The organism is Streptomyces sp. STAM6, from assembly GCF_054963715.1.
In genome coordinates, this window is sequence record NZ_JBUEFZ010000020.1 from 1 (window position 1) to 54,911 (window position 54,911).

At 72.6% G+C, this 54,911-nt stretch carries 55 protein-coding genes (1 of these 55 running past the window's edge); 26 read left to right on the plus strand and 29 right to left on the minus strand.

Features of this window, described 5'->3' with window-relative positions:
• Positions 1–12: 12 nt before the first annotated feature.
• From ACY34K_RS21900 to ACY34K_RS21915, 4 genes are all read right to left on the minus strand, one after another.
• The gene (locus ACY34K_RS21900) at positions 13–903 is read right to left on the minus strand and encodes a universal stress protein (RefSeq protein ID WP_462749619.1); all 891 of its coding nucleotides are present in this window, start codon (positions 901–903) and stop codon (positions 13–15) included.
• 238 nt (positions 904–1,141) lie between these two features.
• A complete protein-coding gene (locus ACY34K_RS21905; RefSeq protein WP_462749621.1) occupies positions 1,142–3,787 on the minus strand; it encodes a cation-translocating P-type ATPase in 2,646 nt (881 codons plus the stop codon).
• Positions 3,784–4,650: a universal stress protein gene (locus tag ACY34K_RS21910; RefSeq protein ID WP_462749622.1), complete on the minus strand. Its 867-nt coding sequence runs from the start codon at positions 4,648–4,650 to the stop codon at positions 3,784–3,786. The genes ACY34K_RS21905 and ACY34K_RS21910 overlap by 4 nt, the downstream gene beginning before the upstream one ends.
• A 648-nt stretch (positions 4,651–5,298) precedes the next feature.
• Complete coding sequence (locus ACY34K_RS21915) at positions 5,299–6,255, minus strand: hypothetical protein (protein WP_462749624.1); 957 nt, start codon at positions 6,253–6,255, stop codon at positions 5,299–5,301.
• Positions 6,256–6,439: 184 nt separating this feature from the next.
• On the opposite strand from ACY34K_RS21915, the gene ACY34K_RS21920 reads away from it, so the two are divergent.
• The 4 genes from ACY34K_RS21920 (at position 6,440) to ACY34K_RS21935 (ending at position 11,117) form a co-directional block, all read left to right on the plus strand.
• Complete coding sequence (locus ACY34K_RS21920) at positions 6,440–6,724, plus strand: heavy-metal-associated domain-containing protein (protein WP_462749625.1); 285 nt, start codon at positions 6,440–6,442, stop codon at positions 6,722–6,724.
• Between the two features lie 72 nt (positions 6,725–6,796).
• Positions 6,797–9,067 carry a heavy metal translocating P-type ATPase gene (locus ACY34K_RS21925; protein ID WP_462749626.1) on the plus strand — a complete coding sequence of 757 codons (2,271 nt, stop codon included), beginning with the start codon at positions 6,797–6,799 and terminating at the stop codon, positions 9,065–9,067.
• Between the two features lie 158 nt (positions 9,068–9,225).
• Positions 9,226–9,507: a metal-sensitive transcriptional regulator gene (locus ACY34K_RS21930; RefSeq protein WP_462749627.1), complete on the plus strand. Its 282-nt coding sequence runs from the start codon at positions 9,226–9,228 to the stop codon at positions 9,505–9,507.
• 887 nt (positions 9,508–10,394) lie between these two features.
• The gene (locus tag ACY34K_RS21935) at positions 10,395–11,117 is read left to right on the plus strand and encodes a hypothetical protein (protein ID WP_462749629.1); all 723 of its coding nucleotides are present in this window, start codon (positions 10,395–10,397) and stop codon (positions 11,115–11,117) included.
• A 24-nt stretch (positions 11,118–11,141) separates the two neighbouring features.
• On the opposite strand, the gene ACY34K_RS21940 is transcribed toward ACY34K_RS21935, so the two are convergent.
• Together ACY34K_RS21940 and ACY34K_RS21945 are read right to left on the minus strand one after the other, a co-directional pair.
• Positions 11,142–11,801 (minus strand): saccharopine dehydrogenase family protein, encoded by a 660-nt coding sequence (locus ACY34K_RS21940; RefSeq protein WP_462749631.1) that lies wholly within the window; start codon positions 11,799–11,801, stop codon positions 11,142–11,144.
• A gap of 218 nt (positions 11,802–12,019) precedes the next feature.
• Complete coding sequence (locus ACY34K_RS21945; protein WP_462749634.1) at positions 12,020–12,925, minus strand: arginase family protein; 906 nt, start codon at positions 12,923–12,925, stop codon at positions 12,020–12,022.
• Between the two features lie 358 nt (positions 12,926–13,283).
• Here ACY34K_RS21945 and ACY34K_RS21950 point away from each other — a divergent pair, with 358 nt between their 5' ends.
• Positions 13,284–13,409 carry a hypothetical protein gene (locus ACY34K_RS21950; protein ID WP_462749636.1) on the plus strand — a complete coding sequence of 42 codons (126 nt, stop codon included), beginning with the start codon at positions 13,284–13,286 and terminating at the stop codon, positions 13,407–13,409.
• 4 nt (positions 13,410–13,413) lie between these two features.
• On the opposite strand, the gene ACY34K_RS21955 is transcribed toward ACY34K_RS21950, so the two are convergent.
• Positions 13,414–14,175: a maleylpyruvate isomerase family mycothiol-dependent enzyme gene (locus tag ACY34K_RS21955; protein ID WP_462749638.1), complete on the minus strand. Its 762-nt coding sequence runs from the start codon at positions 14,173–14,175 to the stop codon at positions 13,414–13,416.
• Between the two features lie 211 nt (positions 14,176–14,386).
• Between ACY34K_RS21955 and ACY34K_RS21960 the strand changes: the two genes are divergently transcribed.
• Positions 14,387–14,698: a transposase gene (locus tag ACY34K_RS21960; RefSeq protein WP_462749640.1), complete on the plus strand. Its 312-nt coding sequence runs from the start codon at positions 14,387–14,389 to the stop codon at positions 14,696–14,698.
• Between the two features lie 38 nt (positions 14,699–14,736).
• On the opposite strand, the gene ACY34K_RS21965 is transcribed toward ACY34K_RS21960, so the two are convergent.
• The 5 genes from ACY34K_RS21965 to ACY34K_RS21985 all read right to left on the minus strand — a co-directional run bounded on the left by ACY34K_RS21965 (position 14,737) and on the right by ACY34K_RS21985 (position 17,458).
• Entirely contained in the window at positions 14,737–14,919 is a 183-nt protein-coding gene (locus ACY34K_RS21965) for a hypothetical protein (RefSeq protein ID WP_462749643.1), read from the minus strand.
• Between the two features lie 16 nt (positions 14,920–14,935).
• Positions 14,936–15,214 (minus strand): NAD(P)H-dependent oxidoreductase, encoded by a 279-nt coding sequence (locus tag ACY34K_RS21970; RefSeq protein ID WP_462749645.1) that lies wholly within the window; start codon positions 15,212–15,214, stop codon positions 14,936–14,938.
• Positions 15,215–15,256: 42 nt separating this feature from the next.
• Positions 15,257–15,661, minus strand: a complete 405-nt coding sequence (locus ACY34K_RS21975; RefSeq protein ID WP_462749647.1) for a hypothetical protein — start codon at positions 15,659–15,661, stop codon at positions 15,257–15,259.
• A 258-nt stretch (positions 15,662–15,919) separates the two neighbouring features.
• A complete protein-coding gene (locus tag ACY34K_RS21980) occupies positions 15,920–16,501 on the minus strand; it encodes a TetR/AcrR family transcriptional regulator (RefSeq protein WP_462749648.1) in 582 nt (193 codons plus the stop codon).
• 54 nt (positions 16,502–16,555) lie between these two features.
• Positions 16,556–17,458, minus strand: a complete 903-nt coding sequence (locus ACY34K_RS21985; protein ID WP_462749803.1) for an SDR family NAD(P)-dependent oxidoreductase — start codon at positions 17,456–17,458, stop codon at positions 16,556–16,558.
• Between the two features lie 587 nt (positions 17,459–18,045).
• Between ACY34K_RS21985 and ACY34K_RS21990 the strand changes: the two genes are divergently transcribed.
• Positions 18,046–19,401: an MFS transporter gene (locus ACY34K_RS21990; RefSeq protein WP_462749805.1), complete on the plus strand. Its 1,356-nt coding sequence runs from the start codon at positions 18,046–18,048 to the stop codon at positions 19,399–19,401.
• Positions 19,402–19,459: 58 nt separating this feature from the next.
• Here the strand turns inward: ACY34K_RS21990 and ACY34K_RS21995 are convergent, their stop codons facing one another.
• The 6 genes from ACY34K_RS21995 to ACY34K_RS22020 form a co-directional block, all read right to left on the minus strand.
• Entirely contained in the window at positions 19,460–21,394 is a 1,935-nt protein-coding gene (locus ACY34K_RS21995) for a helix-turn-helix domain-containing protein (protein WP_462749651.1), read from the minus strand.
• A gap of 172 nt (positions 21,395–21,566) precedes the next feature.
• On the minus strand, positions 21,567–22,499 hold the full coding sequence (locus ACY34K_RS22000) for a 3-hydroxybutyrate dehydrogenase (RefSeq protein WP_462749653.1): 933 nt from the start codon (positions 22,497–22,499) through the stop codon (positions 21,567–21,569).
• A gap of 55 nt (positions 22,500–22,554) precedes the next feature.
• Positions 22,555–23,037 carry an NUDIX hydrolase gene (locus ACY34K_RS22005; protein WP_462749655.1) on the minus strand — a complete coding sequence of 161 codons (483 nt, stop codon included), beginning with the start codon at positions 23,035–23,037 and terminating at the stop codon, positions 22,555–22,557.
• Between the two features lie 29 nt (positions 23,038–23,066).
• Positions 23,067–24,656: an apolipoprotein N-acyltransferase gene (gene lnt, locus ACY34K_RS22010; RefSeq protein WP_462749657.1), complete on the minus strand. Its 1,590-nt coding sequence runs from the start codon at positions 24,654–24,656 to the stop codon at positions 23,067–23,069.
• Positions 24,657–24,702: 46 nt separating this feature from the next.
• On the minus strand, positions 24,703–25,293 hold the full coding sequence (locus tag ACY34K_RS22015; protein ID WP_462749659.1) for a hypothetical protein: 591 nt from the start codon (positions 25,291–25,293) through the stop codon (positions 24,703–24,705).
• Between the two features lie 83 nt (positions 25,294–25,376).
• A complete protein-coding gene (locus ACY34K_RS22020) occupies positions 25,377–26,162 on the minus strand; it encodes a glutamate racemase (protein WP_462749662.1) in 786 nt (261 codons plus the stop codon).
• Between the two features lie 58 nt (positions 26,163–26,220).
• Here ACY34K_RS22020 and ACY34K_RS22025 point away from each other — a divergent pair, with 58 nt between their 5' ends.
• Positions 26,221–27,396, plus strand: coding sequence for a glycosyltransferase (locus ACY34K_RS22025; RefSeq protein ID WP_462749664.1), 1,176 nt, complete (start codon positions 26,221–26,223; stop codon positions 27,394–27,396).
• Between the two features lie 6 nt (positions 27,397–27,402).
• On the opposite strand, the gene ACY34K_RS22030 is transcribed toward ACY34K_RS22025, so the two are convergent.
• A complete protein-coding gene (locus tag ACY34K_RS22030; RefSeq protein WP_462749665.1) occupies positions 27,403–28,746 on the minus strand; it encodes a TerD family protein in 1,344 nt (447 codons plus the stop codon).
• A 249-nt stretch (positions 28,747–28,995) separates the two neighbouring features.
• Here ACY34K_RS22030 and ACY34K_RS22035 point away from each other — a divergent pair, with 249 nt between their 5' ends.
• The 3 genes from ACY34K_RS22035 to ACY34K_RS22045 all read left to right on the plus strand — a co-directional run bounded on the left by ACY34K_RS22035 (position 28,996) and on the right by ACY34K_RS22045 (position 32,855).
• Positions 28,996–29,475, plus strand: coding sequence for a DUF6643 family protein (locus ACY34K_RS22035; protein WP_462749667.1), 480 nt, complete (start codon positions 28,996–28,998; stop codon positions 29,473–29,475).
• Positions 29,476–29,686: 211 nt separating this feature from the next.
• Positions 29,687–30,289 (plus strand): Rv1733c family protein, encoded by a 603-nt coding sequence (locus tag ACY34K_RS22040; RefSeq protein WP_462749669.1) that lies wholly within the window; start codon positions 29,687–29,689, stop codon positions 30,287–30,289.
• A 127-nt stretch (positions 30,290–30,416) separates the two neighbouring features.
• The gene (locus tag ACY34K_RS22045; protein ID WP_462749671.1) at positions 30,417–32,855 is read left to right on the plus strand and encodes a right-handed parallel beta-helix repeat-containing protein; all 2,439 of its coding nucleotides are present in this window, start codon (positions 30,417–30,419) and stop codon (positions 32,853–32,855) included.
• Here the strand turns inward: ACY34K_RS22045 and ACY34K_RS22050 are convergent.
• Complete coding sequence (locus ACY34K_RS22050) at positions 32,825–35,275, minus strand: hypothetical protein (protein ID WP_462749673.1); 2,451 nt, start codon at positions 35,273–35,275, stop codon at positions 32,825–32,827. The two genes, ACY34K_RS22045 and ACY34K_RS22050, sit on opposite strands and share 31 nt — an antisense overlap.
• Before the next feature lie 200 nt (positions 35,276–35,475).
• Here ACY34K_RS22050 and ACY34K_RS22055 point away from each other — a divergent pair, with 200 nt between their 5' ends.
• Genes ACY34K_RS22055 through ACY34K_RS22065 form a run of 3 tightly spaced genes read left to right on the plus strand, consistent with a single transcriptional unit; the run spans position 35,476 to position 37,312 of the window.
• Complete coding sequence (locus tag ACY34K_RS22055; protein WP_462749675.1) at positions 35,476–36,312, plus strand: DeoR/GlpR family DNA-binding transcription regulator; 837 nt, start codon at positions 35,476–35,478, stop codon at positions 36,310–36,312.
• Positions 36,309–36,779, plus strand: a complete 471-nt coding sequence (locus tag ACY34K_RS22060; RefSeq protein ID WP_462749676.1) for an SRPBCC family protein — start codon at positions 36,309–36,311, stop codon at positions 36,777–36,779. The genes ACY34K_RS22055 and ACY34K_RS22060 overlap by 4 nt, the downstream gene beginning before the upstream one ends.
• Positions 36,780–36,829: 50 nt before the next feature.
• Positions 36,830–37,312 carry an SRPBCC family protein gene (locus tag ACY34K_RS22065; RefSeq protein WP_462749679.1) on the plus strand — a complete coding sequence of 161 codons (483 nt, stop codon included), beginning with the start codon at positions 36,830–36,832 and terminating at the stop codon, positions 37,310–37,312.
• A 100-nt stretch (positions 37,313–37,412) separates the two neighbouring features.
• On the opposite strand, the gene cds1 is transcribed toward ACY34K_RS22065, so the two are convergent.
• On the minus strand, positions 37,413–38,546 hold the full coding sequence (gene cds1 / locus ACY34K_RS22070; protein ID WP_462749808.1) for an L-cysteine desulfhydrase Cds1: 1,134 nt from the start codon (positions 38,544–38,546) through the stop codon (positions 37,413–37,415).
• Between the two features lie 196 nt (positions 38,547–38,742).
• Between cds1 and ACY34K_RS22075 the strand changes: the two genes are divergently transcribed.
• Positions 38,743–39,066: a hypothetical protein gene (locus ACY34K_RS22075; RefSeq protein ID WP_462749680.1), complete on the plus strand. Its 324-nt coding sequence runs from the start codon at positions 38,743–38,745 to the stop codon at positions 39,064–39,066.
• 239 nt (positions 39,067–39,305) lie between these two features.
• Positions 39,306–39,839, plus strand: a complete 534-nt coding sequence (locus tag ACY34K_RS22080) for an ATP-binding protein (RefSeq protein WP_462749681.1) — start codon at positions 39,306–39,308, stop codon at positions 39,837–39,839.
• A gap of 130 nt (positions 39,840–39,969) precedes the next feature.
• Here ACY34K_RS22080 and ACY34K_RS22085 read toward each other — a convergent pair whose 3' ends face one another.
• Positions 39,970–40,236, minus strand: coding sequence for an SHOCT domain-containing protein (locus ACY34K_RS22085; protein ID WP_462749683.1), 267 nt, complete (start codon positions 40,234–40,236; stop codon positions 39,970–39,972).
• A 193-nt stretch (positions 40,237–40,429) separates the two neighbouring features.
• On the opposite strand from ACY34K_RS22085, the gene ACY34K_RS22090 reads away from it, so the two are divergent.
• The gene (locus ACY34K_RS22090; protein WP_462749685.1) at positions 40,430–41,047 is read left to right on the plus strand and encodes a TetR/AcrR family transcriptional regulator; all 618 of its coding nucleotides are present in this window, start codon (positions 40,430–40,432) and stop codon (positions 41,045–41,047) included.
• Between the two features lie 32 nt (positions 41,048–41,079).
• Positions 41,080–41,655, plus strand: a complete 576-nt coding sequence (locus tag ACY34K_RS22095) for a DUF4865 family protein (RefSeq protein WP_462749687.1) — start codon at positions 41,080–41,082, stop codon at positions 41,653–41,655.
• A 156-nt stretch (positions 41,656–41,811) separates the two neighbouring features.
• On the opposite strand, the gene ACY34K_RS22100 is transcribed toward ACY34K_RS22095, so the two are convergent.
• Positions 41,812–43,041, minus strand: coding sequence for an ROK family protein (locus ACY34K_RS22100; RefSeq protein WP_462749689.1), 1,230 nt, complete (start codon positions 43,039–43,041; stop codon positions 41,812–41,814).
• 184 nt (positions 43,042–43,225) lie between these two features.
• Between ACY34K_RS22100 and ACY34K_RS22105 the strand changes: the two genes are divergently transcribed.
• From ACY34K_RS22105 to ACY34K_RS22115, 3 genes are all read left to right on the plus strand, one after another.
• A complete protein-coding gene (locus tag ACY34K_RS22105) occupies positions 43,226–43,888 on the plus strand; it encodes an HhH-GDP family DNA glycosylase (RefSeq protein WP_462749690.1) in 663 nt (220 codons plus the stop codon).
• Between the two features lie 174 nt (positions 43,889–44,062).
• Positions 44,063–45,307 carry an MFS transporter gene (locus tag ACY34K_RS22110; RefSeq protein ID WP_462749692.1) on the plus strand — a complete coding sequence of 415 codons (1,245 nt, stop codon included), beginning with the start codon at positions 44,063–44,065 and terminating at the stop codon, positions 45,305–45,307.
• A 65-nt stretch (positions 45,308–45,372) separates the two neighbouring features.
• Positions 45,373–46,113: a maleylpyruvate isomerase family mycothiol-dependent enzyme gene (locus ACY34K_RS22115; RefSeq protein WP_462749694.1), complete on the plus strand. Its 741-nt coding sequence runs from the start codon at positions 45,373–45,375 to the stop codon at positions 46,111–46,113.
• Here the strand turns inward: ACY34K_RS22115 and ACY34K_RS22120 are convergent.
• Positions 46,100–46,516: a MarR family winged helix-turn-helix transcriptional regulator gene (locus ACY34K_RS22120; protein ID WP_462749697.1), complete on the minus strand. Its 417-nt coding sequence runs from the start codon at positions 46,514–46,516 to the stop codon at positions 46,100–46,102. The genes ACY34K_RS22115 and ACY34K_RS22120 overlap by 14 nt on opposite strands.
• Before the next feature lie 87 nt (positions 46,517–46,603).
• Here ACY34K_RS22120 and ACY34K_RS22125 point away from each other — a divergent pair, with 87 nt between their 5' ends.
• Entirely contained in the window at positions 46,604–48,136 is a 1,533-nt protein-coding gene (locus tag ACY34K_RS22125; RefSeq protein WP_462749699.1) for an MFS transporter, read from the plus strand.
• 76 nt (positions 48,137–48,212) lie between these two features.
• Complete coding sequence (locus tag ACY34K_RS22130) at positions 48,213–48,482, plus strand: DUF6332 family protein (protein ID WP_462749700.1); 270 nt, start codon at positions 48,213–48,215, stop codon at positions 48,480–48,482.
• Here ACY34K_RS22130 and ACY34K_RS22135 read toward each other — a convergent pair.
• Entirely contained in the window at positions 48,443–49,108 is a 666-nt protein-coding gene (locus ACY34K_RS22135) for a response regulator (protein ID WP_462749703.1), read from the minus strand. The genes ACY34K_RS22130 and ACY34K_RS22135 overlap by 40 nt on opposite strands.
• Entirely contained in the window at positions 49,105–50,355 is a 1,251-nt protein-coding gene (locus tag ACY34K_RS22140; protein WP_462749705.1) for a sensor histidine kinase, read from the minus strand. Before ACY34K_RS22140 ends, ACY34K_RS22135 begins: the two co-directional genes overlap by 4 nt.
• Positions 50,356–50,580: 225 nt before the next feature.
• Here ACY34K_RS22140 and ACY34K_RS22145 point away from each other — a divergent pair, with 225 nt between their 5' ends.
• The gene (locus ACY34K_RS22145) at positions 50,581–51,069 is read left to right on the plus strand and encodes a hypothetical protein (RefSeq protein WP_462749706.1); all 489 of its coding nucleotides are present in this window, start codon (positions 50,581–50,583) and stop codon (positions 51,067–51,069) included.
• Between the two features lie 179 nt (positions 51,070–51,248).
• On the opposite strand, the gene ACY34K_RS22150 is transcribed toward ACY34K_RS22145, so the two are convergent.
• A complete protein-coding gene (locus tag ACY34K_RS22150; RefSeq protein WP_462749708.1) occupies positions 51,249–52,046 on the minus strand; it encodes an alpha/beta fold hydrolase in 798 nt (265 codons plus the stop codon).
• Positions 52,046–52,735 carry a TetR/AcrR family transcriptional regulator gene (locus ACY34K_RS22155; protein ID WP_462749710.1) on the minus strand — a complete coding sequence of 230 codons (690 nt, stop codon included), beginning with the start codon at positions 52,733–52,735 and terminating at the stop codon, positions 52,046–52,048. The genes ACY34K_RS22150 and ACY34K_RS22155 overlap by 1 nt, the downstream gene beginning before the upstream one ends.
• A gap of 171 nt (positions 52,736–52,906) precedes the next feature.
• Between ACY34K_RS22155 and ACY34K_RS22160 the strand changes: the two genes are divergently transcribed.
• Positions 52,907–53,362, plus strand: coding sequence for a nitroreductase family deazaflavin-dependent oxidoreductase (locus ACY34K_RS22160; protein WP_462749712.1), 456 nt, complete (start codon positions 52,907–52,909; stop codon positions 53,360–53,362).
• A 30-nt stretch (positions 53,363–53,392) separates the two neighbouring features.
• Here the strand turns inward: ACY34K_RS22160 and ACY34K_RS22165 are convergent, their stop codons facing one another.
• Positions 53,393–54,610, minus strand: coding sequence for a geranylgeranyl reductase family protein (locus tag ACY34K_RS22165; protein ID WP_462749714.1), 1,218 nt, complete (start codon positions 54,608–54,610; stop codon positions 53,393–53,395).
• A gap of 161 nt (positions 54,611–54,771) precedes the next feature.
• Between ACY34K_RS22165 and ACY34K_RS22170 the strand changes: the two genes are divergently transcribed.
• A protein-coding gene (locus tag ACY34K_RS22170; protein WP_462749716.1) for a M20/M25/M40 family metallo-hydrolase crosses the window boundary here: on the plus strand, positions 54,772–54,911 show its 5' portion. It continues 1,228 nt past the right edge of the window; the window shows 140 of its 1,368 coding nt (coding positions 1–140); it begins with the start codon at positions 54,772–54,774; its stop codon lies off the right edge, out of view.

Genomic DNA, 54,911 nt, shown 5'->3' on the forward strand with positions numbered 1-54,911 from the left:
ACCGGGCGTGACTCAGCCGTGCGGCACCACGGCCACCGGCGCGGGGCAGTGGTGCAGCACGGCGTGCGTCACCGACCCGATGTGCGCGCCGATCCGCGAGCGCCGGTTGCGGCGGCCGACCACGACGAGCCCGGCACCACGCGCCGCCCGCAGCAGATCCGAGGCCGGCCGCCCGAGACTGCACTCCTGGGTGACCACGACATCGGGGAACTTGTTCCGCCACTGCTCCAGGACCTGTGCCAGCACTGCTTCCTTCGCGGCGGTCACCTCGCCCTGCAGCGCGACGACGGCCGCAGCCGGCTCCGGGCTGTAGAGCGGCGGGAGGTGCCAGCTGTGCAGAGCGTGCAGCGCGGTCCCGTGCCGCCCCGCATGGGCGAAGGCGAACTCCAGGAGCTCGTCGCACGGGTGGTCGATGTCGACTCCGAGTACGACTCGACCGCGTCCCGGCTCCGTCCGGGGCTTCGGCGTGGCGGCCGGCACGGGCGGCGTCTCGGCGCGGACGAGCACGACGGGCTGCTTGCTGCGGGCCACCACGGACAGCGCGACGGAACCAACCATGAAGCCCGTGAAGGCACCGAGCCCACGCGAGCCGACGACGAGCAGCTCGGACTCCTGCGCGGCCTCGCACAGGGTCTCCGCGGGCTCACCGCAGCGCTGCGCCGTCTCGACGTCAAGGTCCGGGTGGTCCTTCCGCACACGCTCGGCCGCCTTCCTCGGGATGCGCTCGCCCCAGTGGCGCCGGGTGTCGGGGCCGATCAGCGGTGTGTGCACATCCGGTTCGATGTCCCACACATGGAGCAGTCGCAGGGGCAGGCGGCGCCTGCGTGCTTCCTCCGCGGCCCACTCGACGGCGGCGAGGCTCTCTCGGGATCCGTCCAGACCGACGGTGACGGAGCGGGACATGGGGAGACCTCCGGGTACAGGGGCTGGTGGGGTGGCTCGTTCAGAATGGCGATCCGCGACGCGTCGAGGGAGGGGCCGTATGTCCCTGGCGGAGGGCCTTCCAGGGCGTGTTTCGACGGTCCCGTCCGGCCGGTGGCTTCCCGCCCTCGGACTCGCGCGGGCAGCGGTGGCAGCACCACGACGCCCGTGCCGGTCAAGGCCGGTACGGGCGTCGTGTGGAGGTGCAACGGAGGCGACGTCAGGCCCGTCGGGCGAGGCGCGCGGTGGTGAAGCCGAGCGCACCCACGGCGACCGCCGTACCGGCCCCCGCCCAGCCGAGCGGGTCGGTGTGCAGGATCGTTTGGAGGAACGGCAGGTGGAGTGCCGCGGCCGCGAGGGCGGCGGACCCCGCCACGGCGGCCGGGAGGAAGAGGTTGTCGCGGCTCAGGAGCCGGTCACGCAGGCCGAGCACCACACCGAGCTGGGCGGCCAGCAACGCGAGGAAGAGCACACTCTGCCAGGGGGCGCCCATGCCTCTGGCGACGACACCGGCGGCAAGCGATGCGGCGGTGACCACTGTGCCCAGGAGGAGGATCCGCTGCCACAGCCCGTCACCGAGGACGTGTTGCCGCGGGGGCCGAGGGGGTCGCCGCATCACACCCGGCGAGGCGGGCTCGGCGCCCATCGCCACTCCCGTGAGGCCATGTGTGAGCAGGTTGATCCAGAGGATCTGCCCGGCGCGCAGGGGCAGCGGGAGGCCCAGCGCGGGGCCGATGAGCATCACGAGGATCTCGGCGGTCCCGCCGGCGAGGGCGTAGAGGAGGAAACGGCGGATGTTGTCGTAGACGCGCCGCCCCTCTTCGACGGCGGCCACCACGGTGGAGAGTTCGTCGTCCGTCAGCACGAGGTCGGCCGCCTGCCGGGCGACTTCGGTGCCCCGCAGTCCCATGGCGACGCCGATGTCGGCCTGGCGCAGGGCGGGACCATCGTTGACGCCGTCTCCGGTCATGGCCGTGACGTGTCCACGTGCCCGCCATGCCTGGACGATATCGAGCTTCTGCTCGGGGTCGGTGCGGGCGAAGACCCGTACGTCCGTGACATCGTGCACCTGCCCGGCTGCCAGTGCCGGGCCGGTGACCACGGTGCCGTGTGCGGTCGCCGCATCCTCGACGAGGCCGATGCGGCCGGCGACGGCTCCGGCCGTGGCCGGGTGGTCGCCGGTGATCAGTACCGGCGTGATCCCGGCCTTCCTGCAGTCGGCCAGGGTCTTGCGCGCCGTGGCTTTGGGTGGGTCGTTGATGGCGGCGAGCCCCAGCAGTCGCAATCCCTTCTCGGCGTCCCTCGCGCGAGCGGGCAGCTCGTCACGCCGGCCCGACGCCACGGCGAGTACACGGAAGCCCTGGGCGGCCAGAGTCGCCGCCTGCTCCCCGGCCCGGTCCAGCACGTGCGGTGGTTCGTCCAGGACAGCGGCGGCGATGACCGATTCGGGCGCACCCTTCAGGCAGACGAGTACGTCGCCCTCGGGCGTGCCGTGCACCGTGGTCATGCGCTTGCGGGCACTGTCGAAGGGTTCCTCGTCCCTCCTCGGGTACGGGGCCTCGAGCTCCTGGCGGCTCCGGCACCCGGCCTTGGCCGCCGCGGCGAGCAGGGCGGCCTCGGTCGGGTCGCCGAGCGCCGACCAGCGGGTGTCGGCGGAACCGGGCGCCGGCGGCCCGAGTTCGGAGTCGTTGCACAGGACAGCCGCGGTGAGCAGGTCTCGCACGGCATCCGGACCGGAGTCGCCCGCGCTCGGGCCTGCCCTGCGGACCTCCCCCGCGGGGTCGTACCCGGAACCCGTGAAGACGGCTTCGCCGTCCGACGGTGTCCAGACCCGTTCGACCACCATCCGGCCCTCGGTGAGGGTGCCGGTCTTGTCGGTGGCCAGCACCGTCACCGACCCCAGGGTCTCCACGGCCGGCAGGTGTCGCACGAGGGCGTGCCGGGCCGCCATGCGGCGCGCCCCCAGAGCGAGGGCCAGAGTGACAACGGCAGGCAGGGACTCCGGCACGGCCGCGACCGCGAGACTGATCGCCGTCACGGCCATGGTCCCCGGGGCCGCTCCTCTTGTCAGGCCGAGGACGAAGAACACCAGGCACAGGCCCAGGGCGGACAGGGCGAGCACCCGTCCAAGGGCGGCCAGCCGGTGCTGCAGCGGGGTGGGCTCAGGGCGGGTGTCGAGCAGTTCGGCGATCCGGCCCAGCGCACTGGCCGCTCCGGTCGCCGTCACACGTGCCACGCCACGGCCGCGTACGACCACTGTGCCGGCCTGGAGCGCCGACTCCTCCCGTCCGTCCAGTCCCGCGGTCTTGTCCACGGGTACCGACTCACCAGTCAGCATCGACTCGTCGACCAGCAGGGACGCCGCGTGCATCAGCCGGGCGTCGGCCGGCACGACATCCCCCTCCCCCAGCAGCAGCACGTCCCCCGGTACCACCGACGAGGAGGGGACCTGCCGGTCGGAGCCGCCTCGACGCACCCGAGCGGTGGGAGCCGACATGGCCGAGAGGGCCGCAACCGCGCGGTCCGCACGTACCTCCTGAACGACACCCACGGCCGTGTTCACCGCGATCACCAGGGCGATGACCACGGAGTCGGTGTGGTCACCGATCGCCACGGTCAGAGCGACGGCGCCGAGCAGCACCATGATCAGCGGATCGCGCAGCTGTGTCAGCACTCGGGCGTGCAGGCGGACGGGTCGTGCACCGGCCGGCGCATTGGGACCGTGCGCGACGAGGCGACGTGCCGCCTCGTCCTCGGCGAGCCCGGGATCCAGCACATCCGGTGGCCCGCCGGGGCGTGGTTCTTGCGGGACGTTCAGCCTTTCCTGCCCGGCTGTTGTGCACGTGCTGTCCACGCCCGGCGTCATCGACCGGGCCCGGGCACGGTGATGACCGGGCACTCCGCCCTGTGCAGCAGGCCATGGACCACGGACCCGAGACGCATCCCGGTGTAACCGCCGCGCCCGTGACGCCCCACGACGACGGCCAGGGCACGTGTCGAGGCGAGCGACAGCCGCTCCACCGGGTGGCCTTGTGACACCTCCTGCGTGACGTCGAGTTCGGGATACTTCTGGAGCCACGGCTCCAAGAACTCGGCCAGCGTGCGCCATTGCCGCTGCTCCGCGTCCGTGTCGTCGCCCAGACCGGCGAAGGAGCGGTGCCATGCCCACACGGCGCGCACCGCCGCGCCCCGCAGACGTGCCTCCTCGAAGGCGAACGCCACAGCTGCGCCCGAGTCGTCACTGCCGTCCACACCCACGACGAGGAACGGGTCCTCCTCAGCGATGTGTTCCGGCTCCCGCACCACGACGACCGGGCACTGTGCTCGAGCGCTCACCGGTACCACCACCGAGCCGGTGCTGAAGATCTCCTCCCACCGGCTGAGCCAACGGGAGCCCAGCACCACCAGGCGGGCGTGTGCCGCTTCCCGGCAGAGCACCGGCGCGGGCACACCGTCGAGCAACTCCGTCGTCACGGGAACGTCCGGGTGCAGTGCGCGTACGGCTTCGGCCGCCGCGGCCAGGGACTGCTTCCCCTTCGCGAGCCGAGTCAGACGGTGGGGTTCGGTGTCGACGTGCGGTGAGTCGTGAGCCGGCGGAACCGACAGCACCATGCGAAGGCCCAGCCCTCTGCGTACCGCTTCATCGGCCGCCCAGGCGAGGGCCGGCAGGGACTGCTCCTTCGGATCGACACCGACGAGTATCTCGTCACGTACGGCAGTGTTGGTCATCATTCCTCCTCGCGCGCACGACAGCTGTCGCACCGTGGGCAGTCACGGTTCACGCTGTCATCGCGGCGACGGCGGGGGCAGGGTCACCAAGTCCCGGGAGCGGGACCGAAGGTCCCGGCGGCGTCGCCCGCGAGGGTCACGCTGTGGGTCGCATGCGAGGGGCAATTCGACAGGTTCAGCCGGCGAGCGCGATGTCCTGCACGAGCTCCTCGTTGCGGCCGGACGCAGCAGGGCTGCTTGTCGCGTATCGATTCCGTGCCCGCGACGGACGGTGTCGTCACATCGGCGTCGGGTGACGGCTGTTCGCGCGACTCCCCAGCAGTGGCAGGGCCGGAGGGGGACACCGCGAGCATCGGGACCACCTGGTCTGCACCGCCAGGTCCCTGGCCCATCGAGACGTGGACAGGGGACGTCCCCGCGCCGGGTGGACACCAGCACCGGTACCGCTGTGGGGGGTGGGTGCGTGGAGCCTCACGCGACTCGGGGAATTGGAACCTGCAGGCGCCCCTCACATGCCGAGTGGCATGGCTTTCGGGTGACGACACGTCAGAAGGCTGTCGTTCTTGAGCGGCCGATCACCTGCGGTCGCCTTCATATGGTCGGCCGTATCCGGCTGACCGGGTCTGGTGACAGCAGGGGGCGCTGCTGTCAGTGTCCGGCGTGGTCGGTGTGGCTGCCGCGGTTGTCGGTGTCTGCATCGGCGGGGCTGGTGTGGACGGTGAAGGCGGCGGTGTGGACGGTGCCTTGGTGCTTGAAGTCGAGGAAGAGGCGGTAGCTGCCATTGGTGGGGGCGGTGGCCATGAAGGAGATGGCGGGGCCGGGCGTGGTGGTGCCGTCGCCGGGCTCGCCTTCGGGGTGGACATGGAGGTAGGCGAGGTCGCCGGCGCGGAGGGCGACGAGGTGGCCGTAGGCGCCGAGGTAGGGCTGAAGGTCGTCGACGGGCTTGCCGTTCTTGGTGACGTTCAGGGTCAGGTCGCTCATCTTGCCGGCGGTGAGGTCGCCGTCGAGGGTGACGGTGTAGCCGTCGACGTCGGAGGTGGCCTGCTGTGCGGGCAGTTCCCGGGGCTGATAGGGGCCGGCGACGGCGAGGTCGCTGCCCAGGGTGAGGGCGGTTGCGCCCTTCTTGGCGGGGGTGAAGTCGGCGAAGACGCGGTAGTCGCCGGCCGCGGGCAGACTGACGGGGGTGCTCCAGGTGCCGTCGGCGGCCCGTGTGGGGTGCAGATGGCGGAAGGTGTTCAGGTCGCGTGAGGCGACGATGAGGTGCAGTTCCTTGTCGTGAGAGCTGGTGTAGTCGGTGACCGCCTTGCCGCTGTCGTCCTTGATGGCGAAGCGCAGGGGCGCCTCCTGGCCGGCCGTGAGGCGCGGCGTCTTGAGGTCCAGGGTGTAGCCGTCCTGCGAGACCTGCAGTCCGCCGGGGAGTGCCGGCGCCTGCCCGGTGTGCTGGTCGCTGTGGTCGTTCATCGCTTCGCTCCTCTGATGTGGGGCGTGCTGTGCCGTACGGGCCTTGCTGGTGAGTGGATCGGCCGCCGCGCCTATGCCGTACGCGCCGGTGAAGGCTGCCGCGAGGGCTGCGCCGTAGAGGCTGATCTTCGTTGCGGTGTTCATGGTCGTCTCCCGTGTCGTGCAGGGCCGGAGCGGCGCGCCGTCCGCGTCAATGCAGCCCAGAATACCCCCTGGGGGTATGAGGTCCACGCCGCTGCCGGGTTTGCTTTTCATACCGGGAGGGGGTATATCTTTGCCTGACCTAGATACCCCTGGGGGGTATTCGACCCGGGTCTGGAGAACTGATATGTCTTCGTCTTGCTGCTCCCCGAACAACACCTGCTCCACGGCGGCCGAGTCGTCGGTCACCGTGGAGGGCGTCCGCACCGTCTACGCGGTGGCCGGAATGACCTGTGGCCACTGCGAGGAGACGCTCACCCGGGCTGTCGGCGCCGCCGAGGGCGTCATCCGTGTCGAGGTCGACCTCGACGCCGGTCAGGTCGTCGTCATCAGCGCCGGCGGCCTGGACGACAAGGTGATCGCCCGAGTTGTCGACGACGCCGGCTACGAGGTCACCGGCCGCGCGGCCTGATTCGCCCGCCCCTACCCGTACCCGCCGCCGGGGCCTCCGAGGACCCCGGCCCCCGCCAGCACGAGGAGCATCATGACCACCACTGCTGCCGGCACCGCCGAGGTCGAGCTCGCCATCGGCGGCATGACCTGCGCCTCGTGCGCGGCCCGGATCGAGAAGAAGCTCAACCGGATGGAGGGCGTGACCGCCACCGTCAACTACGCCACCGAGAAGGCCAAGGTCACCTACGACGCCGGGGTGAGCGTCGCGGATCTGATAGGGACCGTCGAGGCCACCGGCTACACCGCCCGCGAGCCCGAACCGCCGAGCGCGCCGGCCGATGACGCCGGCGCGGGCGGCGCGGGCGGGGAGAGCGCGGACGTGGTGGATCCCCTGCGACCCCTGCGGCAGCGGCTGATCACCGCGCTGGTGCTGTCGGTTCCGGTGATCGCGACGGCGATGATCCCTGCCCTGCAGTTCGACTACTGGCAGTGGCTCTCCCTGACCCTGGCCGCCCCGGTCGTGACCTACGCGGCCTGGCCGTTCCACAACGCCGCGTTCACCAACGCCCGGCACGGCACCGCCACCATGGACACCCTGATCTCGGTGGGTACGTCGGCAGCCTTCCTGTGGTCGCTGTGGGCCCTGTTCTTCGGGACCGCCGGCACGCCCGGCATGACCCATCCGTTCGAGTTCACCGTTGCGCGCACCGACGGTTCGGGGAACATCTACCTGGAGGCCGCGGCCGGTGTGACCGCGTTCATCCTGGCGGGCCGCTACTTCGAGGCCCGCTCCAAGCGGAAGGCCGGAGCCGCGCTCAAGGCGCTGCTGGAGCTCGGCGCGAAGGACGTCACCGTGCTGCGCGGCGGCAGGGAGGAGCGCATCCCGACCGGCGAGCTGCAGGTCGGCGACCATTTCGTGGTCCGCCCCGGGGAGAAGATCGCCACCGACGGCGTGGTGGCCGAGGGCGCATCGGCCGTGGACGCCTCGATGCTCACCGGTGAGTCCGTCCCCGTGGAGGTCTCGGCCGGCGACCTCGTCATCGGAGCCACCCTGAACGCCGGCGGCCGTCTGGTCGTGGAGGCCACCCGGGTCGGCGCCGACACCCAGCTCGCCCGCATGGCCAAGCTCGTCGAGGACGCCCAGAACGGCAAAGCCGCTGCCCAGCGCCTCGCGGACAAGATCTCCGCCGTGTTCGTGCCCGTCGTCGTCGCGCTCGCGCTCGGCACCCTCGGCTTCTGGCTCGGCAACGGAGCGGGCTGGACCGCCGCGTTCACCGCCGCCGTGGCGGTACTGATCATCGCCTGCCCCTGCGCCCTGGGCCTGGCGACTCCGACCGCGCTGATGGTCGGCACCGGGCGCGGCGCCCAGCTCGGCATCCTGATCAAGGGACCCGAGGTCCTGGAGTCCACCCGCAAGGTCGACACGATCCTCCTGGACAAGACCGGCACCGTCACCACCGGCAAGATGACCCTCCTCGCCGTCCACACCGCCGACTCGACGGACGAGACCGAGACGCTGCGCCTGGCGGGCGCCCTGGAGCACGCCTCCGAGCACCCCATCGCCCAGGCCGTCGTCCAGGGTGCCACCGCCAAGGTGGGGGGTCTGCCCGCTCCGGAGGACTTCACCAACATCGCCGGCCTCGGCGTGCAGGGCATCGTCGACGGGCATGTGGTCCTCGTCGGCCGGGAGAAGCTTCTGGCCGACTGGGCGATCGAGCTGCCCGCCGCGCTGAAGGAGGCCAAGGACCGGGCGGAGACCGCCGGCCGGACCGCCATCGCGGTGGCCTGGGACGGCGAGGCCCGCGCGGTCCTGGAGGTCGCCGACGCCGTCAAGGACACCAGCGCCGAGGCCATCACCCGCCTCAGGGCCCTCGGGCTGACCCCGGTCCTGCTGACCGGCGACAACCAGGCCGTCGCCGAAGCAGTGGCTGCCGAGGTCGGCATCGAGCAGGTCATCGCGGAAGTGATGCCCGAGGACAAGGTCGACGTGGTCAAGCGCCTTCAGGCCGAAGGCCGCAGCGTGGCCATGGTCGGCGACGGTGTCAACGACGCCGCGGCTCTCGCCCGGGCCGACCTGGGGCTGGCCATGGGCACCGGCACCGACGCCGCCATCGAGGCAGGCGACCTGACCCTGGTCCGCGGTGACCTGCGGGCGGCGGCCGACGCGATCCGCCTGTCCCGCAAGACGCTGGGCACGATCAAGTCCAACCTGTTCTGGGCCTTCGGCTACAACGTCGCCGCCCTGCCGCTGGCCGCCGCCGGACTGCTCAACCCGATGATCGCCGGAGCCGCCATGGCGTTCTCCTCGGTCTTCGTCGTCGGCAACTCCCTGCGCCTGCGGTCCTTCCGCCCCCTCTCCTGAATCCTGCGGAACAGGGCCCCCGACCGGTCATCACCGGCCGGGGGGCGGCCCTACCGCTCTCGGCTTCACGTGCGTCGCCGACGGAACACATCGCGGGGGTCCGTCGTTGGCCATATACCCCCTAGGGGTAATGGCTTACTCGTCGAGAAGGGATCGCCATGCACGGTTACACGGCCCACAAGGACGACGTCCTCAAGCGGCTGCGCCGTATCGAGGGCCAGGTCCGCGGCCTGCAGCGCCTGGTCGAGGACGACACCTACTGCATCGACGTCCTCACGCAGGTCAGCGCCACCACCAAGGCCCTGCAGTCCTTCGGGCTCACCATGCTGGAGGACCACCTCCACTCCTGCGTGGCCGACGCGATCGCCGAGGGCGGGGACGAGGCCAGGGACAAGGTCGCCGAGGCCTCCCAGGCCATCGCTCGCATGGTCCGGGCCTGAGCGGTCAGGGGCTGCACCCGTCGCCGGTGCGCCTCCTCGGCCGAGGGTGAGGCCGGAGCGGTACCGCCGAACGCACGCGACAGGCGACCCGCTGCCGCCGTCGCGCTATGCTCCCCGGCATGCTTGCGGCCCGGCCGATCCACAGCGGTCCGCGGTCCCGTTCTCGAGCAGCGGGCCCGCAGTGGACGTGGGTCCTCGTCTCCCTACTTCTCGCACTGGTGTACACACACGGGGTCAGCGCGGAGAGCGCCGCGGGCCACGCGCACCCCCGTACCACGTTCCTCGCGACAGCCGGGCCCACCCAAGACGGGCCTTCGGTCACGCGGGCCGAGCTGCCCGGCTCGCCCGCCGGCCACCGGCACGACACGCACGGCTCGTCCGCCGGCCACCGGCACACCGATCACCGTGACGCTCCCGAGCTCGGCCACCACGAAGCTCCCGAGCCGGACCACGCGGCTCACCAGTGCGTGTCCGGCCAGCCGGAAAAGGGCGTCGCGCTGCCCGGCCCGTGCGAGTCCCCGGCCATCGGGCCCCCGCACCCGCATGCGACCCCGTCCCCCGGACCCGCGGTAGTCCCCCGGGCACCTGTTCCCGTGCCACCCTCAGCGGTCCTGCGGATCTAGGCCCTTCACGCCGCCCAACCGGTCGACGACACCGGTGGGTGCGCCCACACATCTCCGCCCGCGTGCCGACAGCGGATCTGTCGTGCCTTACGAGGCACGTCCGCAGCCCGACTACGGCCGATGCGGTGCCGAGCCATGCGTCGACTCACGCTGCGCCGTGCCCGGATGCCCGCTCTCCGGCCGCCCTGCCTGCCGCACGGCTCGTTGCCGGCCCCCGCCGGGCCAGTCGCAGGCCCCGACAGACCCCACCTCGAAAGGTCAGCTTTGTCTTCCTCCTCCGGTCTTCGCACGACCCTGTCCCCGGCCCCCTCGCAGCCGACCCGCAGCCAGCGCCGCTCCAACCTCAGGCGGGAAGGAGCCTCCCTGCCCTGGCGCTACCTCGGCTACGTCGGCTACTACGTCGGTGCCGGGCTTATCAGCGGCGCAGTCGTCCACCACCCCATGGACCCCACCCGCTACTCGATGATCGCGGCGTCCGGCGTGCTGGTCTTCCTGCTCGCCACCGTCCTCAACGACATCGTCCTCGCGTCCGAGAAGCCCGTCCTGTCACGCACGCTGCGCGTGCTCGGCACCTCGACGATGCTCTCGTTCGGCCTCGGCATGCTCAGTGGCGGCATGCAGCACTTCGCGGACCTGCCGGAACGCTGTGCCGTGCTGATACCGCTGGGCATCGTCCTCTCCTTCGTCGCCTACTTCCTGAAAGAGGCCAAGAAGCCGTGGCGGCGCATCTTCGGCCTCATGGGACTGGCCATCCTCGTCATCACGGCCGCGACGTTCCTGGGCCTGCGCCACATCGCTCCCACCATGGCCGAGTCCGGAGGGGGACACAGCCACAGCGACGTACCCAAGAAGGGAAGCGACGAACGCCATGAAGGCGATCACGGCACCGGTACCGGCACTGCCGATCCGTCCCCCGCGCCGACCACCTCTCCCCAGGACACCCACCCCAGCAAGGAGCCCGGGCACGACGACGGTCATCAGCATTGAGATCACGGCTCGAACAGTGGCGATTCAGCGGGTCGTCGTGATGCCGTAGGAGGCCAGCCGTTCCGGCAGGTCGCTCAGCGCTGCCAGCTGTTCGAGGACGCCGGCCGGCAGACCGCGCGTGAGGAGCGCGCGCACGACGTGGGCGGCCACCAGGCCCGTCGCGTGGCTCTGCCCCTTCCCCGTGAGCGTCAGAGTCACGTGGCGGTCGCCGCGACGGGCGTCGGCCCGGAGGGCGAAGCCGTCCCCGCCGACGTGGACGCGGCTGAACACGCCGGTCAACAGCCGCTGCCGGCGTGGCCCGCGAGCGCCACGCAGCAACCCGGCCCGGCGCACTGCGAACAGGGTCGTGGTCAGCGGCCGGGAGTCCAGGCACAGCCGTGTGGTCACCTCCGGGACGCCGAGGGTGCGCCGCAGGGTGTACTGGTCGGAAAACGGGAACGAGTGGGCGGTCCGCACACCGAATCCGGGCAGTGAAAGCCGCTGCGCGGGGGCGGCGACGGGCTCGCTGAGGCCGGCGACCGTCCACCGCACCGCGTCGGCGCCGTGCCGCTCCCCCGCGCCGAGCAGCACGGTCAGGTCGATCCGCTCGGCGCCGCCGACGGCCTCGTGGACACGCCGGGCGAGCAGGTTGGTCAGTCCGGGGAGGAAGGTCCCAGCGCCCTCGCGGCGCGGCGGTCGCCCCACGAGTTGGTCGACCTGCTCCGAATGGTCGCCTTGGCGCCGCGGCCGCGCGGGTGGGCGCCGCCCTTCCCTCGGCTGCGGCCAGGAGCCGGTCGAGGGTGCCGTCGGCAGCCAAGGGGCGAACCGCCCGTGCACCGCCTGCACTCCCTGGCCGCGCGCCCGTCTGCCCCACCAGGAACAAGGAACCTGCCGACCGGCCCCCCGCACGCGAAGTCCACCAGTCACGACCGGGCAAAGGCGTCCACCACGATGTCGGCGAGCAGCGCACCCGCCGTGCCGTCCGGATCGAGATCGGGGTCGTAGATGGTGACGTTGAACCCGCAACAGAGCGGGGAGGCCAGCAACGGACGCAACAAGGCGACGAGTTCGGCGGGCAGAAGTCCGTCGGCGTCGGGGCTGTCCACGGCGGGCATGACGCCCGGGTCCAGGACGTCGGCATCCAAGTGGACCCAGAAACCGGACACGTCCGGGGTCGCGAAGGACTGTGCGGTGGCCCGGGCGAGCACCTCCGCGCCCCACTCGCGCAGGTCGCCCACGGTCACCACGGGGATCTTCAGGGCAGCGAGTTCGACGCAGTCCTCATCGTCCCGGAAGGCGTCGCGGATCCCGAAGAACCGCACGTCCTCGTCCCGCAGATAGGGCTTGAGTCCTTCCAGATCCGTCAGGTCGTCCTGCCCCCGCCCGGTGGCCAGCGCGACCTCCTCGCCGCCGGCCGCGCCGATCCGACCGGAGTTGCCCGGGTGCCGGAAGTCCGGCGAGGCATCGACCGCGACGAGCCCGTACCGCCCCAGGCGGCGCAGGGCGAGCGAGGCGCCGAGCTGAATCGAGCAGTCGCCACCGAGTACGACGGGAAAGTCCCCCCTGCGGACATGGTGCTCGATCCGGTCGGCGAGCTCGCGGGTGTAGGAGGCGAGCGCTGCAGCGTTGAAGACCCCGTCACCCTCCTGCCAGTCCCCGCGGTCGTACCGCGGCGGCACCACCACACCACCCTCGCGCGCACTCAGCCGTTGTACGATCCGCTGTTCCCGCAGGGCTCCGGCGAGCTTGTAGCAGCCGGGGACGGTGCCGGGGGCGGGCGGGCGCAGGCCCAGGTTGGAGGGGGCGTCGACCACCACGATGTTCCGCATGCGGCCCATCCTCGGCGACGTAGAGCCGACCCTTCAACCGGATTTGGGCAAGCCAAGAGTCCCGCCCGACCATGTGGCCGTGGACAACGGCAACTCCGCCCGCATCTTCCGGGCCTGCCTCCGCCGACGCGGGATCAGGGCCACGTCCCCAGAACGCACCGATCGACTCGGCGGCCGCAAGCGGCGCCGGAAACGGCCCTGCGGATGCGACAGGGCGGCATACCGACGCCGCGACGTCGTCGAACGCTCACCCGCGCCGACACCCTCGTCCGGCTCTGTAGGTGATCGACAAGACGGCCCCTGAGTACCTGACAGAAAGCCTGGTCACAGCCATATCTTCCTCCTGGCTGCGTACGCAGTGCTGCGGGCGGCGCTCGGGCCCGAGCTGTACGAGGCCGTATTGGCCGTCCGCCGCGCGGAGGCGGAGCTGTTCGCGATGTTCACCGCCGCGGACGTCGTCGAGGCCGTCCGCTGGCGGTATTGACTGGCTACTCCTCGGGCTCCCAGGCGATCAGCTGCTCGAACACCTGCTGGTCGCCCTCGATCTTCAGGTCGCTCAGCGTGAGGCGGCCCCAGACGAAGAGGAGCAGTTGCTCGGCCGTGCCCGTGGCCGCAGCGGAGGCGGGCGCGGCGTCGTTCGTGAGGGGTGCGGGCCAGGCGCCGGTGCCGTCCAGCGTGAGGAGCCAGGAGCGGCCCTCGGTGGCGTGGTAGTGGATGGTGGCGGCCTCGTGCGGCCAGGGCGCCGGGGTGGAGTTGCAGGTGTCGAGAAACTCGGCCACGCCGTCGATCGCGACGTCCGCCGGCATCCGCTGCACGGCGCCTGCGGCGAGCTGGGCGTCGTAGGTGTGCACCAGCACCTCGTGCACCCGGCGCCGGGCAACGCCCCAGGCATTCGCCGGCGACACGCCGGCGCTCCACCACGTCCAGCACTCGCGCTCCGGGCCGGCCTCGCGCAGGGCACTCAGCAGCAGCTCGTTCGACTCGGCGTACCAGGACAACAGCGCCTGGCGCTCGCGCGGCACCTCCGCGGCGTCCTTGGCCGGCGGAGCCTCGGCCGGGCCCGCGGCGACGATCGCGGCCCACCAGCGCTGGCCCGTACCCAGGTGCTGCACCAGATCGAACAACGTCCACTCGGGGCAGGAGGGCACCGGCGCGTCAAGGCTGGGCGCGGCGGCAACCGCACTCCTGAAGGCGGCCGACTGCTCGTCGATCAGTTGCAGCAGGGCGGAATACTCAAGACTCTCTGTCACCTCGCTTACCTATCACCCCGACTCAGCCGATCGCACCGTATTTTCCAGGCCGTCAGCTGCGGGGGTTGGAGCACCTAATAGACTGCCTGGTCGTAGCCATATGCCCTTCCTGGCTGGCTCGTTGAACGCGTCATAGGACTGGGTCCGCCCCCACTCTCGCCACAAGAGCACTGCCGTGCGTGAGTGCACGCACTCAAAGATGCCCGTGTGGATGCTCAACAGGGTTCAGCGTTGGGCTGCTTCCTGCGGATCCTCGGATCGTTGGTCTGGTGTGTCGTTGGCTGACGCCCAGTGGGCACGCATCGAGCCATTGCTGCCGGACCGGACACCTCGCCGTGGTGGGCGGTGGCGGGGTCACCGGCAAGTGCGCCGTGCGATCGCGTTCAAGTACCGCACTGGGACGCCGTGGATGGCGCTGCCCGGTGTGACTGAGCACGATAGGCGGCCCAGATGGACAACTCCGATGCTCAGTCCTTCGGTCTGTGCCTCGTGCCGGGCGTCAACGCCAGCTCGATTCTGGTGAGCGAGCCGGCAGTCAGTGTTGCTTCAGCCGTGTCGGCGTCAGCGAACGGCAGGCCGTGCCTCCGCCGCGGCGAGGGCGACGGACTTCCTGACCGTCTCCAGAGCCGATGCTTTTTCCTGGTCGGTCATGCGGGCCGGTCCGTAGGTGATCACGGGGCTGAGGACCTGGTAGCCGACGAACTCCAGCATGCCGCGGTGGATGTGGAACAGGAAGTCGTCCATCGAGCCGAAGGCGCCATCAGAACGGAACCTTGAGCATGGCGGGCAGCGAGAACCACCACAGGGGGAACGACAGCACGAGCAGATCAGCGGCGAGCAGTCGATCGAGATGGGCCTTGACGGTGGCGTCGAGCGTCCCGTCCTTGACCGCGCGCTGCTGCTCGGCCTGCGGCTTGAAGTGACCTTCCACCGGCGCGAACTCCTCACGGCCGAGAGTGGGGGTCCATGCTTCGGAGTAGAGGTCGAGGACGCCGACCTGGTAGCCGACATCACGAAGCGTCTGAGCCGCGGTGGCCATGGGCGGTGCTGAACGAATGGGGCTCAGGGTGCGCGTGAACGATCAGACGGGCGGCCAGGTGGTGGCGCATTCACCGTTGCACACCGACCTCGACGGGTTCGCGGTGCCCTTGTCGAAGCGGTAGAGCGTGAAGCCGGCTCCGTTGACCACGACGGAGTCCAGGTGCCCCGCCCTGGCGGCGCTGAGCTGGACCCACCTCTTGGCAGCCGGACGCGTAGCGGGCCTGCCGGGGTCGTTGGCCCAGTCGCCGGTGCCAGGCCGGGCCTTGTTCTGCTGCGCCGTCCCGCTCAGGAAACCGAGCTCAGGTGCCGCACCGGCCTGCTCGGCGCCGGTGGAGCTGTTCTGGCCCCCAGCACCGGTCTCCTCGCCGTCGCCGCCGCAGGCGGTCAACAGCATGGTGCCGGCCACGGCGGCAGCAGCGATCATTCCGAAGCGCTTGTCGAGCATCGGGCTCTCCCCCTGTGTCGTGCGCTCCGGCCTTCCGGAGCCTTCGCCACGAGGTACGGGCACGGCCCGTGGGCACCCTCAGCCGGTTACGCCCTTGAGACAGCCCCAGGACCGACCGCAGCCGGACTGCAGACGACGTCGGCATTCCGCGCACCACGGGAACACTTCCTGGTAGTGCCCTCGTGTGCTCGACGGACGACAGAGAGGCGCCGGCCCCGCCCCTCCACTACCCACTGGCGCGACGCCGCTGGACGTATGTCACCCAGTCGGTGGTGTGGCTCGCATGCCCTCCAGCAGTGCGGCCAGGTAGCGACGGGCCGTGTCGATTCGATCGGCGGGAGTGCCGTCGTGGACGTCCACGGCATGGGCGATGCCGCACATGAGTGGGACCAGATCGCTGGGAGCCAGGTCAAGGCGGACCACCCCGGCCTGGCGCGCCCGGTCGAGGAGTGTGGCGCCGGTCGACGCCAGCATCTCTTTGAGTTCCGTGGTGCGCGTCAGGGCGTCCGTAGGTGCGGCGGTGACCTTGGAGAGGGACACGTCGGTGACCTGTGCTTCAACGATCCGTGTCAGGAAGCCCTCCAGCGCGCGCCAGGGATCGGTGTCGGTCAGCGCGTGCTCGCCGTGGGCGGCCAGGGCTTCGAGGCAGGGGGTGGCCACGGACTCCAGCAGTGCTTCGGGGGTGGCGAAGTGCCGGTAGACGGTGCCGACACCGAGCCCGGCGCGGCGGGCGACGTCGTTGAGCTGCAGCGCCGTGCCGTCATCGACCAGGCCGCGGGCGACGGCGATGATCCGTTCCCAGTTTCGGGCCGCGTCCTTACGCAGTGGAGTCGTCCTCATGAGGGCAGCCTAATCGGATGGTCCATCCGGGTGATCCCATGTCCCGCCCCCGTGTCATATATCGGGGCACGCGGCCGAGAGGGGCGCATGCCGCTTGCTCAGTCTGCGCACGGCCTCAGCGACGCGGGGGTCGGTCGCCGCGCGGAACGGCGCCACCGGGCGGGCCTGGGCGCCGATGACGATGCCGGTCCGACCGGTCAGGGCGTCGTCGGTGGCGGCGATGATCGAGGGCCTGGCCGCCAAGGACGCGGGACCCGAGGTCGAACGCTCGAATCGGCGGCGTACCAGCGGCCACAGCAGCCGCAGGGCCGGCGAGACGATCTTCGGGTCGGCCAGGGTGCCGTTGGTCATGTCGGTAGCCGCTCCTCCCGGGTCGGCAGCGAAGACCGACACGCCCGTGCCTTCCAGCCGCGTGGCCAGATCGAGCGTGTAAGCGAGATGGGCGAGTTTCGCGCGGCCGTACCAGTGGAAGCCGTAATAGCCGCCGGGCGGCTCGACGGCGTCGAACACTCGCTTCGCGACCCCGACAGCACCCGATGTCACGTTCACGATCCTGCTCGGCGCACCGGCGGACAGGGTGGGCAGCAGCAGTTCGGTCAGCAGGTACGGCGAGAGATGGTTGACGACGAACGACGCCTCGACACCACCGAAGTCGCGTCGGTCCGCGAACATCGCCCCCACATTGTTGACCAGCACGGTCAGCGGCTCGCCCGAGGCGACATGGTCGCAGGCGATCCGCTCGGCGAGCGCACGCACTTCGTCGAGCGAGGCCAGGTCGGCGGACAGAAACCGACCAGGGCGTTCGGGGCCCGTCGCGTTGATCCGGTCGACAGCCCGGGCGCCCCGGTCGGCGTTGCGCCCGACCACGGTGACCGAGAACCCGGCAGCAGCCAGCCCTAGCGCCGTCTCCAGACCGATTCCGGCCGTTCCGGCCGTGATTACCGCTGTTCTCGTCATGACTTGTCCCCCAGCAGGCATCCGGATCACTCATCCGCTTAGCGCGACCGTAACACACAACCGGATGAATCATCCGCTTACGTTTGATGCATCGACCAGATGATGTGCCGCCCTGGCACAGGTGGGCTGGTCGCAACAATCCGTCACTTCCAGCACTCGCCCGCGGACATCACCGGTGGCGGGTGCTCCTCCAGGCCAACACGTGGTGCGACGGGGTTCCGCGAGACCTCGGCCTGATCATCCCCTCCGTCAGGCACAAGGGACAGAGCCCCCAGCCGCCAGCCTCTCCCCGCCCTCGGTGAGCGCCCGAGCCCGAGGCGTATCCAAGGCCGTCGAAGGGGGCCACGCTGGTTCACCGCACTGAGGAAGGGGCACCAGGTGTCGGCGTTGCGCGAACAGCGCAACTCGGGCAGCACTCCATCGCCCTTCAAAACGGCCCACGAACCAGCGTCGACACGCCTCGCATGGTGGCCTCACGCACACCCGCCCCCGGAACTATGGTGTCCCGCCACATACGCCCTTGACCTGCGCATTCCTACGGTATGGCGACACGAACACGTCCCGTCAACTGCCAGGAAGTGGTGCCGATGTCCTCCCCCGCGACCGCTCCACCCGCGGAGTCGAATCTCAAGCGCATCGTCGCCGCGAGCCTCATCGGCACCACCATCGAGTGGTACGACTTCTTCCTCTACGGGTCGGCCGCCGCACTCGTCTTCAACTCGTTGTTCTTCCCCGGCTCCGACCCGCTCGTCGGCACCCTGCTGTCGTTCCTGACCTATGCCGTCGGGTTCGCCGCGCGCCCGCTCGGGGCGCTGGTGTTCGGGCATTACGGGGACCGGCTCGGGCGGAAGAAGCTGCTCGTACTCAGCCTGCTGCTGATGGGCGGGGCGACCTTCGCCATCGGGCTGCTGCCGACGCACGCCACCATCGGGACCGCGGCGCCCGTGCTGCTCACGGTGTTGCGGCTGGTGCAGGGGTTCGCCCTCGGCGGTGAGTGGGGCGGGGCCGTGCTGCTGGTGTCGGAGCACGGGGACGCCCGGCGGCGGGGGTTCTGGGCCTCGTGGCCGCAGACCGGGGCGCCGGCCGGGCAGTTGCTCGCCACCGGGGTGCTGTCGGCGCTGACCGCGTTGTTGTCGGACGCGGCCTTCGCCTCGTGGGGCTGGCGCGTGCCGTTCCTGCTGTCCGGGGTGCTGGTGATCGTGGGTTTGTGGATCCGGCTGTCCGTCGATGAGTCGCCGGTCTTCAAGGCCGCGCTTTCGCAGGCCGAGGCGCGCAAGGCGGAGGCGACCTCGGTGGAGAAGATGCCGCTCGTTGCCGTGCTGCGGCACCACTGGCGCGATGTGCTGGTGGCGATGGGCGCCAGGATGGCGGAGAACATCAGCTACTACGTGATCACCGCGTTCATCCTCGTCTACGCGACGACATCGGCCGGGCTCAGCAAGCAGACCGCGCTCAACGCCGTACTCGTCGCGTCCGCCCTGCACTTCGCGGTGATCCCCGGGTGGGGTGCGCTGTCGGACCGGATCGGGCGGCGACCCGTGTACCTGATCGGTGCCATCGGGGTGGGGGCGTGGATGTTCCCGTTCTTCGCGCTGATCGACTCCGGCAGCTTCGGCGGTCTGCTGCTGGCCGTCAGCGTGGGACTGGTGCTGCACGGCGCGATGTACGCGCCGCAGGCGGCGTTCTTCTCCGAGATGTTCGCGACCCGGATGCGCTACTCCGGGGCTTCCATCGGGGCGCAGTTCTCGTCGGTCGCGGCCGGTGCGCCTGCTCCGCTCATCGCGACGGCGCTGCTGGCCGACTACGACAGCTCCACGCCGATCGCCCTCTACGTCATCGCCGCCGCGCTGATCACCGTGGTCGCGATCATGTGTGCGAGGGAGACCCGCAACCGGGATCTGGCCGACGTGGCCGAGACCGAGCGGGTCGTGGCCGGCCGCTGACCGCGCCATCAGGACCGTGCGCGACGGCCGGTCGCCCTCCCGGGGGCGGCCGGCCGTTTCAGCGTGCGACCGCCGAGGACATGGCGTGCAGGCGCAGCGCCAGCTGGACCTCCAGGGCCCGGGCGGGCGACTGCCAGTCGTCGCCGAGCAGCCTGCCTATGCGTTCGAGGCGCTGCGCCACCGTGTTGACGTGGACGTGCAGGGCGTCCTTGGTACGGGCGGGGCTCATACCGCTCGCGAAGTACGCGTCGAGGGTACGGACCAGGTCGGTGCCGCGACGCCGGTCGTACGCGACGACCTGGCCGATGGTGCGGGTCACGAACCCGGCGATGTCCCGGGTGTCGGCGAGGAGCAGGCCGAGGAACCCGAGGTCCTGGGCGGCGGCACCCTCGCCCGAGCGGCCGAGCAGTTCCAGGGCGTCCAGGCAGCGGCGGGCCTCCGCGTACGCCGCGGGTATCGCGTGAGGACGAGTGGCGGGCGCGTCCACCGGGGAGGAGGCACCGACCGTGACCGGTTCACGCAGGGTCCCGCCGAGATGCCGGGCCGTCTGGGCGGCGAGGTCGGCCGCGGTGTCACCCTCGCCGAGGGGAAGCAGCAGGACGGTGCCGCCGTCCCGGGCGGAGGCCAGTCCGTGCCGGGTGGCCGCCAGGTGCGAGGCGGCGGACCACAGGCGCCCGCGGTCGGCGCTCTTCCCCTCGGCCGAGCGCTCCGCGGGATGCTCGGCGGGTCGTTCGGCGGTGCCGGAGGCGGCGGGTCCGTGGACGTGCCGGTCGAGGCGGGCGAGGCGGGCGGCCAGCACGACGTGCGGGGCGTCGAAGTCCGCACGGAGCCGGGACGCCCGCTCTCGCAGGAGCCGGCGGTCCCGGTCGGGGGCGTCGAGCAGGTCGTCCAGCAGCTCGCCCCGTACGCGCTGTTCGGCCTCGCCCGCGGAGCGGCGGGCGAGCAGCAGCAGGGAGGTGACCATGGCGGCTCGTTCCAGGGTGCGCCGGTCGACCGGGTCGAGCCGTGGCTGGCCGTGCAGCACGAGGGCACCGAACACCTCACCGCCCGCCGCGACGGCCGCCACCCAGTCGTCCTCCCGGCGTACGGCACGGCCGTCGCCGTATGCCGAGGAGGGGGGCCTCGCGGTGAACTCGACCGATCCGTCAAGGACTTCGGAGAGGGCCGCGGTGACGTCCTGGACGCCTCCGCCGCGCAGGACGAGTTCGGTGAGCCGGTCGTGGACGTCGGACGCCCGCTCGATGACGCCGCTGTGGGCGCGGATGGTCTCGTTGGCCCGTTCGAGCTCGGCCAGGGCCGATCTCGTCTCGGCGAGGAGGTTGGCGGTGTCGATGGCGACGGCAGCGTGGGCGGCGAAAGAGCCGAGGAGGGCCACCTGTTCGCGCCCGAAGACCCGGGCCCGGCGGTCCGCCGCGAAGAGCACGCCGATCACCTGGCTGCCGAGGGTCAGCGGAACACCGAGGATGGCGACGAGTCCCTCGTCCCGGACGCCCGAGTCGATCGCGTGGGTGTGCCGGAACCGCTCGTCGTCGAAGTAGCTCTCCGTGACATAGGGGCGTGCCGTCTGGGCGACGAGGCCGCCGAGGCCCTCGCCCATGCCGAGGCGCAGCTGCTGGAAGCGGGCCGAGACGGAACCCTCGGTGACCCGCATGTAGGTGTCGCCGGCCGCCGGGTCGTTGAGGCTCAGATAGGCGACCTCGGTGCCGAGCAGGGAGCGGGCGCGCTGGACGATGGCCCGCAGTACGGCGTCGAGGTCCCGGAGACCGGCGAGATCGTGCGCCGTCTCGAAAAGCGCCGACAGCTCGGCCTCCCGGCGACGCCGCCCTTCGAGCTCGGCGCGGACGCGCAGCGCGAGCTGTTTGGCGCGCTCCAGCGCGGCCAGCGCGTCGGGGTCGGCACCGTCGGCACGGGCGAGCAGCACCGGCCGGTCGTAGGCCTCGCCGGCCGCTCCACGGGCGAGGAGCTCCAGGTAGGAGAGCTGTTCTTCGGACATGGTCACAGGGATACCTGTCGTACGGGGCATCGCACCAGCCCTGTGGAAAACCGGTAGGCCCCCTCGGCGCGGTCCGCCGGGCCGCTTCCGGCCGGGCCGAGACGTCAGTGCGGAGGCGCCGTCAGTGTGGCCGGGTGGAGGCACCGCCAGTGCGGCCGGGCGGCGGCGGCCGTCAGTGCGCGGACCAGCCGCCGTCGAGGGCGAGTGAGGTACCGGTGATGAAGGAGGCATGGGGGGTGCAGAGATAGGCGACGGCCTCGGCGACCTCGTCCGGTTCGACGAGTCGTTTCAGTGCCGAGTCCTTCAGCAGGACGTCGGTGAGGACGCGCTCGCGGGGGATGCCGTGGGCTGCCGCCTGGTCGGCGATCTGCGTTTCGACGAGAGGAGTGCGTACGTAGCCGGGGTTGACGCAGTTGGAGGTGACGCCGTGCGGCGCGCCTTCGAGGGCCGCGGTCTTGGACAGCCCTTCGAGGCCGTGTTTGGCGGCCACATAGGCGGACTTGTAGGCGGAGGCGCGCAGCCCGTGGACGGAGGAGAGGTTGACGATGCGGCCCCAGCCCTGTGCGTACATGTCCGGCAGGGCACCTCTGATCAGGCGGAACGGCGCTTCCAGCATCACGGTGAGCACGGTGCGGAAGACATGGGGCGGGAACTGTTCGATGGGGCGTACCAGTTGCAGTCCGGCGTTGTTGACGAGGATGTCGGTGCCTGCGGCGGCGGCTTCGGCGGCGTCGAGGTCCGTGAGGTCGAGGTGGACCGGTTCGACCGCGCCGGCGAGTCCCCGGGCCTGTTCGGTGAGTGCGGCCAGGCCGGTGGCGTCCCGGTCGACGGCCCGGACCTTGGCACCGGCCGCCGCCAGGCGCAGGGCGCATGCGCGGCCGATGCCGCCGGCGGCGCCGGTGACGAGCGCGGTGCGTCCGCCGAGGTCGAGGGCGACGGAGTGCGGGGCGGGCCCCGGGACGGTATCCGGGCCGTGGGCCGGGGCGTTGCCCGTGCCGTGCACCGGGGCGATGCCCCTGCCGTGGACCGGATCCGGGACCGGGCCGGGGGCCGGATCGTGAGCCGGACCGGTGCCGGAGGCTGGGGGCGGGGTGAGCGCGGTCATGTTCCGCACCTTAAGGACCGCCGACGCTGCCACCGATGTGGTCCGCGCCCATACTTCAGCTGACAGACGTGGTGGCGAACCATGTGGGTGCGTCGGTCAGGGCCTGCTTGATCCGGAAGAGATCGGGCTCCCGCAAGGACGGCAGCGCGTCCGTGGGGAACCAGCTCACGTCCAGCGACTCGTCGTCGTTGACCCTGGCCTCGCCGCCCACGGCACGGCAGCGGAACGTGATGTCCATGTACTGGCACCGGTCGCCATTGGGATAGGTGAGCGGTTCGGGCTGGGCCGCGACCAGCACCACGCGCTCCGCCTCGCACCGGACGGCGGTCTCCTCGTACACCTCGCGCACCGCGGCGGCGGCCGGCTGCTCACCCGGTTCCGGGATGCCGCCGGGGAGAGACCACCTGCCGTTGTCGGCGCGCCGCTCCAGCAGGACGCGCCCCTCGGCGTCGAAGACGACGGCGGTGACGCCCGGCAGGAACAGGAGCTGGTGACCGGCGCTGGCGCGGATGGCCCGGATGAAGTCAGGAGTTGCCATGCCCCTGACCCTAGGGCGGGCGCCGGACCTCAGGAAACCGCGCGGCGGCGGCGTACGGTTCCGGCGGCCGCCCAGCCGAGTCCGGCCGCCGCGAGCGCCACCAGCGCGGCCTCGGGCAGCGTGCCCATACGGGTCGCCGGGGTCAGCGAGGAGCGCAGCGGCACCTCGGCGACGAGGGCGTCCGGGGTGAACATCCGGGACTGCTCGACGATGGTGCCGTCGGGCCGGATGATCGCGCTGACGCCGCTGGTGACCGGGACGACGACGGCGCGGCTGTGCTCGACGGCCCGCACACGGGACATGGCCAGTTGCTGGTAGGTCATCTCGCTCCGCCCGAAGGTGGCGTTGTTGCTCGGGACGGAGATGAGCCGGGCGCCGTGGGTGACGGTGTCGCGCACCGCCCAGTCGAAGGCCGCCTCATAGCAGGTGGCGAGGCCGACGGGAGTGCCCGCGAGGTCGAAGACGCCCACCTCGTGGCCCGGCCCGAAGTCGCGGCTGACCCGGTCGACGTCCTTGTTGAAGATCCGGACGAACGGCCGCATCGGGATGTACTCGCCGAACGGCTGCACATGACGCTTGTCGTAGGTGTCGACGGGGCCGCGCCGCGGGTCCCACTCGATCAGTGTGTTGCGCAGGGCGCCGGTATCGGGGGTGAGGACAGCGCCGATCACGGTGGGCACGCCGATGGCCTTGACCGCGCGGTCGATGACGAGCCGCGCGTCGGAGTTGCGGTAGGGGTCGAGGTCGGAGGAGTTCTCCGGCCACAGCACGAAGTCCGGCTTGGGGGCCTTGCCGGCCCTGACGTCTGCGGCGAGCTGCTCCGTGCGGCGAGCGTGGTTGTCGAGCACGGCGCGGCGCTGGTCGTTGAAGTCCAGACCGAGGCGCGGCACGTTGCCCTGGATGGCGGCGACGGTCGCGGTCCCGTTCTCCGCCTGGTCCGAGACGAGCGGCAGTGCGGCAAGGGCCCCGGTGACGGGGACGAAGACGGACAGGGCCGCCGCCGCGAGCGGCCCGCGCGGCAGGGCGCCGGTGGTCCGGTGGGCCCGGACCACGCGCACCGCCTCGTAGAGACCGAAGCCGCACAGGGCGACGGCGAAGCCGAGAACGGGGGTGCCACCGACCGCGGCGAGCGGCAGGAACAGGCTGTCGGCCTGCCCGAAGGCGATCTTGCCCCACGGGAAGCCGCCGAAGGGGACACGCGCGCGGGCGGCTTCTCCGAGGATCCACACGGCGGCGGCGAACAGGGGCCAGGCGGGCAGCCGTGACACGGCTGCGACGCCGAGGCAGGTGAGGGCCACGAAGAGCGATTCGGCCGCGACCAGCGCGAGCCACGGCACGGGGCCGACCTCCTCGCCGGTCCACACCAGCAGGGGCGCGAGGAAACCGAGCCCGGTCAGATAACCGAGGCCGAAGCCGGCACGGAGGCGGCGGCCGCGCAGGGACCACCCGAGGAGGGCGAAGCCGGGGAGGGCCAGCCACCACAGCGGCCGGGGCGGGAAGCTCAGGAACAGCAGAACGCCGGAGAGTGCCGCCGCTCCGGGTCGTACCAGCCACCGGAGCGACCGCTGTGCGGCGGGTGACGGAAGGGGTGCGTCGACGGTGGTGATGGTGGCGCTCACGTGCGGAGTCTACGGCGAGCGGCTGTGCGGGCGGGAGCCGGACTCGTCACACCCCGTTCTCCGGTCCCGCGGTCAGGTCGAGATCGGCGGCCCGCTCCGGCCGGCGCGGTGGAAGCCGGTGCCGGATCACCTGGACCGCCCGCTCGGCGTCGTCGACGGTCACGGTGAACGTCCGGCCGTCGCCGAGGGTCAGCACGATGCCCTCGCCTCTGCGGACGACGACGGCCGTGCCCTTCTCCGGGAGCCAGCGGTAGCCCCAGCCGCCCCACTGGCGGGGGGTGACCTTGTGGGCGAACCGGGCGTCCACCACGTGCTCCAGCAGGATGCGGCGGCGGGGCAGGCCCATGTGGCCGCAGCGCACCTCGAGGGCGTGCCGGTCGACCGTCATCTCGACGTGGACGAACGCGATGGTGCCGAACAGGACGAGCAGGCCGGCCGCGACACAGCCGATCACCGCCATGAGCAGTGCGGCGATGCCCGCGGTCCACGCGGTGTCCACGGCCAGTTCCACGCCGAGCGCCACGCACGCCGCGCCCGCGGCGGCGAGCAGCCACTGCATGCGGTTGGTCGCGCGCCCGGTCCAGATCTCGGGCACCGGTTCCGTGGGAGGTCGCTCGTTCGGGGAGTGGTCCCTCATGCGTAGCAGCGTACTCACGGTCCGCGTTCGCGGCGCCCGGCGGACGGCCGTACGTGGCGGTGAGCGGTGGTACGGGGGCGCGCTCAGCGAGCGGGGGTGACGGCGCCGAGGAGCCGGCCTTCGGCATAGGTGAGCGCGGCCTGCGGGAGCTCGGCGGGCCGGCCGCTGAGCAGGACGGCGAGGCCGGAGCCGGGGGCCGCGTCGGGCGCCGCGGCGGCGCCGATGCGGCGCAGCGCCTGGGCGGCGACCGCGCCGGCCGAGCCGTACAGCGCGAGCGGTGGCAGTCCGGGGGGCCGGACGGCGGCGCGGATGCGCCCGGAGACCAGTTCGTAGTGGGTGCAGCCCAGGACGACGGCCCTCACGTCGGGCGGGGTGAGGGCGGCGGCCGCGGCGATGGCCTGGTCGATGCGCTCCTCGTCGGCGTACTGCACGGCGTCGGCGAGGCCGGGGCAGGGCACCTCGGTGACGGCGACCGAGTCGGCGAAGTCGCGGATCAGTCCACGCTGGTAGGGGCTGCCGGTGGTGGCCGGGGTGGCCCAGATGGCGACGGGGCCGCCACCGGCCGCGGCCGGCTTGATCGCGGGGACCGTGCCGATGACGGGGATGTCCGGTTCCAGCTCGGCGCGCAGCGCGGGCAGCGCGTGCACCGATGCCGTGTTGCAGGCGACGATGAGCGCGTCGGGCAGATGCGCGGCCGCGGCCCGCGCCGCGGCGAGGGCTCGTTCGGTGACGTCGTCGGGGGTGCGGGGGCCCCAGGGCATGCCGTCGGGGTCGGAGGAGAGGACCAGATCCGCGTCCGGCCGCAGCCGGCGCACCGCGGCCGCTGCCGCGAGCAGGCCGATTCCGGAGTCCATGAGCGCGATCTTCACCCGGTCACCCTAGCCGACGACCCTTGCGCTCCCGTCGTTGTGGGGCACACTGCACCGAATGAGCACCATTGCGTGGATCGCCCTGGGATCGTTGGCCGCCTGGGCCTGGCTCGTGCTGGGGCAGGGCTTCTTCTGGCGTACCGATCAGCGTCTGCCGCGCCGCGCGGATCCGTCGCGGTGGCCGTCGGTCGCCGTGGTGGTGCCCGCGAGGGACGAGGCGGAGGTGCTGCCGGTGAGCCTGCCGTCGCTGCTGGCGCAGGACTATCCGGGCGATCTGGAGATCTTCCTCGTCGACGACGGGAGCAAGGACGGCACGGGGGACCTGGCCCGCGCGCTGTCCGTGCGCTACGGCGGGCCGCCGGTGACGGTGTCCTCGCCGGGCGCGCCGGAACCCGGCTGGACGGGAAAGCTGTGGGCGCTGCGGCACGGGACCGAGCTGGCACGCGCGCGTGGCGGCCACGAGTATCTGCTGCTGACGGACGCGGACATCGCGCACGAGCCCGACAGTCTGCGGGAGCTGGTGGCGGCGGCGACCACGAACGGGCTGGATCTGGTGTCGCAGATGGCCCGGCTGCGGGTGGCCTGCGGCTGGGAGCGGCTGATCGTCCCGGCGTTCGTGTACTTCTTCGCGCAGCTGTATCCCTTCCGGTGGATCAACGGGAAACGGGCGTGGGCGACGGCGGCGGCGGGCGGGTGCGTCCTGCTGCGTACGGAGATGGCGGACCGGGCGCGGGTTCCGGAGTCGATCCGGCAGGCGGTGATCGACGATGTGTCGCTGGCGCGGGCGGTGCGCCGGGCGGGCGGGCGGATCTGGCTGGGGCTCGCGGAGCGGGTGGACAGTGTCCGGCCGTACCCGCGGCTGTCCGACCTGTGGCGGATGGTGTCGCGCTGCGCCTACGCGCAGCTGCTGCACAATCCGCTGATCCTGGCCGCCACGGTCGTGGGGCTGGTGCTGGTGTACCTGGTGCCGCCGGTCGCGCTGTGCGCCGGACTCTTCGCGCGGGACGCGGCGGCCGGCTGGCTGGGCGGGGCGGCATGGGCGGTGATGGCCGGGTCGTACGTGCCGATGCTGCGCTATTACCGGCAGTCGCCGGGACTGGCGCCGCTGCTGCCCTTCACGGCGCTCCTCTATCTCCTGATGACCGTGGACTCGGCGGTCCAGCACTACCGGGGGCGGGGGGCCGCGTGGAAGGGGCGCACCTATCCGCGCCCTGAGGCGGCACCGGACCGGTGAGGCGCGTCATTTGCGGCCGGGTGTCCAGTTCATGCCCCATCCGTAGGCGTGGTCGACGGTGCGCTGCGGGCTGACGCCCGGCTCGGGGACGAGGTAGCGGGCCTCGCGCCGGACGACGAGGTCGCCGTTCTGCCGGGTGATCAGGGCGAGGGCGCAGACCGTGGAAGGGACGGCGCATTCGTCGAGGGAGAACTCGACGGGGGCGCCGTGCTGCGGCTGCAGCGTGACGGTCGCGTGGAGGCCGGCGAAACTGTGGGCGCCCTCGTAGAGGGTGACGAAGACGAGGACGCGGCGGAGCCGGTCTTTGTGGTCGAGGTTGATGGTGAGGTTCTCGCCCGCCGCGAGGGCGCCGGTGCGGTCGTCGCCGTCGAGGTGGATGTAAGGGGGCTGGTGCAGCGCCCCGAAGGCGTTGCCGAGGGCCTGGACGACTCCTTTGCGGCCGTCGGCCAGTTCGAACAGGGCGCACAGGTCGAGGTCGAGGCCGGCGGGGTGGGCGACGGGGACGCCGTGCGCGGTGCCCCAGCCCTGGAACCGGCCCCCGACCTGCCAGTTGAGATTGACGTGCATGACGCCGGAGGTGCCGCCCTGCTTGGTGAGGGAGACGGACGGGGCGTCCTTCGTCAGGGTGACTTTCGTGAGGCGTACGGGCGCGGACGCCCGAATCGGGGCCGTGGGAGGAGGCGGGGGCGACGGTGCGGCGGCGGGAGTGAACGGCGGGGTCGGTGCCGGGCGCGCCGGGGCGGCCGGAGAAGAAGGGGTGCCCGGATGGGCGGGAGCGGCCGGAGAAGAAGGGGTGCCCGGAGAAGAAGGAGTGACCGGCCGCTGCGGTTCGTCGACCGTGATGCCGAAGTCGGTGGCGAGTCCTTCCAGCCCGCTGCTGTAGCCCTGTCCCACGGCGCGGAACTTCCAGGCACCCTGCCGCCGGTAGAGCTCGCCGAGCACGAAGGCCGTTTCCACGGTCGCGTCGCGGCTGTCGTAGCGGGCGATCTCGGTGCCGTCGGCCGCGTCGAGCACCCGCACGTACAGGCCGTCGACCCGGCCGAAGGGGGCGCCGTCCGCGGACGCGGCGACGACGACCTTCTCGACGGCCCGTTCCACGCGCGCGAGGTCGACGGCGATCGTGTCGGTCACCGTGCCGCCGACCGTCCGCTTCCCCTCGTGGCGCACGGCCCCCGAGGCGTGCGCCGGCTGGTTGTAGAAGACGAAGTCGGCGTCGGAGCGCGCCTTCCCCGCCACGAGCAGGAGTGCCGACGCGTCGATGTCCGGGACTCCGGGCCGCGAACGCCATCCCAATTCCACGCGAAGACTCCGCTCCGGCACCGGAACATTGGCTCCCTTAAGCATGGACATGATCACCCCCACGTTCCGCCGGGCACCCCGGCGATTTATGTATCCGCCAACTTGATCCGAGGATGCGGAGGCCCACGTTCGACCCGCGGGTAACCCCTCCTCAGCTCGGCCTTTACAAGAACGGCGCTCTGCGGCGCGCCCTATTTTCCCAAGTTCGCTCTGATTGGGGATCCGCGGTCGCCAGGAACCCATAAAACAACCCTCTTATCGGGCTCCCCAACCAGCACATCGTGGGCTTAACTTATGGCCATGACCTCCCCCCGCTCGTACGGCGGCGCTTACTACAACGCGCCGTCGTTCCCGGACACCCCGATCTACGACTCCCTCGTCGCGGAGCGGGGCACGCCTCAGATCGCGCCGATCCGAGTGCCTTCCGCGTACGACACCGGCAACACGTACCTGCCGGCGCTGCCCGCGGCCCTCCCCGCCCTCCCCTCCGGGCCCTCCCCCTCCACCCCTTCCTACGGCGGCTCGTACGGCTACCCCCAGCCGGTGCAGCAGCCGGCGCCGCTCCAGCACGCCCCGCTGCAGCACGCGCCCGCGCCATACATCCCCCAGCAGCCCGCGGCCCAGCGCGGCTACCCGGGCCCGCAGCCCCAGCAGCAGATGCGACCGGTCCCCACCGGGTACGAGGCCATGCGCCCGGCGGCCCCGCGCCCCGCTCCGGGCCCCGGCCCGGCTCCGTACGACGACCCCTACAACCGCCCCTACCCGGGCGGCGGATACTGACCGGACGCAGGCCCGGGGCGGTCGGCAGGACGAGGTCATGCCGACTCCCGCACCCGGTCCCGCGCTTCCGTCCGGCCCCCGGGAGCCCGAGTACGCTTCGGGTGGGCGCCCCGGACGAGACCCTCGAATAGAACGAGTCCCCACGGGAACCCGGGAGGTCCGCAAGCACGTTGACGGACACGGAAGGGGGTGCTCCGCGGTGCGTGCGGTCATGGGTCTTCGACACTGGCGGCACAATCCCCTGTGCCGGCGCACGGATCTCGCCGAGGCGTGGGTGGCGCTCGTCGCGCTGCTGCTGCTCGGTCTCGCCGCCCCGGCCGCCGGGTGGTTCGTCGCCGCCCGCTCCGAGAGCTCGCTCCAGGAGTCGGTGCGGCTCCAGCACGAGGAGCGCCGTCCGACGACGGCCCGCGTGCTCGGCCCGGCACCGCCGGCGAGCGCGGTACCCCGTGACCCGGAGACCGCCGTCAGCAGTGAGCAACGGGCGCGCAGGCCGGTCGCCGCGGAGTGGACCGCGCGGGACGGCACCCGCCGCTCCGGGACGCTGACCACCGCACGGCAGACCGCGGACCCGGGCGACACCTTCCGGATCTGGACGGACGGCAAAGGCCGTCCCGTCACCCCGCCGATGAGCGCGAAAACCGCCCACGAGCACGCGGTGATCGCCGGGATCGGCTCCGCGCTGATGACGGCCGGCGTCATCGAGGCGGCCCGGCGGATCGTCGTATGGCGGATGGTGCAGCAGCGGTACGTCCGGCTGGACCGGGCGTGGGCCCGGGTCGGTCCGGACTGGGGCAGGACGGGCGCGGGCAGCTGACCGGTCAACTCCCCCTCCTCGCGCGCGCTACGGTGGTGCGACCGTTTCAGCGGCGAGGCACGGGTCGCGGCGCACGGGGCCGGCGGGCCCGTGGCCGCGACGGACGAGGTGGGGGCAGAGCAGCACCATGGCACAGGGCACGGTCCAGGTGACGCACACCGGTACATCGCGGTGGCGGCGCCGCACGGGTGAGTACGCTTCTCTCGCCGCCGCCCTGGAGGCCGCCGGGGACGGTGACGTCCTCACCCTCTCCCCCGGGACGTACCGGGAGAACCTCGTGCTGCAGCGGGCCGTCACCCTGCGCGGAACGGACAGCGCGTCCGGCTCCGTGCGGATCGCGCCGGCCGACGGCGTACCACTGACGGTACGCGCCTCGGCCACCCTCCAGGACCTGCACGTGGAGGGGCAGGACACGTCGGCGCCCGCGCTGCTGATCGAGGACGGCACTCCGGAGCTGCTCGATCTGCGGATCGTGACGCGCTCGGCGGTCGGTGTGGAGGTGCGCGGCGCGGCCAGGCCCACCGTGCGGCGCTGTACCGTGGACAATCCGGCCGGCATCGGGATCGGCGTACTGGACGGCGCGGGCGGTGTGTTCGAGGAGTGCGAGGTGGTCTCGGCCGGGCAGTCGGGGGTCTCGGTGCGCGGCGGGGCGCATCCCCGGCTGGAGCGGTGCCGGGTCCACCACGCGTCGGGCGCGGGCCTGTCCGTCACGGGCGAGGCCAGCGGCCTGGAGGCGATCGGCTGCGAGGTGTACGAGATCAAGGGCACCGGTGTCCAGGTCGCGTCACGGGCCGCGGCGCACCTCACCGACTCCTCCGTGCACCGCACGTCGGCCGACGGGATCACCCTCGACACGGACGCCGTGCTCACGCTCTCCGACTGCGACATCCACGACGTTCCGGAGAACGCCGTGGACCTGCGGTCCCGTTCTGTGCTGACGCTGACCCGGTCGACGGTGCGGCGGTTCGGGCGGAACGGCCTGTCGGTGTGGGACCCCGGGACACGGGTGGACGCCAATCAGTGCGAGATCCACGACAGCACGGGCGACTATCCGGCGGTGTGGGTCAGCGACGGCGCGACGGCCGTGCTGGACTCCTGCCGGGTGCACGACGTGCCGGACGCCCTGTTCGTGCTCGACCGCGGTTCGCGCGCCGACGTCGTCGACAGTGATCTGTCGCAGGTGCGCAACACGGCGGTGTCGGTCAGCGACGGCGCGACCGCGCAGCTGGACGACTGCCGGATCCGGGAGGCGTCCACCGGCGCCTGGTTCCGCGACCACGGCAGCGGCGGCACGCTGAACGGCTGCACCATCGACGCCGTGCAGACGGGAGTCATCGTCACCAAGGGCGCCGATCCGGTGATCGAACGGTGCACCGTCACCGGCCCCGCCGAAGCCGGGTTCTACGTGTCCGCCGAGGGCCGCGGGACCTTCCACGGCTGCCGGGTGACGGGCAGCGGGGGCTACGGCTTCCATGTGATGGACGGCTGCCGTACGACGCTGCGTCGCTGCCGCACGGAGCGGTGCGCGCGGGCCGGCTACGAGTTCGGTGAGGACGGGCCGGTCGCGGAGGACTGCACGAGCGACGAGAGCGCGGTCCTGACCGCCGGGGCGGGAGCGCCCGTGACGCAGACGGTGACGGGGGCGCCGCTGCCGCGGACCACCGGGCTGCTGGGGTCGGTCCCGGCGCAGAACCCGGTGCCGGCGGCCGGACCCGCGGCTCCCGTTCCGCCCGCCGCCGCGACCACCGAGCAGGTGCGCAGTTCGCAGGACGTACTGGGCGAACTGGACGCCCTGGTCGGCCTCGACAGCGTCAAGCGCGAGGTCCGCACGCTCACGAACATGATCGAGGTCGGACGGAAGCGGCAGGAGGCCGGGCTGAAGGCGGCATCGGTGCGGCGCCATCTCGTCTTCACCGGTTCCCCCGGCACCGGCAAGACGACCGTCGCCCGGCTGTACGGCGAGATCCTGGCGTCCCTGGGGGTGCTGGAGCGGGGTCATCTCGTCGAGGTGTCGCGGGTCGATCTGGTCGGTGAGCACATCGGCTCGACCGCGATCCGCACCCAGGAGGCGTTCGACCGGGCGCGCGGCGGGGTGCTGTTCATCGACGAGGCGTACGCGCTGTCGCCGGAGGACTCGGGGCGCGACTTCGGGCGTGAGGCGATCGACACCCTGGTGAAGCTGATGGAGGACCACCGGGACGCGGTGGTGGTGATCGTCGCCGGGTACACCGCCGAGATGGAGCGGTTCCTCACCGTCAACCCCGGCGTGGCTTCCCGCTTCTCACGCACCATCACCTTCAGCGACTACCTGCCGGACGAGCTGCTGCGGATCGTGGAGCAGCAGGCGGAGGAGCACGAGTACCGGCTCGGCGCGGGCACGGCCGAGGCGCTGCTGAAGTACTTCACGGAGCTGCCCAAGGGGCCCGCCTTCGGCAATGGCCGCAGCGCGCGGCAGACGTTCGAGTCGATGGTGGAACGGCACGCGGGCCGGGTCGCCGAGCTCGTGGAGGCGAGCACCGACGACCTGAGCCTGCTCTACCCGGAGGACCTTCCCGAGCTGTCGTAGGGGCCGTCTTCGGGCCTCGACAGCTCCGCGCGCTGCTGGGGGACCGGCAGGGGCAGGGCGGGTGGCAGCCGGTCGAGCAGTACGGTGCGTTCCTTGGCGAAGACCGGGTCGGCCCGGTAGTCGGAGTGGCCGAGTATCGGTTCGGGCAGCGGGTGTTCGTGGGTGCGGCCGTAGACGACCGGGTCCCTCAGCGCACGGTGGTCGACTTCCGGTTTGTCGCCCTCGGCGGGGAGGTTGACCGGGCCGCCGATGGGGTCGGTGTGCCGCCACAGGTTGCGCCAGCAGTGCAGCTCGCGGTGGAGCGCGCCGAGGGGGCCTGGGCCGAAGTAGGCCGGGAACCACCGTCCGTACAGCCGCTCCAGCGGGGAGCCGTGGGTGAGCAGGGCGACCCGGCGGCGGGTGGCGGCGGGCAGCTGCCAGACCGCTGCGGTGGCGAGGACGCTGCCCTGGGAGTGGCCGGAGATGACCAGGCGGCCGCCGGTGCGGCCGGTCCAGGACGACATCCGCCAGGCGAGGTCGGGGACCGCCCGCTCGGCGTAGCAGGGCGGGGCGAAGGGGTGTGCCGCGCGCGGCCAGAACGTACCGACGTCCCAGAGGATACCGATGGTGCGCCGGGCGGAGGCGTCCTTGTAGGCGCGCCGGCCCCAGGTCACGAAGAGTATGAAACCGAAGCCGATGAGCCAGGAGCCGAGGGCCTGCGCGGACTCGGCGGCGCCCTCGATGACCGGGTGCGCCCCGGCGAAGGCCTTGCCGGGCACCTTGCCGCTCAGCCAGGCGCCGGCGACCGCGCCCGCGCCCAACAGCAGGGTCGAGCCGGACACGATGCCCACGATGACGGGGGCGACGTCGGTGAGGGCGGCCCGGGCCCGGGTGGAGGCGATCCTCCGGGTGCGGACCGGATCGGGCTTCTCGCCCTCGTAGTCGGCCTCGACGACGGTGGCCAGACGACGGGCGGTGAGGGCGGTCCGGACGGTGAGGACGAGCGCGGGGACGAGCAGCAGGAGCAGCAGGACGGGGATGACGGAGGCCTGCCAGCTGAGCAGCACGGGCGGCCCCACGATGGGCCCCGTGCCCATGCCGGGGGTGCTCGGGCCGTCCAGCCAGTCGGCGACGCGCTGGGCGACGCCGCCGGTCATGACCCCGCCGAGGGCGCAGGCCAGCATGGCGACGGCGGGGCCGCCGAGGCCGTGGAGGACGGTGCGGGGGTGCGGGGCACGGCGGTGCAGGCGCAGGGCGGCGGCGGCCATGGCGAGGACGAGGGCGCCCTGGGCGAGGACGATCACCCGGAAGGTGACGTCTCCGGGGAGGGTTCCGGTGGAGAGCCAGCCGGGGCGCGGCCACGCGGCGTACAGCATCGCGAGGACGAGCACGGCGATGGAGGCGCCGGGCAGCCAGGTCACGACGGCCCGGTCGAGCCGGTTGTCGAGGCGGCGCTCGCTGCGGCCGCGGCGGCACACCACCACGACGACGACGGCGCCGCCGGCCAGCAGGGCGCCCTCCAGGGCCCAGCCGAACACCTCGCGGGTGAGACTCTCGGCGCCGCGGTCGTAGCGGGCGGCGGCGCCTCCGACGGCCGCGGCGACGGTGAGGAAGCCCGCGGCGGTGTGGGCGGCGCGGAGCCGGGCGACGAGGCGGCGGCCGTACCAGAAGCCGGGCCGGCCGAGCGCGGGCCGCTCGTCGGCGGGGGCCTTGCCGTCGCCGCCCCTCTCCCCGCCGGTGCCGCCCCGCCCAGCCTCGCCGCCCTGCTCACCGCCGGTGCCGTCCCGCCCAGCCTCGCCGCCCTGCTCGCCGCGGGGCGGTCGCTGAGCCTCGTAGGCGCTCCACGTGCGGTTGGACAGGTACCACAGCAGCCAGACCAGGGCGGCGGGAACGAGGGCGGCGACGGCGAGGCGACGGCCGGGCTGGGACCACCAGCCGCCCCGGGCGACGGACAGAAAGCCCAGCCAGGACCGCTCCTCGGCGCAGGCGGCCGCCCCGGCACACTGCCAGGCGGCAAGATCGAGCGCCACCTCGCAGACGGCGGCGGTGAGCAGCACCGTGAGCGTGAGCGCGAGGAGGCGTACCAGCACGCCGTACAGCCGGACGGTGCGGCGGCTGCCGTCGGCCGGCGGGCGCATCCAGTGGGCCAGGTTGGCCACCATGAAGGGCAGGAGCAGCAGCCACAGCGCGCGGGCGCCGTTGCCGGAGGTGAGGTTGGACCAGCAGTAGGCCTCCTGCACGGGCCCGTGGCGGAAGCGCTCCGGTTGCTTCTCGGCGTACCGGTCGTCGGTCCGCCGGTGCATGGCCGCGGTCTCGTCGCCCGTCACCCGCACGGTGCGCGGGTCGTCGAGCATGTCCTGCGGGGTGGCTCCACCGACGCCGTGGACCAGCAGTTCGAGCGCGGCGCCGGGGCGCTGGGGCTCCGGGGTGGCAGGAGGCACGTGGGTGGCTCGCTCTCTGCGCGTGGGACGGTTACGGGTGCGGGGTGCACGTGGGTGACCGGATGACCAGAATCGTGGATCGGGCAGCCCGTCCGCAGCGCCGTTACCGAATCTCTCCCTGGTCTCCCACCGGGGGGTCCGTGGCAGGATGAGCACCCTTGGCCAGCGGTGTTGACGACATGGAAGGACCGGCCCCTGCGGTGAGCGACAACCAGAACCTCCTCGCGGAGCAGCGGCGCGCCCTGATCCTGGACGAGGTGAGGCGCCGGGGCGGCGTGCGGGTCAATGAGCTCACCCGCCGGCTCAGCGTCTCCGACATGACCGTGCGCCGTGATCTGGACGCGCTCGCGCGGCAGGGAGTGATCGAAAAGGTCCACGGCGGCGCGGTGCCGGTCGTCGAGGCGAGCACGCACGAGCCGGGCTTCGAGGCCAAGTCGTCGCTGGAGCTCCAGGCGAAGGAGGACATCGCGCGGGCGGCCGCCGTGATGGCGGTGCCGGGCAGCGCGATCGCCCTGTCGGGCGGCACGACGACCTACGCGCTGGCGCAGCACCTGCTGGACGTGCCGGATCTGACCGTGGTGACGAACTCGGTGCGGGTGGCGGACGTGTTCCACGTGGCGCAGCGGTCCGGCTCGGGCGGTGCGCTCCGGCCGGGAGCGGCGACGGTGGTGCTGACCGGTGGGGTGCGGACACCGTCGGACTCGCTGGTGGGTCCGGTGGCCGACCAGGCGATCCGCTCGCTCCACTTCGACGTGCTGTTCCTCGGGGTGCACGGCATCTCGGTGGAGGCGGGTCTTTCGACGCCGAACCTGGCGGAGGCGGAGACGAACCGGCGTTTCGTGCGGTCGGCGCGGCGCGTGGTGGTGGTGGCCGACCACACGAAGTGGGGGACGGTCGGGCTGAGTTCGTTCGCGCGGCTGGACGAGGTGGACGCGCTGGTGACCGACGCCGGTGTGTCGGACCGGGTGCGGGAGGAGATGGCGGACCACCTGCCGGGCCTGGTGGTCGCGGGTGAGGACGGGACGGACGCCGGATGACCTTCTTCCGGGTCGCCCGCCGCAGTCCGCTGTCCGCCGGCGAGGCGTGGCGTCGGGTGACGGACTGGCCGGCGCACGCCGAGCGGGTGCCCCTGACGCGGATCACGGTGATCACGCCGGGCCCGGTGCGTTCCGGGACGCGGTTCACGGCCCGCTCGGGCGTGGGCCGGTTCGGCTTCGACGACCCGATGGAGATCGTGCGGTGGCAGCCTCCGGGGAGCGGAGACGGGGCGAGGGCCGGGGCGGCGCCCGCGGTGGGACGGTGCCGGCTGGTGAAGCACGGGCGCGTGGTCACCGGCTGGGCCGAGATCACGGTGTACGGGACGGCGTCGGGCGGGAGCTGGGTGCTGTGGCGGGAGGAGCTCGCCCTCCGGTGGCTGCCGCGGTGGTGTGACGGGCTGCTGGCGCGGGGCGGGCGGCTGGTCTTCGGGCGGGCCCTGGACGGGCTCCTTGCCAGGGACATTTGACGGGCTGTCAGCTAGGCTTGCGCCCCCGTCTCTCCCTGGAGGTGCGATCCATGGCACGCCGACTCCGCCCGGTACGGCTCGACTTCCTCGACTCCGCTCCCCTGCGCCTGGTGTACGCCGTCGATGTGTCCGCGCCGCCGTCGGCGGTCTACCGGGCGCTCGCCGAGGACGTGGCGGACAGCCCGTCCTGGTTCACGGCGATCGCCGCCGCGCGGCCGATCGCCGGCGGCGCGGGCCGTGAGATACGGCTGCGCGGCGGTGTCGTGCTCCGGGAGAGGATCCTGGTGACGGATGCCGCGGAGCGCTACGCGTACCGGGTGGAGGAGACCAACGCTCCCGGGGTGCGCGCCCTGCTGGAGGAGTGGCTGCTGAGCCCGGCCGGATCGGGCACCCGGGTGCGGTGGACGATGGCGGCCGAGGGCGGCGTGCTGTTCCGGCTGGTGATGCGGCTGACGCGGGGCGGTGTGGGCCGTTCGTTCCGGGACGCGATGCGCAACCTCGACCGGAGACTGGCCTCCTCCCCCACCGCTTGAAGCTTCGCCGGGTGCCCCTCCGGCACGCGATTCTCCGCCGTGTGAGCCCGGGCGTCGCGGGCGCCCGCCGCGAGTCCCCCGCAGCGGGCACCCCCGCGACTCACTCCGGCCAGACGCCGCTCGCCAGGAACTCGTCGAGAGTCGCGCTGTACGGGCCGATGTCCAGGCCCTGTTCGGCCAGCCACGCGTCGGAGTAGTACTTGTCCAGATAGCGCTCGCCCGGGTCGCAGATCAGTGTGACGACACTGCCGGTGCGGCCCGCCGCCACCATCTCGGCGACGATCTTGAACGCGCTCCACAGCCCGGTTCCGGTCGAGCCGCCCGCCTTGCGTCCGATGGCGTTCTCCAGGGCCCGTACCGCGGCCACGCTCGCCGCGTCGGGCACCTTCATCATGCGGTCGATGGCGCCGGGCACGAAACTCGGTTCCATCCTGGGCCGGCCGATGCCCTCGATCCGGGAGCCGCAGTCGCTGGCCGCGCGGGGGTTGTCGGTGGTCCACCCCTCGAAGAAGCAGGAGTTCTCGGGGTCGGGGACGCAGACGCGGGTGTCGTACTGCATGTAGTGCACGTATCGCGCGATGGTGGCCGACGTACCGCCCGTGCCGGCCGTGGCGACGATCCAGGCGGGCTCGGGGTAACGCTCCAGCCGCATCTGCTGGTAGATCGATTCCGCGATGTTGTTGTTGCCCCGCCAGTCGGTGGCCCGCTCCGCGTAGGTGAACTGGTCCATGTAGTGGCCGCCGGTGTTCACGGCGAGAGCGGCGGCCTCCTCGTACATCCTGCGCGAGTCGTCCACGAAGTGGCACTGGCCGCCGTGGAATTCGATGAGCCGGATCTTCTCCGGGCTGGTGGTGCGGGGCATCACCGCGATGAACGGCACGCCGATGAGGCTCGCGAAGTACGCCTCGGAAACGGCGGTGGAGCCGCTGGACGCCTCGATGACGGGCTTGCCCGGCCGGATCCAGCCATTGCAGAGGCCGTAGAGGAAGAGGGATCGCGCCAGCCGGTGCTTGAGGCTGCCGGTGGGATGGGTGGACTCGTCCTTGAGGTAGAGGTCGATCCCCCACCGCTCGGGCAGCGGGAAACGCAGCAGGTGCGTGTCGGCGGACCGGTTGGCGTCCGCCTGGACCTTGCGTACGGCGTCCTTCAGCCACCGCCGGTACTCCGGGTCGCTGCGGTCCACGTCGATCGTGACCACGGGCCCACTCGTCCCGGTCGGCTCAGCCTGCTCGATGGTGCTCACGCGCGCCACTCCTCGTCTTCCTCCACTGCGGTCCCAACTCGAACATACCTCGCTCACCTGCACAAACGATGACTTTGATGACCCATAGGGAACACTTGCAGGCCGGTCCGCCGACGCACACTGGTGCAGAAGCGCGTACTTGTGCAGACTGACCGGCAGGAGCCGGTGCAAAGGGGGCGGTTAGCTCATGGCTGAGCCCGAATTCAGTGCCACGGGCGTACGGATCGAGCGGTGGCCGCGGTCACTGACCCGTGCGGGCGAGGTGCTGATCAAGGACGGCAGGCTGGCGCTGCTCACCAGCTACGGGCGGGTGATCGACAGTGCGCCGGTCCGGGCCGTCAGGGCGAGCCGGCCATGGTTCGCCGGGCACGGGGCGACGGTCGCCACGCTCAACGGCACGCGGTACCGCCTGACCATGGGACAGCGGGCACAGCACCGTGACGGGGCGGCTACGGCGGCGGCCGGCCGCTTCCTCGAGGCCGTGCACAGGGCGGGCGGCGGCCGGGACTGAGGTGCCGCCGTGACGGTGCCGCCCCAACGGGCCCCACCGCGCAGCTTCGACGGCGGAGACCGGTGGGAAACCGTTTGCCGCGAGTTGCGGAGCGGTCCCCCCTGGTCCACGCTGGACTGACATCACTCAGGGTGCACCGGCGGTGACGCTGCGATCCAGCCCGCCGGACCAAAAGAGCCAGCCAACTACTGGATCCGATCTCCGTCTTCTTCCGGACCTCATTTCGGGGAGTCGCAGCCGTGATCAGCCAGGCAAGCAGGCAGTGCACGGTAGAGCTCCAAGCCCTGCCGTCGCGGATCGGTCAGGTCCGCAGAATCGTGTCGGCGCAATTGCGCTACTGGAATCTCGATGGTCTGATCGAGAAAGCGGCGCTCGGTGTGACCGAGCTCCTGACGAACGTTCACCAGCACGCCCAGCCGGACAAGGTGTGCACCGTGGAGATCGAGCTGTTGCTCGACCGGCTCACGGTGTCGGTCCACGACCACGACCCCCGCCTCCCGACGGTCAACACCTCCGACCCGATGGCCACTTCGGGACGCGGTCTCGCGTTGATAGAGGCCGTCAGCGAGAGCTGGGGCGCCCGGCCCCAGGGTGAGTCCGGGAAGGTCGTCTGGTTCACCCTTCCGGCTCCGTCCTCCACCCCGATGGCCCTGCCGCCCCTGCCGGTGTACGGGGCGGCCACGACCGGGCCGTTCACCGAGCCCGTGCCGTTCGAGGACCCCGTGGACGCGGTGCGCGGCCACGTACCCGCCCGGTCGGCCGTGGCGAGCTGACCGCCGGTCGCCCGGCGGGGCCGACCCGGTGGGCCGACCCGGTGGGCGGAAAGGTGGGCGGGCCCGTCCGGCCGGTCCGGCCGTGGCGGGTGCGGCGGTGACACGCGGGGCGCACCGTGCCGCCGCCGGCTCACGCCGTATCGCCGCCGGCCTTGCGGCCGAACTGCTCGTCGAGGACCGACAGCCGGCGCCAGTACTCGTCCTCGTCGATCTCCCCGGCCGCGAAGCGGTGCCCGAGGAGTGCGATCGGCGAATGTTCGTCGACGAGCCGGCCCCGGTGGTGACGGCGCCGTCCCGCACGGCGCAGCACCCTGAAGGCGAGGAAGGCCACGGCGGCCCAGAACAGGGGGAAGAACAGAACCCAGGGGCCTGGTCCGTCGTGGGCGAGGGTGTTCATCTCGGTCAGCTCCTTTGTGTCACACGGACGGACCGGTCTGCCGGTCACGTGGCCGGCCGCGCGGCCGGCCGCTTTTCCTCCGTCGCTTCCGAGACTGGCTCCTGAGGGGAGCGCCGTCGTCGTACGGGCAGCGGCATCCGAGGTACCACGCGGGGAGTACCCTTCTGTACCTACTGGTATGTACAGTTGGATCATGAGTACTCCTGAGCGTCTGATCGAGGCCACGCGCGAGCTGCTGTGGGAACGGGGATACGTCGGGACCAGCCCCAAGGCGATCCAGCAGCAGTCCGGCGCGGGCCAGGGCAGCATGTACCACCACTTCAGGGGCAAGCCCGACCTGGCTCTGGCAGCCATCCGACGGACGGCCGAGGAGACGCGGGCCACGGCCGAACGCGCGCTGGCCGGCCCGGGAACGGCGTACGAGCGGATCGAGGCCTATCTGCTGCGCGAGCGCGACGTGCTGCGCGGCTGCCCCGTCGGGCGGCTCACCATGGACCCTGACGTCATCGGCAGCGACGCATTGCGCGCACCGGTCGACGAGACCCTGGACTGGCTGCGCGGCCGCCTCGCCGGCATCGTCCAGGAGGGTCTGGACGGCGGCGAACTCTCCGGTCCGGCCGACGCCGCGCAGACGGCCGCGACGATCGTCGCGACCGTGCAGGGCGGCTATGTGCTGGCCCGGGCGTCCGGCTCCACCGCCGCGTTCGACACCGCCGTGCGGGGGCTTCTGGGGCTGCTGGGCCATGTCCGCGCACCCAGCGCCGACGGGGGCGGGGGACCGAGCGGACCCGGCCCGGCCCCCCGCGTCTGAGGAGCGGTCCCGATGCATGCGATGCAGTACAGATGACGCTGCCCGCCGACTACGACATGGGGATCATCCACCACCGGGTGGCGACCAGGGGACACCTGCTGGACGACTTCCCCGGGCTGGGGCTCAAGGCGTATCTGGTGCGGGAGCGCGGGGACGGCTCGCCGGTGAACCAGTACGCGCCGTTCTACCTGTGGGCCGCTCCCGAGGGGATGCACTCGTTCCTGTGGGGGCCGGGTTTCCAGGCGTTGATCGACGACTTCGGCCGCCCCGCGGTCCTGAACTGGACGGTCCTCGGCTACGAGGAGGGACCGTCGGCCGCGGCCGTGCCCGGGGCCGCGATCCGCCGCCGCGTGCGGATCGGCGAGGCGGAGGAGCCGGCCCGGGCGGTCGAGGAGGCGCTCGGCGCGCAGCGCCGCACGGCCGGCGAGGACGGGGTGGTGGCCGCTGCGGTCGCCGTCGACCCCCTGCGGTGGGAGCTCGTGCATTTCACCCTGATGGCGTCATGGGAGGCGGCGGCGGAGGTCCTGCGGGACGGGGAGGACGTCTACCGGGTGCTGCATCTGTCCACACCCGGGCGCGACCGGCTCCGGCGGGGCCGGCAGTGGTGAGCGTCCGGGAGGCGCTCGGCCCCACGCCTCTCGGCTACGTCCCCCGGGCCGCCGGATGGTGGCTGCGCACGCCCGTGAGATGAGCGGGCGGGGTCCCGGATCAAGCGACCCGGGCCCCTCGTCCCACGGGCGCCCGCGGTCCGGGGTGCGCTCCCGTCAGGCGGCCGGTGGTCTGCCCAGGGCTGCGAGCGGGTCGTCCAGCACCGGCTGCCAGGCCAGTTCGGCGGCTCCGGCGAGGCTGTTGTGGTCGAGCGTGCAGCCCAGGATGGGCACGCCGCCGCTGCGGCCCCACAGACTGCGGTCGGCGACGACGGCGCGCAGGCGTTCCGGGTCCGCGGCGAGGAGTTCGCGGTGCAGGCCGCCGAGGATGATCCGGTCGGGGTTCAGGATGTTCACCAGACCGGCCAGCCCGAGTCCGAGCCGGTCGATCAGTTCGTCGGTGGCCGCCCGGACACCCGGTTCGCCGCCCTCCGTCCGGAGCAGGTCGCGAGCCTGCTGGAGCAGGGACACCTCGGGTCCGGGCGCGCGCCCGGCGGCGGTGAGGAAGGCGAGCGGGTCGGCCTCGACGTCGAGGCAGCCCCGGCTTCCGCAGTAACAGGCGCGTCCTTCGGGGTTGACGGTGAGGTGGCCGACCTCCAGGGCCAGGCCCGAACTGCCGGTGTGCAGGCGGCCGTCGAGGACGAGTGCGCCGCCCACTCCGCGGTGGCCGGTGGCGACGCACAGCAGGTGCTGGGCGCCCCGGCCGGCGCCGTGCCGGTGCTCGGCGAGGGCGGCGAGGTTGACGTCGTTGCCGGTGAAGGCGGGTCCCTCGATACCGGCCGCCCGGACCTGTTCGGCGAAGATGTCGCGGACGGGGGCCCCGGCGGGCCAGGCGAGGTGCAGCGGGTTGAGCGCGGTGCCCTCGGGTTCGGCGACCGCGGAGGGGACGGCGAGTCCGGCACCGACGCAGCGCCGGCCACTCTCGCGCAGGAGCGCGGCGCCCGCTTCGACGACGGCGCCCAGGACCTGCGCCGGGTCGGCGGTGACGGTCACGCAGCCCGGTGCGGTGGCCACGATGCGGCCGCCGAGGCCGACGAGGGCGGCGCGGAAGCCGTCGGCGTGGACTTGTGCGGCGAGGGCGACCGGCCCGTTCTCCTCGACGAGGAGCCGGTGCGAGGGGCGCCCCTGGGAGCCGGCGGCGGCGCCCGGGCGGGAGTCGACACGGATGAGGCCGAGGGCTTCGAGTTCGGCGGCGACGGCACCGGCGGTCGCGCGGGTGACGCCGAGCTCCGCGGTGAGCACGGCGCGGGTCGGCGCGCGGCCGGTGTGCACCAGCTCCAGGGCGGGGCCGAGCGCGCCGCGGCCCCTGTCCAGCCGTGTCTTGGTCGTGGTCGCCTTGCCGTTCATGGGGGCGAGTCTCCCATGATCCAGGTGCCGGGCAGACGGGCCGGTCGGGTCCTCCCGCCGTTTTGGTCCGGGCCCGCCGGGTACTGCGGACGGCACGTGGACCGCGGACCGGACCGCGGACCGGACCCCGACCGGGCCCACGCCGCACCGGCCGGACCGGACGGGATCGCTTCGGGGAGGCACGATGGCACGCTCCGGCGGCAGGACCGACGAGCAGGCGACGGTACGCGAGCTCCTCGCCGAGCTGGGGCGTACGTACGCGCAAGAGGCGGGGATCCGGCTGAAGGACACTCCGCAGCCGCTCTACCAGCTGCTGGTCCTCGCCCATCTGCTCAGCGCGCGGATCCGGGCGGCCACGGCGGTCGCGGCGGCTCGCGCGCTGTTCGAAGCCGGGATGCGCGATGCGCGGAGCATGCGCGAGGCCTCCTGGCAGCAACGGGTGGACGCGCTCGGCGAGGGCGGTTACCGGCGCTACGACGAGCGGACGGCCACGCAGCTCGGGGACGCCGCCGAGCTGGTGCTCGACGAGTACGGCGGCGATCTGCGGCGGCTTCGCGAGAGGGCGGAGGGCGACCCGGACGCACTGCGCGCACTGCTCCGGGAGGTGCCGGGGATCGGCCCGGCGGGCGCCGACATCTTCCTGCGCGAGGTGCAGGCGGTCTGGCCGGAACTGGTGCCCTGTCTGGACGGCAGAACACTGGACGGCGCGAAGCGGCTGGGGCTCCCGGCGGACCCGGACGCGCTGGCCGGACTGGTCGGGAAGGGTGAAGTGGCCGCGCTGGCAGCGGCGTTGGTGCGCGTCACGCTGGACCGGCGGGCCGCGGTGGAGGTGCGCGCGGGTCACTGACCGGCCGCGGAGGAGGTGCGCGCGGATCGCTGACCGGGTTCGCGGGGAGGTGGCTGGGCCGCGGGGAGGTGGCCGCGTCACCGCCCGGGCCGCGACAGGCTGCGCGCGGGTCGCTGACCGGGCCTCCCGTCCGCTCGGTTGAAACGGCGCGCCGGTCACCCCTATCCTGAGTTTGTGCCGCTACTAAACAAAGTAGGGACGACGGCGCGAGGGGCCTCCGGTCCGGACCCCTCGGCGCACTCCCTCTCCCGCCTCCGCCTCGCCATCACCGTCTTCTTCGCCCTCGACGGCTTCCTGTTCGCCGGCTGGGTCGTCCGCATCCCCGCCATCAAGCAGCAGACCGGCGCGTCCGCCGCTGACCTGGGGCTCGCCCTGCTCGGCGTCTCCGCCGGGGCCGTCGTGACCATGACGCTCACCGGCCGCCTCTGCCGGCGGTTCGGCAGTCACCCCGTGACCGTCGCCTCGGGCGCACTGCTCAGCATCAGCATCGCGCTGCCCGCGCTGACCGGTTCGGCGCTCGCGCTGGGCCTGGTCCTGCTGGTGTTCGGCGCCGCCTACGGAGGCATCAACGTGGCCATGAACAGCGCGGCCGTCGATGTCGTCGCGGCCCTCCGCCGCCCGGTGATGCCCGCCTTCCACGCCGCCTTCAGCCTGGGCGGCATGCTCGGCGCCGGACTCGGCGGCCTGGTCGCGGGCAGCCTCTCCGCACGCACCCACCTGCTCGGCCTGGCGGCCGCCGGTCTCCTGATCACGGCCCTCGCGGGTCCCGCGCTACTGCGCCGCCCCTCCCCCGTCCTGCCCGAGACCCTGCCCGCCGCCGGCGCTCGGGCCCCGCGCCGGCTCGACGGCCGCACCCGCCGTCTCGTCGCCGTCTTCGGGGTGATCGCGCTCTGCACGGCGTACGGCGAGGGGGCGCTGGCCGACTGGGGCGCACTCCACCTGGAGGAGGACCTGCGGGCCCATCCGGGCCTCGCGGCCGCGGGCTACGCGCTGTTCGCCCTCACCATGACGATCGGACGGCTCTCCGGGACGGCGCTGCTGGAGCGGCTCGGCCAGACCCGGACACTGGTCGCGGGCGGGGCGACGGCGGCGGTCGGCATGCTGCTGGGCGCGCTCGCGCCCACCGTGTGGCTCGCTCTCCTCGGTTTCGCGATCACCGGTCTGGGCCTGGCGAACATCTTCCCGGTGTCGGTCGCCCGCGCGGGCGCCCTGGCCGGCCCGGCCGGTGTGGCCACCGCCTCGACGCTGGGCTACGGCGGAATGCTGCTGGGCCCGCCGACGATCGGGTTCCTGGCCGACTGGCTCTCGCTGCCGCTCGCGCTGACGACCGTGGCGATCCTGGCCGGCGGTGCGGCCCTCATCGGGTACGCCGCCCGCAACGCGTCGCCGCCACGCACGGCCGCGGAGGGCACCGGCTGACCGGGGCCGGCACCGACCGGCCCCCGACCTCCCCCGGAGCGGGTGCACGCTGCCACAATCCGGGCATGGAGATCACTGAGCACATCAAGCACCTTGCGAGGGAAGGCCAGTTGCTGGCCGAGGCGGCCGAGCGGGCCGGGGCGGACGCGGCGGTGCCGACCTGCCCGGGCTGGCGGATCCGTGACCTGCTGCGGCACACCGGCATGGTGCACCGGTGGGCGACGGCCTTCGTGGTGGAGGGTCACACCTCGTACCAGCCCGACGGGGGCGAGCCGGACCTCGACGGCGACCCCCTGCTGGAGTGGTTCCGCGAGGGCCACGGGCTACTGGTGTCGGCACTGACGGACGCGCCCGACTCCCTGGAGTGCTGGACGTTCCTGCCTTCGCCCTCACCGCGCGCGTTCTGGGCGCGGCGGCAGACCCACGAGACGACGGTGCACCGCGTGGACGCGGAGTCCGCGCTGGGCACGCCGGGGCCGGTGAGCGCCGAGCCGGCCGTCGACGGCATCGACGAGTTGGTGCGCGGCTTCCACGGGCGGAGCAGCAGCCGGGTGCGTACCGACGAACCGCGCACCTTGCGGGTTCGGGCGGTGGACACCGGTGACGTGTGGACCCTGCGGCTGTCGGCGCAGCCGCCCCGGGCCTCCCGGGACGACGAGGGCCCCGCCGACTGCGAGCTGAGCGGGCCCGCCGAACGGCTCTATCTGTTCCTGTGGAACCGGCTGCCGACCGGGGCCGTGTCCCTGTCGGGCGACGAGAGTCTCGCCCGCCTGTGGCGCGAGACGTCGGCGGTCACCTGGTCGTAGGCGTGGGATCCGGGTCCGTCAGCGCCCGGGCGAGCACGGCACGCTGCAGGGGCAGCACCTCGGCGTGCCGTTGCCGGCCGAGGTCCGTCAGGACGACCCGCACACCACGCCGGTCCTCGCTGCACATCCCTCGAGCCACCAGTCCGTTCTTCTCCAGCCGCGCGACGAGCCGGGACAGGGCGCTCTGGCTGAGGTGGACCCGCGCCCCCAGCTCCTGAACCCGGTACGCCGGTTTGCCGTCGTCCGGCGAGACCTCCGCGAGCACGTCGAGCACTTCGAAGTCACTGGCGCCGAGCCCGTACCGGTGGAGCTCACGGTCGAGTTCGCACATCGTCCGGGCGTGCAGGGCCAGCACGTCGCGCCACTGTTCCACGAGCGCGCGCTCCGACTTCTTCGCAGCCATGGGCCCACGCTAGCAGAGATGACGCCGTTTGTTGCACCGTAATTAAATGCACTTGCAGTCAATGCATATGCATGTACTGTGCTGGCCATGACATCTCCGCTCAACGACCCCACCCCCGCACCGGAACGCTGGAGCCCCCGTCTGTGGGGCACGCTGTTGGTGCTGTGCGCCGCGATGTTCCTCGACGCCCTCGACGTGTCGATGGTCGGCGTCGCCCTGCCGTCCATCGCCGGGGACCTCGGCCTGTCCACCGCGACGCTCCAGTGGATCGTCAGCGGCTACATCCTCGGCTACGGCGGACTGCTGCTGCTCGGGGGCCGCGCGGCGGACCTCCTCGGCCGCCGCCGGGTCTTCCTGATCGCCCTGGCCGTCTTCGCGCTCGCCTCCCTGCTGGGCGGGCTCGTCGACTCCGGGCCGCTGCTCATCGCCAGCCGCTTCATCAAGGGCCTCAGCGCCGCGTTCACCGCCCCCGCGGGCCTGTCGATCATCACCACGACCTTCAAGGAGGGCCCGCAGCGCAACCGGGCCCTGTCGATCTACACCACCTGCGCCGCCACCGGCTTCTCCATGGGCCTGGTCCTCTCCGGGCTGCTCACCGAGCTCAGCTGGCGCTGGACCATGCTGCTGCCCGCCCCCGTCGCGCTGATCGCCCTGGTCGCCGGTCTGCGGCTGATCCCGCACAGCGCGCGTGAGGAGAACCGCGGCGGCTACGACGTGCCGGGCGCCGTCACCGGCACCTCGGCCATGCTGCTGCTGGTGTTCACCGTGGTCCAGGCGCCCGAGGCGGGCTGGGCCTCCGCCCGCACCCTGCTGTCGTTCGTGGTCGCCGCGGCCCTGCTCGCGGTCTTCGTCACCATCGAGCGCCGCAGCCGCAACCCGCTGCTCCGGCTCGGTGTGCTGCGGTCCGGCACGCAGCTGCGGGCACAGCTCGGCGCCGCCGCGTTCTTCGGTTCGTACGTCGCCTTCCAGTTCATCGTCACGCAGTACATGCAGTCGCTGCTCGGCTGGTCGGCGCTGCAGACCGCGCTCGCGTTCCTGCCGGCCGGTGTGCTGGTGGCGCTCTCCTCCACGAAGATCGGTGGTGTGGTCGACCGGTTCGGCACGCCGCGGGTGATCGCCACCGGGTTCACCCTGCTCGTCCTGGCGTACGCCCTGTTTCTCCAGGTCGATCTCACCCCGCGGTACGCCGCCGTCATCCTGCCCTCGATGCTGCTGCTCGGCGCGGCCTGCGCGCTCACCTTCCCGTCCCTCAACATCCAGGCCACCAACGGTGTGGCCGACGAGGAGCAGGGCATGGTGTCGGGCCTGCTGAACACCTCGATCCAGGTGGGCGGCGCGATCTTCCTGGCCGTGGTGACCGCGGTGATCACGGCGGGCGGCACGGACGGCGGCTCCCCGCAGGAGGTCCTCGACAGCTTCCGCCCGGGCCTGGCCGTCGTGACCGTCATCGCGCTGGCCGGTCTGCTCATCACCCTGACCGGTCTGCGTACCCGCCGGCAGAGCGGCTCGGTCGTCGTCGCCACGTCGGCCGGACCGGTCGCGAAGGACACGACGGACACGACGGACGCGAAGGACACGACGGCCGATCCCGTCTCCGCTCCTGTCCCCGCGCGGGACTGACCGATCGCCACGCGGCACGCGCGGCCGGTGGGCATGTCCTTGCCTGCCGGCCGTCCGCCTTGTGAGACTGTCGGCCATGGGGACACGCACGCAGGCTCAACGCGACGCGATCACAGTGGAGATCGGCTACGCACTGGTGACGGCCGCCTTCCTGGCCGTGGCGCTGTTCTGCCTGATCGGCGCGCCCGTGGTGGTGCTGGGGCTGGACGGCGCCGCCGAACGGTCCCTGCTCGTCGTGGCCGCGGGAGCGGCGTGCCTGGGCTTCGCGGCCCGGCTGGTGCGCGTGCTGTGGCGCTTCGCGGCACGTCAGCCGAGCCAGCCGGGGCGGACCAGGCCCGATTCATAGGCCAGCACGACCAGTTGGGCGCGGTCGCGGGCGCCGAGCTTCACCATCGTGCGGCTCACATGGGTCTTGGCCGTCAGCGGGCTGACCACCAGCCGGCGGGCGATCTCCTCGTTGGACAAACCGATGCCCACCAGGGCCATCACCTCCCGTTCGCGCTCGGTCAGTCCGGCGAGGCTCTCCGCCTCGGCCGGGGCCTTGGACCGGGCGGCGAACTCCGCGATCAGCCTGCGCGTGACGCCGGGGGACAGCAGCGCGTCACCGGCGACCACGGCCCGTACGGCCCGCAGCAGTTCCTCCGGCTCGGTGTCCTTGACGAGGAACCCGGACGCGCCCGCGCGGATCGCCTCGAAGACGTACTCGTCCAGCTCGAAGGTGGTGAGCATGACCACTTTCACGCCCTCCAGCCGGGCGTCCTCGGTGATGCGGCGGGTGCTGGCGAGCCCGTCGAGCCGCGGCATGCGGATGTCCATCAGGACGATGTCGGGCCGCAGTTCCCGCACCCGCGCCACCGCTTGCTCGCCGTCCGCGGCCTCTCCCACCACCTCGATGTCGGGCTGGGCGTCCAGCAGGGCGCGAAAGCCGGCCCGGACCAGGGACTGGTCGTCGGCGAGCAGGACACGGATCACGGCCTCTCCTCCGGGGTGTGCGTCGGTGCGGTGAGCGGGAGCGTGGCGTGGACGCGGAAGCCGCCGTCGGGGCGGGTGCCCGCCTCGATCGTGCCACCGAGGGCGGCCGCCCGCTCCCGCATTCCGGCCAGTCCGTTCCCGCTGCCGCCCGCGTCGGTGCCGGTGGCGGGTCCTTCGTCGTCGACCGTCAGCTCGATCCGGCCGGGGCCGAGGTCGACGCGTACGCGCGCGGTGGGCGATGCGGAGTGACGGACCACATTGGTCAGGGCCTCCTGCACGATGCGGAAGGCCGCGAGGTCGGCGCCGGGCGGGAGGGCCGCCCGCGGGCCGGACGTCTCCACCTCGACGGCGAGTCCGGCGCCCGCCGCCTGCTCGACCAGTTCCGGGAGCCGGTCGAGGCCGGGCGCCGGCGCGCGCGGGGCGGCGCCCGGCGTACGCAGGGAATCGAGCACCTGCCGCACCTCCCCCAGTGCCTCCTTGCTGGCCCCCTTGATCGTGGCGAGCGCGGTACGTGCCTGCTCGGGGTCGGAGTCGAGCAGCGCGAGGCCGACGCCCGCCTGGACGTTGATGACGGACAGGGAGTGCGCGAGGACGTCGTGGAGTTCGCGGGCGATCCGCAGCCGCTCCTCGTCCGCGCGGCGCTTCTCCGCGGCGGCGCGCTCGGCGCGCTCGCGGGCCCACTGCTCGCGCCGGAGCCGGGCCAGCTCGGCCGCCGCGACGACGGCCACGACCCAGGCCGTGGCGACCAGTTCCTCGCCCCAGGGCGCCGGCCCGTCGCCGGCCGGCGGCAGATACCGGTAGAGCCAGTGCCCGATGAGCAGGTGCCCGGTCCAGAGCATTCCGACGGCGCCCCAGGCGGCGTACCGGTGTCCGGCGACGACCGCGGAGAACACGGCGACGGCGACGGTGGCGTAGACCGGTCCATAGGGGTACCCGCCGCCGAGGTAGAGCAGCACGCTCGCCGCGGCGCCGAAGACCACGGCCACCGGGTACCTGCGGCGCGCCAGCAGCAAGGCGGGACCGGCGAGCAGCAGCACCCTGGCAAGGGTGTCGAGCGGCTCCCGGTCGGCCTGGCCGCGCGCCGCGAAGCCGCTGCCGACCGTCACGAAGACGGCCAGCAGCAGGGTGGACCGCCAGGGCACCGTGCTGCCGGGTTCGCGGCCCGGCCACCACCGCGGCGGGGGCTGCCCGGTGGGGCCGCCCCGCGCCCGCGGCCCGCCGCCCGCGGCTGTCCGTCGCTCGTCCATGTCGCCACGCTAGACGCGAGCGGCCCGCGCGGGCGTCGGCCCGCAGTGGTGATCACACCTACTCCCGGGGGAGTACGCCGGGGGGAGAGCCACGTCCGGGGCCGCCGGCACATGGGTGGGTTCGTTCCGGACGCGTGGCCGCATACGGCCGTTGACCGGGTACGCCGGGCGTGCCAGCTTCGGGGCGATCCCCCGGGAACCGGGGGCCGACGGGAGGGGAACGCGATGAGAGCACGGCTGTCCCGCCGTTTGACGGCGGTGGCCCTGGTGACCGCGGGAGCGACGCTCGCCGCGGGCGCCGGCGTGGGTACGGTGCACGCGAGCGATCGGGCAGGAAACCTTTCCTCGCAGGCTGTGGCCGCCCCCGGCGCAGTGGTGATGCTCAGTGACCCCACGCCGGAGGAGCAGCAGCGGCTCCGCGAGATCGCGGGTGCCATCTGGACGACCGAACTGGCCGCCGGGTGGAACATGAACAGCGACGTGGCCGATGTGCTGTCGGAGGCCACGGGCCGGATCCTGCAGTGCTCCGAGGCGTTCGCGCTGGTGCCCAGGCCGCCCGGCTTCGTCCCGGGGCTGGGCTATCTGGTGGGGTACTGGAAGAACCTGCGCGACTACTTCCTGGCGGTCAAGAAGGACCGCACCTACCGGGCCTGTGTGGTGTCGACGGCCGCGTACTACCGCTCGATCATCGAGATGGCCTCCGCCGGAATCTGACGGCGCGCCCGCTCGGGCGGCCCCGCTCTCCCGGGGCCGCCCGGTCCCCGCGACCACGGGAGACGGGCACCGCGGTGGACGCGGACCCGCCGCCGGTCCGCCCGCCGCCGAGCGGCTCACGGCCGGCCCGGCGGCCCGTCTCCTCCGCGAGGAGCGGCCGTCGGTCGCCCTGCCGGCCGCTACGGCTCCGTACGGGGACCCCCGGCGAGGAAGTCGAGTACCAGGGGCGTGGCCGTGGCGGCGAACTCCTCGAAGTAGGCGTGCCGGGCGCCTGCTACGAGACGCATCCTGGCGCCCGGGATGCGCTCGGCGAGCAGCGGCGCGTTCGCCGTGGGATTGAACCGGTCGTCGGTGCCGTGGACGACGAGCGTCGGCGCCGTGATCCCCGGCAGCGCGTCCCAGGCGTCGTGGCGGGCGCTGGCCCGCAGGTGGCGGCGGCGGGCGTGGGCGGGCATCGACGGATCGCCGAGGGTGTGGAACGGCCCCGCGTGGGCGGCGGCGTAGCCGGGCGTGTACATGAGCTCCAGGAGCGCGCGGCGGGCGGACGCGGCGTCGGGCTGGGCGAGCGCCCGGCGGACGTCCGGGCCTCGTTCCACGCCGTGCGGCGTCCCCGGCGAGGTGCAGCCGAGCACGAGCCGGTCGACCCGGCCGGGATGGTCGGCGGCGATCCACTGCGCGACCCGGCCGCCCATGGAGGTGCCGTACACATGGGCCCGGTCGATACCGGCCTGGTCGAGGACGGCCAGCACATCGCGGGCGAAACCGGGGGTGCTGTACGTGTCGGTGTCGGGGCGGCCGCTGTACCCGGTGCCCCGGTAGTCCAGGACGACGGTGGTGAAGTGCTCGGCGAAGCCGGCCCGTACGGAGTCCCACCAGCGGTGGTCGTTGGACTGGCCGCTCAGCAGCACGAGCGGCTCCCCCGACCCGTGCGTCTCGTAGTACAGCGCGGTGCCGTCGGCGGCGTACGCGTGGGGCATCAGCGCATCAGCCCCACGTCGCGTCCCAGCCGCTCCGCGGCCTGGGCGAAGAAGGCCTCTCTCTCCTCGACGATCCGGTTGAACTGTCCGAACACCTCGAAGGAGATGAGCCCGAAGAGCTGCGACCAGGCGCCGACGAGCGCGATGACCAGCGCGGGCGGCAGATCGGGCGCGACGTCCGCGGCCAGGCGCTCCGCCTCGGCCCGCAGGCCGGGTGCGAGCGGCGGCGGCGCCACGCCGTCGGCGCGGTGGGCGTCGCGGGCGACGGAGATGAGGGTGAGGCCGACGCGCGAGGCCGGTGCGACGGTGTCCTGGGGGGCGGTGTAGCCGGGGACGGGGGAGCCGTAGATCAGCGCGTATTCGTGGGGGTGGGCGACGGCCCAGGTGCGTACGGCGGCGCAGACCGCGGTCCAGCGGGCACGGGGGCTCGCCGGGACGGCGGCCTCGGCGGCGGACTCGGCGGCGGCGCCCATCGCGTCGTAGGCGTCGACGATCAGGGCGGTCAGCAGATCGTCACGGCTGGGGAAGTAGCGGTACAGGGCGGAGGACACCATGCCCAATTCGCGGGCGACGGCGCGCAGGGAGAGCTTGGCGGCGCCCTCCGCCGCGATCCGGCGGCGTGCCTCGTCCTTGATGGCGGCGGTCACTTCGACGCGGGCGCGGGCCCTGGCTCCCTGCACGGTACTCATGGGATCAGTGTGCCATCTCTCGGAGCGGTGCACCGAAAAGAGAGCACTGCTCTTGATTTGGATCGTTGATCCCGTGCACACTGCTCTCAAGCGAGAGCAGTGCTCTCCGATCCCGTTCGGAAACCCTGGCCCCGCTCCGTCCCCGGCCCCGCACCCCTCCAGGAGGCACCCATGTCCGCAGAGTCCGCGCACGTCATCAAGCCGGGCTGGTTCACCGTGAAGGTCCTCAACAGGGCCGTCACCTGGATGACCCGGCGGGGCATCAGTGTCTGGGGCTCACGCGTCCTCGCCGTGCGCGGCCGCAAGAGCGGCGAGTGGCGCCGCACCCCCGTCAATCTGCTGACCGTGGACGGCGTCCAGTACCTGGTGGCCCCGCGCGGGCACGTCCAGTGGACCCACAACATGCGGGCGGCGGGCGGCGGCGAACTCCACCTGGGCAGGCGGGTGCAGACCTTCACCGCGGAGGAGGTCGCGGACGACGACAAGCCGGCACTGCTGCGTGCCTACCTCAAGCGGTGGAAGGCCGAGGTCGGTGTGTTCTTCGACGGGGTGGGGCCCGGCTCGACGGACGAGGAGCTGCGGGCCGTCGCACCCCGGCACCCGGTCTTCCGGATCACCCTCCGGTGAGGGCGAACCGGAGCCGGAACGCGGCCCGGCCTACCGACGCCGGTCCAGGGTGTCCAGCACCCGGCGCGCCACCGCGCTCGTCCGGACGAGCCCGGCCAGCGTGGTCACACCGCGCGTGATGTCCGCGAACGTGTGCCACGCGGGCCGGAAACCGGTGATCGCCGCGTGGAGCAGCCCGGGCCGGCGCTCGAAGAGCGTGAGCATCCGGCGGCCGACGGCCATCTCCACGCCCAGCCCCGCCTTGATCGCGAACGCGTAGTTCAGCGCCTGGCGGCGGGCGTCCACGGCGTCGTGCGCCTCGGCGATCCGCACCGCCCACTCCCCCGCGAGCCGTCCGGACCGCAGCGCGAAGGAGATCCCCTCGCGGGTCCAGGGTTCCAGCAGCCCGGCCGCGTCACCGCACACCAGCACCCGGCCGCGGGACAGCGGCGAGTCGTCGCTGCGGCAGCGGGTCAGATGCCCGGAGGAGATCGCGGGCTCGAAGCCGGCCAGCCCGAGCCGGCCGACGAAGTCCTCCAGGTACCGCTTGGTCGCGGCGCCCTCACCACGGGCCGAGATCACGCCCACGGTCAGGGTGTCCCCCTTGGGGAACACCCAGCCGTAACTGCCCGGCATCGGCCCCCAGTCGATGAGGACGCGCCCCGCCCAGTCCTCCGCCACGGTGGGCGGGACCGGGATCTCCGCCTCCAGACCGAGGTCCACCTGGTCGAGCTTCACCCCGACATGGGCACCTATCCGGCTGGCACTGCCGTCCGCGCCGACGACGGCGCGCGCGAGGACGGTCTCGCCGTCGGCCAGGACCACGGCGACGGTACGCCGGTCGGGCACGGCCGAGCCGTGCTGCTCGACCCGGGCCACCGTCGCGCCCGTCCGCAGCTCCGCCCCCGCCTTCTGGGCCTGCTCCACCAGGCCGGCGTCGAACTCGGGCCGGTTGATCAGCCCGAACAGCATCCGCTTGGAGCGGCGGGTACGGGCGAACCGGCCGTTCATGGAGAACGTCACCGCGTGCACCCGGTCCCGCAGCGGCAGTTCGAAACCCGGCGGCAGTGCGTCGCGCGACGGGCCGATGATGCCGCCGCCGCACGTCTTGTAACGCGGCAGGTCCGCCTTCTCGAGCAGAAGGACCCGGCGGCCCGCGACAGCCGCCGCGTACGCGGCGGACGCTCCCGCCGGTCCCGCGCCGACCACGACGACGTCCCACACCGGCGCGGAGTTCTCGTTACCGGCGTCTGCGTTCTCGCTGCTCACGATGTGCTTCTGCTCCTGATCCCGACCCATGGCCCATGCTCTCGACCGCATCCTACGGCTCGGGCTCCGTCCACCCCCTGTGGGAGGATCGGATACGCGTTTGCCGTACACACAACGGTCACAACGTCAGTCTTAACGTCGCACCCACCAGGAGCGTGCCCATGACCGACCAGCCGATCGCCGAGACCGTCGCCTCCCTGCTCCCCCGTGCCAGGACGGAGCTCGCGGAACTGGTGGCGTTCCAGTCGGTGGCTGACCCGGCGCAGTTCCCCCGCAGCGAGTGCGAGGCCGCCGCGGCGTG

Coding starts and splice junctions, on each gene's coding strand:
- ACY34K_RS21980 (WP_462749648.1), bottom strand. CDS start 16,501: ATGAGGACGACTCCACTGCGTAAGGACGCGGCCCGAAACTGGGAACGG.
- ACY34K_RS21925 (WP_462749626.1), top strand. CDS start 6,797: ATGACCACCACTGCTGCCGGCACCGCCGAGGTCGAGCTCGCCATCGGC.
- ACY34K_RS22040 (WP_462749669.1), top strand. CDS start 29,687: ATGGGTCTTCGACACTGGCGGCACAATCCCCTGTGCCGGCGCACGGAT.
- ACY34K_RS22065 (WP_462749679.1), top strand. CDS start 36,830: ATGGCACGCCGACTCCGCCCGGTACGGCTCGACTTCCTCGACTCCGCT.
- ACY34K_RS21965 (WP_462749643.1), bottom strand. CDS start 14,919: ATGGACGACTTCCTGTTCCACATCCACCGCGGCATGCTGGAGTTCGTC.
- ACY34K_RS22130 (WP_462749700.1), top strand. CDS start 48,213: ATGGGGACACGCACGCAGGCTCAACGCGACGCGATCACAGTGGAGATC.
- ACY34K_RS21930 (WP_462749627.1), top strand. CDS start 9,226: ATGCACGGTTACACGGCCCACAAGGACGACGTCCTCAAGCGGCTGCGC.
- ACY34K_RS22005 (WP_462749655.1), bottom strand. CDS start 23,037: ATGGCAACTCCTGACTTCATCCGGGCCATCCGCGCCAGCGCCGGTCAC.
- ACY34K_RS21985 (WP_462749803.1), bottom strand. CDS start 17,458: ATGACGAGAACAGCGGTAATCACGGCCGGAACGGCCGGAATCGGTCTG.
- ACY34K_RS22140 (WP_462749705.1), bottom strand. CDS start 50,355: ATGGACGAGCGACGGACAGCCGCGGGCGGCGGGCCGCGGGCGCGGGGC.
- ACY34K_RS21945 (WP_462749634.1), bottom strand. CDS start 12,925: ATGCGGAACATCGTGGTGGTCGACGCCCCCTCCAACCTGGGCCTGCGC.
- ACY34K_RS21915 (WP_462749624.1), bottom strand. CDS start 6,255: ATGAACACCGCAACGAAGATCAGCCTCTACGGCGCAGCCCTCGCGGCA.
- ACY34K_RS22035 (WP_462749667.1), top strand. CDS start 28,996: ATGACCTCCCCCCGCTCGTACGGCGGCGCTTACTACAACGCGCCGTCG.
- ACY34K_RS21900 (WP_462749619.1), bottom strand. CDS start 903: ATGTCCCGCTCCGTCACCGTCGGTCTGGACGGATCCCGAGAGAGCCTC.
- ACY34K_RS21960 (WP_462749640.1), top strand. CDS start 14,387: ATGCTCAACAGGGTTCAGCGTTGGGCTGCTTCCTGCGGATCCTCGGAT.
- ACY34K_RS22150 (WP_462749708.1), bottom strand. CDS start 52,046: ATGCCCCACGCGTACGCCGCCGACGGCACCGCGCTGTACTACGAGACG.
- ACY34K_RS22095 (WP_462749687.1), top strand. CDS start 41,080: ATGACGCTGCCCGCCGACTACGACATGGGGATCATCCACCACCGGGTG.
- ACY34K_RS22160 (WP_462749712.1), top strand. CDS start 52,907: ATGTCCGCAGAGTCCGCGCACGTCATCAAGCCGGGCTGGTTCACCGTG.
- ACY34K_RS21975 (WP_462749647.1), bottom strand. CDS start 15,661: ATGCTCGACAAGCGCTTCGGAATGATCGCTGCTGCCGCCGTGGCCGGC.
- ACY34K_RS22115 (WP_462749694.1), top strand. CDS start 45,373: ATGGAGATCACTGAGCACATCAAGCACCTTGCGAGGGAAGGCCAGTTG.
- ACY34K_RS22000 (WP_462749653.1), bottom strand. CDS start 22,499: ATGACCGCGCTCACCCCGCCCCCAGCCTCCGGCACCGGTCCGGCTCAC.
- ACY34K_RS22155 (WP_462749710.1), bottom strand. CDS start 52,735: ATGAGTACCGTGCAGGGAGCCAGGGCCCGCGCCCGCGTCGAAGTGACC.
- ACY34K_RS21920 (WP_462749625.1), top strand. CDS start 6,440: ATGTCTTCGTCTTGCTGCTCCCCGAACAACACCTGCTCCACGGCGGCC.
- ACY34K_RS22145 (WP_462749706.1), top strand. CDS start 50,581: ATGAGAGCACGGCTGTCCCGCCGTTTGACGGCGGTGGCCCTGGTGACC.
- ACY34K_RS22105 (WP_462749690.1), top strand. CDS start 43,226: ATGGCACGCTCCGGCGGCAGGACCGACGAGCAGGCGACGGTACGCGAG.
- ACY34K_RS22085 (WP_462749683.1), bottom strand. CDS start 40,236: ATGAACACCCTCGCCCACGACGGACCAGGCCCCTGGGTTCTGTTCTTC.
- ACY34K_RS22045 (WP_462749671.1), top strand. CDS start 30,417: ATGGCACAGGGCACGGTCCAGGTGACGCACACCGGTACATCGCGGTGG.
- ACY34K_RS22025 (WP_462749664.1), top strand. CDS start 26,221: ATGAGCACCATTGCGTGGATCGCCCTGGGATCGTTGGCCGCCTGGGCC.
- ACY34K_RS22090 (WP_462749685.1), top strand. CDS start 40,430: ATGAGTACTCCTGAGCGTCTGATCGAGGCCACGCGCGAGCTGCTGTGG.
- ACY34K_RS22125 (WP_462749699.1), top strand. CDS start 46,604: ATGACATCTCCGCTCAACGACCCCACCCCCGCACCGGAACGCTGGAGC.
- ACY34K_RS22060 (WP_462749676.1), top strand. CDS start 36,309: ATGACCTTCTTCCGGGTCGCCCGCCGCAGTCCGCTGTCCGCCGGCGAG.
- ACY34K_RS21990 (WP_462749805.1), top strand. CDS start 18,046: ATGTCCTCCCCCGCGACCGCTCCACCCGCGGAGTCGAATCTCAAGCGC.
- ACY34K_RS22015 (WP_462749659.1), bottom strand. CDS start 25,293: ATGAGGGACCACTCCCCGAACGAGCGACCTCCCACGGAACCGGTGCCC.
- ACY34K_RS21995 (WP_462749651.1), bottom strand. CDS start 21,394: ATGTCCGAAGAACAGCTCTCCTACCTGGAGCTCCTCGCCCGTGGAGCG.
- ACY34K_RS22120 (WP_462749697.1), bottom strand. CDS start 46,516: ATGGCTGCGAAGAAGTCGGAGCGCGCGCTCGTGGAACAGTGGCGCGAC.
- ACY34K_RS22075 (WP_462749680.1), top strand. CDS start 38,743: ATGGCTGAGCCCGAATTCAGTGCCACGGGCGTACGGATCGAGCGGTGG.
- ACY34K_RS22100 (WP_462749689.1), bottom strand. CDS start 43,041: ATGAACGGCAAGGCGACCACGACCAAGACACGGCTGGACAGGGGCCGC.
- ACY34K_RS22030 (WP_462749665.1), bottom strand. CDS start 28,746: ATGTCCATGCTTAAGGGAGCCAATGTTCCGGTGCCGGAGCGGAGTCTT.
- ACY34K_RS21970 (WP_462749645.1), bottom strand. CDS start 15,214: ATGGCCACCGCGGCTCAGACGCTTCGTGATGTCGGCTACCAGGTCGGC.
- ACY34K_RS21910 (WP_462749622.1), bottom strand. CDS start 4,650: ATGACCAACACTGCCGTACGTGACGAGATACTCGTCGGTGTCGATCCG.
- ACY34K_RS21905 (WP_462749621.1), bottom strand. CDS start 3,787: ATGACGCCGGGCGTGGACAGCACGTGCACAACAGCCGGGCAGGAAAGG.